At 35.3% G+C, this 57671-nt stretch carries 44 protein-coding genes, 4 tRNA genes and 3 rRNA genes; 40 read left to right on the forward strand and 11 right to left on the reverse strand.

The genetic code is table 11. From position 1 onward, the window contains the following. The first annotated feature begins 87 nt into the window (after positions 1–87). The 11 genes from OZP11_RS16910 (at position 88) to OZP11_RS16960 (ending at position 16797) form a co-directional block, all read left to right on the forward strand. On the forward strand, positions 88–3528 hold the full coding sequence (locus OZP11_RS16910; protein ID WP_281231727.1) for a DUF2135 domain-containing protein: 3441 nt from the start codon (positions 88–90) through the stop codon (positions 3526–3528). Between the two features lie 147 nt (positions 3529–3675). Continuing rightward, complete coding sequence (gene rsgA / locus OZP11_RS16915; protein ID WP_281231728.1) at positions 3676–4653, forward strand: ribosome small subunit-dependent GTPase A; 978 nt, start codon at positions 3676–3678, stop codon at positions 4651–4653. 103 nt (positions 4654–4756) lie between these two features. Next, positions 4757–5209 (forward strand): D-aminoacyl-tRNA deacylase, encoded by a 453-nt coding sequence (gene dtd, locus OZP11_RS16920; protein WP_281231729.1) that lies wholly within the window; start codon positions 4757–4759, stop codon positions 5207–5209. 64 nt (positions 5210–5273) lie between these two features. Continuing rightward, on the forward strand, positions 5274–7181 hold the full coding sequence (locus OZP11_RS16925) for a DUF3858 domain-containing protein (RefSeq protein ID WP_281231730.1): 1908 nt from the start codon (positions 5274–5276) through the stop codon (positions 7179–7181). 41 nt (positions 7182–7222) lie between these two features. Further along, positions 7223–9229 (forward strand): DUF3858 domain-containing protein, encoded by a 2007-nt coding sequence (locus OZP11_RS16930; protein ID WP_281231731.1) that lies wholly within the window; start codon positions 7223–7225, stop codon positions 9227–9229. 3 nt (positions 9230–9232) lie between these two features. Next, the gene (locus tag OZP11_RS16935) at positions 9233–11197 is read left to right on the forward strand and encodes a DUF3858 domain-containing protein (RefSeq protein WP_432419642.1); all 1965 of its coding nucleotides are present in this window, start codon (positions 9233–9235) and stop codon (positions 11195–11197) included. A 2-nt stretch (positions 11198–11199) separates the two neighbouring features. Beyond that, complete coding sequence (locus OZP11_RS16940) at positions 11200–11526, forward strand: nucleotide pyrophosphohydrolase (RefSeq protein WP_012022600.1); 327 nt, start codon at positions 11200–11202, stop codon at positions 11524–11526. Positions 11527–11624: 98 nt separating this feature from the next. Then, positions 11625–12854 (forward strand): 3-phosphoshikimate 1-carboxyvinyltransferase, encoded by a 1230-nt coding sequence (gene aroA / locus OZP11_RS16945; RefSeq protein ID WP_281231733.1) that lies wholly within the window; start codon positions 11625–11627, stop codon positions 12852–12854. Positions 12855–13280: 426 nt separating this feature from the next. Beyond that, positions 13281–14330, forward strand: a complete 1050-nt coding sequence (queA, locus tag OZP11_RS16950; RefSeq protein WP_008465005.1) for a tRNA preQ1(34) S-adenosylmethionine ribosyltransferase-isomerase QueA — start codon at positions 13281–13283, stop codon at positions 14328–14330. A gap of 439 nt (positions 14331–14769) precedes the next feature. Continuing rightward, positions 14770–16044, forward strand: coding sequence for a kynureninase (gene kynU, locus OZP11_RS16955; protein WP_281231734.1), 1275 nt, complete (start codon positions 14770–14772; stop codon positions 16042–16044). Positions 16045–16359: 315 nt separating this feature from the next. Continuing rightward, on the forward strand, positions 16360–16797 hold the full coding sequence (locus OZP11_RS16960; protein ID WP_281231735.1) for a YMGG-like glycine zipper-containing protein: 438 nt from the start codon (positions 16360–16362) through the stop codon (positions 16795–16797). 58 nt (positions 16798–16855) lie between these two features. Here the strand turns inward: OZP11_RS16960 and OZP11_RS16965 are convergent, their stop codons facing one another. Together OZP11_RS16965 and OZP11_RS16970 are read right to left on the reverse strand one after the other, a co-directional pair. Further along, positions 16856–18667 (reverse strand): hypothetical protein, encoded by a 1812-nt coding sequence (locus OZP11_RS16965; RefSeq protein WP_281231736.1) that lies wholly within the window; start codon positions 18665–18667, stop codon positions 16856–16858. Positions 18668–18867: 200 nt separating this feature from the next. Next, on the reverse strand, positions 18868–20424 hold the full coding sequence (locus OZP11_RS16970) for a hypothetical protein (protein WP_281231737.1): 1557 nt from the start codon (positions 20422–20424) through the stop codon (positions 18868–18870). Between the two features lie 117 nt (positions 20425–20541). On the opposite strand from OZP11_RS16970, the gene OZP11_RS16975 reads away from it, so the two are divergent. Then, positions 20542–22932 (forward strand): penicillin acylase family protein, encoded by a 2391-nt coding sequence (locus OZP11_RS16975; protein ID WP_281231738.1) that lies wholly within the window; start codon positions 20542–20544, stop codon positions 22930–22932. A gap of 126 nt (positions 22933–23058) precedes the next feature. On the opposite strand, the gene OZP11_RS16980 is transcribed toward OZP11_RS16975, so the two are convergent. The 5 genes from OZP11_RS16980 to OZP11_RS17000 all read right to left on the reverse strand — a co-directional run bounded on the left by OZP11_RS16980 (position 23059) and on the right by OZP11_RS17000 (position 28716). Then, positions 23059–23499: a hypothetical protein gene (locus tag OZP11_RS16980; RefSeq protein WP_281231739.1), complete on the reverse strand. Its 441-nt coding sequence runs from the start codon at positions 23497–23499 to the stop codon at positions 23059–23061. 149 nt (positions 23500–23648) lie between these two features. Next, complete coding sequence (locus tag OZP11_RS16985) at positions 23649–25109, reverse strand: serine hydrolase (protein WP_281231740.1); 1461 nt, start codon at positions 25107–25109, stop codon at positions 23649–23651. A gap of 352 nt (positions 25110–25461) precedes the next feature. Further along, a complete protein-coding gene (locus OZP11_RS16990) occupies positions 25462–26970 on the reverse strand; it encodes a serine hydrolase domain-containing protein (protein WP_281231741.1) in 1509 nt (502 codons plus the stop codon). Positions 26971–27241: 271 nt separating this feature from the next. Next, the gene (locus OZP11_RS16995; protein ID WP_281231742.1) at positions 27242–28048 is read right to left on the reverse strand and encodes a helix-turn-helix domain-containing protein; all 807 of its coding nucleotides are present in this window, start codon (positions 28046–28048) and stop codon (positions 27242–27244) included. A 74-nt stretch (positions 28049–28122) separates the two neighbouring features. Next, the gene (locus OZP11_RS17000) at positions 28123–28716 is read right to left on the reverse strand and encodes a GNAT family N-acetyltransferase (protein WP_281231743.1); all 594 of its coding nucleotides are present in this window, start codon (positions 28714–28716) and stop codon (positions 28123–28125) included. 229 nt (positions 28717–28945) lie between these two features. On the opposite strand from OZP11_RS17000, the gene OZP11_RS17005 reads away from it, so the two are divergent. Beyond that, complete coding sequence (locus OZP11_RS17005) at positions 28946–30286, forward strand: FAD-dependent oxidoreductase (protein WP_281231744.1); 1341 nt, start codon at positions 28946–28948, stop codon at positions 30284–30286. 72 nt (positions 30287–30358) lie between these two features. Here the strand turns inward: OZP11_RS17005 and OZP11_RS17010 are convergent, their stop codons facing one another. Further along, positions 30359–31876: a helicase HerA-like domain-containing protein gene (locus OZP11_RS17010; protein WP_281231745.1), complete on the reverse strand. Its 1518-nt coding sequence runs from the start codon at positions 31874–31876 to the stop codon at positions 30359–30361. Between the two features lie 379 nt (positions 31877–32255). Here OZP11_RS17010 and OZP11_RS17015 point away from each other — a divergent pair, with 379 nt between their 5' ends. The 8 genes from OZP11_RS17015 (at position 32256) to OZP11_RS17050 (ending at position 38743) form a co-directional block, all read left to right on the forward strand. Further along, complete coding sequence (locus tag OZP11_RS17015; RefSeq protein ID WP_281231746.1) at positions 32256–33080, forward strand: MotA/TolQ/ExbB proton channel family protein; 825 nt, start codon at positions 32256–32258, stop codon at positions 33078–33080. 42 nt (positions 33081–33122) lie between these two features. Beyond that, complete coding sequence (locus OZP11_RS17020) at positions 33123–33749, forward strand: ExbD/TolR family protein (RefSeq protein ID WP_281231747.1); 627 nt, start codon at positions 33123–33125, stop codon at positions 33747–33749. Between the two features lie 19 nt (positions 33750–33768). Then, a complete protein-coding gene (locus OZP11_RS17025; RefSeq protein ID WP_281231748.1) occupies positions 33769–34326 on the forward strand; it encodes an ExbD/TolR family protein in 558 nt (185 codons plus the stop codon). Between the two features lie 37 nt (positions 34327–34363). Then, complete coding sequence (locus OZP11_RS17030) at positions 34364–35167, forward strand: energy transducer TonB (protein WP_281231749.1); 804 nt, start codon at positions 34364–34366, stop codon at positions 35165–35167. Further along, positions 35167–35397 carry a hypothetical protein gene (locus OZP11_RS17035; protein ID WP_281231750.1) on the forward strand — a complete coding sequence of 77 codons (231 nt, stop codon included), beginning with the start codon at positions 35167–35169 and terminating at the stop codon, positions 35395–35397. Before OZP11_RS17030 ends, OZP11_RS17035 begins: the two co-directional genes overlap by 1 nt. A 1-nt stretch (position 35398) precedes the next feature. Beyond that, on the forward strand, positions 35399–36322 hold the full coding sequence (locus OZP11_RS17040) for a PstS family phosphate ABC transporter substrate-binding protein (RefSeq protein ID WP_281231751.1): 924 nt from the start codon (positions 35399–35401) through the stop codon (positions 36320–36322). A 16-nt stretch (positions 36323–36338) separates the two neighbouring features. Next, positions 36339–38009 (forward strand): tetratricopeptide repeat protein, encoded by a 1671-nt coding sequence (locus OZP11_RS17045; RefSeq protein ID WP_281231752.1) that lies wholly within the window; start codon positions 36339–36341, stop codon positions 38007–38009. A gap of 101 nt (positions 38010–38110) precedes the next feature. Next, positions 38111–38743 carry a 7-carboxy-7-deazaguanine synthase QueE gene (locus OZP11_RS17050; protein WP_281231753.1) on the forward strand — a complete coding sequence of 211 codons (633 nt, stop codon included), beginning with the start codon at positions 38111–38113 and terminating at the stop codon, positions 38741–38743. Positions 38744–38815: 72 nt separating this feature from the next. Here OZP11_RS17050 and OZP11_RS17055 read toward each other — a convergent pair whose 3' ends face one another. Together OZP11_RS17055 and OZP11_RS17060 are read right to left on the reverse strand one after the other, a co-directional pair. Beyond that, entirely contained in the window at positions 38816–39361 is a 546-nt protein-coding gene (locus OZP11_RS17055; RefSeq protein WP_281231754.1) for a YfiT family bacillithiol transferase, read from the reverse strand. A 19-nt stretch (positions 39362–39380) separates the two neighbouring features. Then, a complete protein-coding gene (locus tag OZP11_RS17060; RefSeq protein ID WP_281231755.1) occupies positions 39381–40088 on the reverse strand; it encodes a class I SAM-dependent methyltransferase in 708 nt (235 codons plus the stop codon). A gap of 69 nt (positions 40089–40157) precedes the next feature. Between OZP11_RS17060 and OZP11_RS17065 the strand changes: the two genes are divergently transcribed. The 19 genes from OZP11_RS17065 (at position 40158) to OZP11_RS17155 (ending at position 57153) form a co-directional block, all read left to right on the forward strand. After that, on the forward strand, positions 40158–40652 hold the full coding sequence (locus tag OZP11_RS17065; protein ID WP_281231756.1) for a YkgJ family cysteine cluster protein: 495 nt from the start codon (positions 40158–40160) through the stop codon (positions 40650–40652). A gap of 81 nt (positions 40653–40733) precedes the next feature. Next, positions 40734–41969: an ABC transporter permease gene (locus OZP11_RS17070; RefSeq protein ID WP_281231757.1), complete on the forward strand. Its 1236-nt coding sequence runs from the start codon at positions 40734–40736 to the stop codon at positions 41967–41969. Positions 41970–43020: 1051 nt separating this feature from the next. Then, positions 43021–44534, forward strand: a 16S ribosomal RNA gene (locus OZP11_RS17075). 127 nt (positions 44535–44661) lie between these two features. Then, a tRNA-Ile gene (locus OZP11_RS17080) sits at positions 44662–44735 on the forward strand. 149 nt (positions 44736–44884) lie between these two features. Further along, positions 44885–44961: transfer RNA gene (locus OZP11_RS17085), tRNA-Ala, on the forward strand. A gap of 139 nt (positions 44962–45100) precedes the next feature. Next, positions 45101–47982 (forward strand): 23S ribosomal RNA (locus tag OZP11_RS17090). A 184-nt stretch (positions 47983–48166) separates the two neighbouring features. Then, positions 48167–48276: ribosomal RNA gene (gene rrf, locus OZP11_RS17095) — 5S ribosomal RNA — on the forward strand. Together the 16S, 23S and 5S rRNA genes with 4 tRNA genes alongside form the textbook arrangement of a ribosomal RNA operon. Positions 48277–48339: 63 nt before the next feature. After that, positions 48340–48412: transfer RNA gene (locus tag OZP11_RS17100), tRNA-Phe, on the forward strand. Between the two features lie 6 nt (positions 48413–48418). After that, positions 48419–48504, forward strand: a tRNA-Leu gene (locus tag OZP11_RS17105). A gap of 102 nt (positions 48505–48606) precedes the next feature. Further along, a complete protein-coding gene (locus OZP11_RS17110) occupies positions 48607–49170 on the forward strand; it encodes a Crp/Fnr family transcriptional regulator (protein WP_281231758.1) in 564 nt (187 codons plus the stop codon). Between the two features lie 64 nt (positions 49171–49234). Further along, positions 49235–50008: an acyl-ACP--UDP-N-acetylglucosamine O-acyltransferase gene (gene lpxA / locus OZP11_RS17115; RefSeq protein ID WP_281231760.1), complete on the forward strand. Its 774-nt coding sequence runs from the start codon at positions 49235–49237 to the stop codon at positions 50006–50008. 115 nt (positions 50009–50123) lie between these two features. Then, positions 50124–50717: a YdeI/OmpD-associated family protein gene (locus OZP11_RS17120; RefSeq protein WP_281231761.1), complete on the forward strand. Its 594-nt coding sequence runs from the start codon at positions 50124–50126 to the stop codon at positions 50715–50717. A 142-nt stretch (positions 50718–50859) separates the two neighbouring features. Then, positions 50860–51426 (forward strand): DUF4256 domain-containing protein, encoded by a 567-nt coding sequence (locus tag OZP11_RS17125; RefSeq protein WP_281231763.1) that lies wholly within the window; start codon positions 50860–50862, stop codon positions 51424–51426. 23 nt (positions 51427–51449) lie between these two features. Further along, positions 51450–52673, forward strand: coding sequence for a hypothetical protein (locus OZP11_RS17130; protein ID WP_281231765.1), 1224 nt, complete (start codon positions 51450–51452; stop codon positions 52671–52673). Positions 52674–52688: 15 nt separating this feature from the next. Further along, positions 52689–53486 (forward strand): hypothetical protein, encoded by a 798-nt coding sequence (locus OZP11_RS17135; RefSeq protein ID WP_281231766.1) that lies wholly within the window; start codon positions 52689–52691, stop codon positions 53484–53486. An 11-nt stretch (positions 53487–53497) separates the two neighbouring features. Beyond that, positions 53498–54001, forward strand: coding sequence for an endonuclease V (locus tag OZP11_RS17140; RefSeq protein ID WP_281231767.1), 504 nt, complete (start codon positions 53498–53500; stop codon positions 53999–54001). Between the two features lie 7 nt (positions 54002–54008). Continuing rightward, a complete protein-coding gene (locus OZP11_RS17145) occupies positions 54009–55394 on the forward strand; it encodes a glycine-rich domain-containing protein (protein ID WP_281231768.1) in 1386 nt (461 codons plus the stop codon). 64 nt (positions 55395–55458) lie between these two features. After that, positions 55459–56829, forward strand: a complete 1371-nt coding sequence (locus OZP11_RS17150; RefSeq protein WP_281231769.1) for a hypothetical protein — start codon at positions 55459–55461, stop codon at positions 56827–56829. A 3-nt stretch (positions 56830–56832) separates the two neighbouring features. Continuing rightward, the gene (locus tag OZP11_RS17155; protein WP_281231770.1) at positions 56833–57153 is read left to right on the forward strand and encodes a hypothetical protein; all 321 of its coding nucleotides are present in this window, start codon (positions 56833–56835) and stop codon (positions 57151–57153) included. Between the two features lie 8 nt (positions 57154–57161). On the opposite strand, the gene OZP11_RS17160 is transcribed toward OZP11_RS17155, so the two are convergent. Further along, positions 57162–57566, reverse strand: a complete 405-nt coding sequence (locus tag OZP11_RS17160) for a hypothetical protein (protein WP_281231771.1) — start codon at positions 57564–57566, stop codon at positions 57162–57164. Between the last annotated feature and the right edge of the window lie 105 nt (positions 57567–57671).

The following is a 57671-nucleotide window of genomic DNA, read 5'->3' on the forward strand; positions in this document are numbered from 1 at the left end:
GGATTTTTTTTGAAATAATTAGAGGTATTTCCAACCTTTTTATATTTTTCGATCTCTATAACATATAGAACTATAAACCTTCATGCCATGAAACCAAAACAACTTTTGCCAATCTCGGTGCTTTTTAAAACAAGGCTTTTATTTTTTTGTTTGATATTGTTTTTCGGAACCAAAACTTTTGCTCAAAGTCCCGAACTAACAGTAAAAGGAGACGATGCTGAAAAAGTCAGAATGAGCCAGCTTAAAGTCAGTGTTAAAATCGTGGGTAATATTGCCTATACGACCGCCGAAATGCATTTTTTTAATTCGGGTAACCGACAAATGGAAGCCGAACTTATTTTTCCGCTGCCGGAAAATGTTTCCGTTTCAAGATATGCCATTGACATAAACGGAAAAATGAGAGAAGCCGTTCCGGTAAATAAAAATAAAGGGAAACAGGTTTTTGAAGCCATCGAACACCGTCGTGTCGATCCGGGATTATTAGAGAAAGTAGACGGGAATAATTTTAAAACCAGAATTTATCCGCTGATGCCAAATGGTGAGAGAATTGTTGTAATTGGCTACGAAGAAGAACTTTCGGCGCTGGATAAAGACAACCTGGCGTATCAGTTATTAAGCCGTTATCCTAAAAAACTCGATAAGTTTGAAATCAATGTTTCGGTTTTAGGAACTGCAAAGCCTGTTGTAACGGGTGATTCGGAAAAAGAGATAGTGTTTTCAAAATGGAATCAGTCTTTTGAGGCATCGGTAAAAAAAGAAAACTATCAGCCTTCAGAAAAAGTAGTATTTAAAATTCCAATCCAGGAGCATATTCCAAGTATTGTAACCCAGAATGTGGGCGGGCAGTATTATTTCTATGGCAATACGTTTGTTGAAGGAAACAAAATCAACAAGAAAACAGTTAATTCAGTTGGTTTGATCTGGGGTAATTCATTGAGTTGTAAAAACAGGGATTTGAAAAAAGAACTGCAATTGCTTGAAGGTTATTTTCAGATAAATAAAAATACAAAAGTGACCTTGTATTTTCTGAATTATACATTCGAAAAGCAAAGAGAGTTTGTGATTTCCAATGGAAACTGGACAGAACTAAAAACTGCTTTAAAAAACACAAAATACGATGGCGGCACCCGTTTTTCACAGATCAGTTTTGAAAATCAGGACGAATATTTGTTCTTTTCTGACGGACTTTCGTCTTTAAGTGAAAACATGCTGCCAAAAACTAAAAAACCGGTGTACACGATTACATCTTCAGTTTCTGCTGATTTTGCTTTTCTCAATTATGCTTCAATGAAGACCGGAGGTACAATTATCAATCTAAATCAGATAAGTACAGAAAACGCTTTGGACAAATTGCTGAATACAAATTTGAAATTTCTGGGAATAAAAGAAAATTTCACCGTTACAGATTTGTTTCCGATGGAAGGAACTTCGGTTTCGGGTAATTTTAGTTTTTCAGGAATTTCTCTGAATCCGAAGAATGAGATTACGTTGTTATTTGGAAATGGAAATACAGTTTTAGAACGAAAAATAGTTTTGGATGCTTCTTCCCAAAATACGACCGATATTAATGTTGAAAAACTTTGGGCGCAGAAAAAAATAGCGAATCTCGAATTGCGATATGCTGAAAATGCTGACGAAATCGAATTTTTAGGAAAAAAATATGGTATTGTAACCAAAAATACTTCTTTAATTGTTCTGGAAGATATTCGGGATTATATCGCGTATGATATTATTCCGCCAGCTGAATTACGCGCAGAATTTGACCGAATTAAAAAGCAAGAGCATGATAATAGTTTGGCTCAGCAAAAAAATAACTGGGAAAATATTGAGAATTATTTCAATGAATTAAATGATTGGTGGAAAAAAGATATCAAATATAAAGTTGCTAAAGCTTCGGTAAAACGAAAAGTAAAGAACGCTCAAACAGTAAACAGAAGTGCTGCTGAGACTGTTTTGCAAAGAAACGAAAATATTGCGGCTGGATTTATTTCGGGAGTTGTTAAAGATCAAATGGGAGATTTATTACCTGGAGTAAATGTTTATTTAAAAGGACAAAGATCGAGCGTGAGTACTGATTTTGATGGTAAATTTACAATTCAAGCTCCAGAAAATAGTGATCTTATCATTAGTTTTATTGGTTACGAAAATACTGAGGTCAATGTAGGCAGAAACAATCAGATTACTGTAGTTCTTAGAGAATATTCACAAACTTTAAATGACATTGTTGTAGTTGGATATGGAACTGTAAAAGGAGATCCTAATGCTGTTTTGGCAGTTGACGAACCGGTTCGTGCCAGAAGTTCAGCGGCTGCTCCAGCTATGGTAAGAGCTTCTGAAGAAAGAGAAAATGATATAAAAAGAATGGAAGAATCTTCTAAGTTAGAAGACGTTGTGGTAGCTGGATATTCTAGTCCTAAAAAATCAGTTGTTACGGGCAGTGTTCAGTCAATTTCAGCAGAAAGTATTTCTAAAAATGCAGATGTTTTACAAACTCTGACAGGGAAAGTGGCAGGAGTTGCTATAACTCCATCTAATGCTACTATGAGTGAGGTAATTGTGAGAGGAGAAAGAAATGGAGATATTTCCAATTCTGTTTCGGATATTACAGATGAACTTGTTTTTGATAATCAGACCAAAATCTGGAATCCTGACCGATTGTATTTAAAAGCTTTGGCATCGGCACCAAAAGAAAAACAATATGATTTGTATTTTGAATTGAGAAAATCAAATGAAAGAAATCCAGGTTTTTATTTTGATGTGGCACATTTCTTCTACAATCAGGGAGATGTTAAAAAAGCGTTGCAAATCATAAGCAATGTTGCTGATTTAGGTTTAGAGAATCATCAGCTATATAAAACCTTGACCTATACTTTGCGTCAATGGAAAGCGTATAACGATGCTTTGTTTACAGCAAAACAGGTGGCAAAATGGAGAGCTCATGAACCGCAGAGTTTAAGAGACTATGCTTTAACACTTGAAGATACAGGAAAATATCAGGAAGCGTTTGACCAGTTGGTAAAAGCGCTTGAAGTAAATTATTATGGAGAAATGGACGGGCAGTATGAAGGTGTAGAAGATATTATTCTGATGGATATTAACCGTTTAATGACTGAACATCCGCGTTTAAAATCAGGTAAACTGGATAAAAAATATCTGGAAAAAATGCCGGTTAACATTAGAATCATCATGAACTGGAACCTAATGGATGTCGATTTGGATCTGCATGTTATTGAGCCAAACGGAGAAGAATGTTATTACGGACATGAAATAACAGAAGCGGGAGCCAGATTCTCAAAAGATTTTACAGAAGGTTACGGTCCTGAGCAATATATCATCAGAAATGCAATAAAAGGGAAATACCAAATTAAAAGCAATTTCTTTGGTGAAACTGAATTAACCGAAAACGGTCCGGCAACCGTAATGGTAGAAATTTACACAACCAAAGCGGGAAAAACATCCAGAACTTTAAAAACAATTCAGTTAGGAAAAGTAAAAGAGAATGAAATTTTAGCCGAAATTGACTGGTAAGAGTAATAAAACCAAAGTATAGATTTCAAATTTAAAAGGCGAAGTTGCGTTGTTCAATTCTAAAAACGTAATTTTGCCTTTTAAAATTTTTAGTTTTAAGAGGAATCTAAAATCAATCCCGATAGCTATCGGGACTAAAGTATAAGAATGACAGGAACCGTTTATAAATCTACAGGAAGCTGGTATACCGTAAAATCTGAAAATGGAGATTTTGTGGAATGCCGTATGAAAGGGAAATTTAGAATAAAAGGTATAAAAAGCACCAATCCTATTGCTGTAGGAGATATTGTTGATTATGAGTTGGATGAAACTTCGGATGATGTAACGGGAACAATTCATACTATTCATGAAAGAAAAAATTATATCGTTCGTAAATCGGTTAACTTATCTAAGCAGATTCACATTATTGCATCAAATATTGATCAGGTTTTTTTGCTAATTACAATTGATAATCCGCCAACTACAACAAGTTTTATTGACCGTTTTCTGGTTACAGCCGAAGCATACGGAATCGAAGCCATTCTTGTTTTTAATAAAATAGATACTTTAACAGAGCAGACTTTAGACGATCAGCTCTACTTACAGCATATTTATTCGGAAATAGGATATAAATGCCTCCGAATTTCATCTACAGAAAACAAAGGTGTCGACAAACTGAAAGAAATGATGATTGGCAAAGTGAGTATGTTCTCAGGACATTCCGGTGTTGGAAAATCAACTTTGGTAAATGCTTTAGAACCAAGTCTTCATTTAAAAACGTCTGTAATTTCAGAACAAAGCAAACAAGGACAGCATACCACTACTTTTGCTGAAATGTACGATTTGTCTTTTGATGCCCGAATTATCGACACTCCCGGAATCAAAGGTTTTGGAATCGTAGATATGGAGCCGACAGAAATCAGCGGCTATTTTCCGGAATTCTTCAAATTAAAAGATCAGTGTAAGTTCAATAACTGTCTGCACAAAGAAGAACCGCATTGTGCCATTAAAGCAGCTCTCGAAAAAGACGAAATTGCCTGGTCACGTTACAACAGCTACCTCAAAATACTGGAAGGCGACGAAGAACATTATCGCACCGATATTTACGGAGAAGACCGTGCTGCGAGTGATGAAACCCGTAAGTAATTGTGAATGATGAATTGTTAATTGTGAATTCCAATTGCATCACGTTTTCTACTGTAGAGATGCACTGCAGTGCATCTAACATCTATATTAAAATCCAAAAAACATGAAAGTAGTTATCCAAAGAGTTTCAGAAGCATCCGTAACCGTTGAAGGTAAAAAAGTCGCCGATATTCAAAAAGGCTTACTGATTTTAGTTGGGATTGAAGATGCCGATACGCAGGAAGATATCGACTGGCTTTCTGGAAAAATTATTAAAATGAGAATTTTTGGAGACGAAAATGATGTTATGAATTGTTCAGTTCAGGATATCGACGGCGATATCATTGTGGTGAGTCAGTTTACGCTTCATGCTTCTACAAAAAAAGGGAATCGTCCTTCGTATATAAAAGCTTCAAAACCGGACTTTGCAGTGCCAATGTATGAGAAATTTGTGGTCTCTCTTGAGAAAGAATTTAACAAGAAAGTCCAAACCGGGATTTTTGGTGCAGATATGAAGGTAAATTTGTTAAATGACGGACCCGTAACCATCGTCATGGACAGTAAAAACAGGGAATAAAAATAAAAACCGAATTTGTTAAGCATTTCTAAAAATAGTATATATTTGACGAAAATACTTACTAATGAAACCGATTGTTTTTGGGCTTTTTTTTACCCTCTTTTCTATCACTTCTTCTGCCCAAAAGAGTGATTATTCGATTCTGAAAATTTCTGATAGTCTTAAAGAAAATGCGAATGCCGTCCTGCGTTTGGATCAGATGGATATCGTTATTTCTTCCCAAAGAAATATGAATATCAAAACACAGCGGATTGTTTCTGTTTTAAACGAAAAAGGCATGAATGATATTGATGCCTATCAGCATTATGATAAAACCACTTCAATACGAAATATCGAAGCAATCGTATACGATGAAGCAGGAAAGGAAATAAAAAAAATCAAACGAAAAGATTTTAGAGATCAAAGTGCAGTAGACGGCAGTACTCTTTTTTCTGATAGTCGTGTGGTTTATCTGGATTATACTCCAATTGCATATCCCTTTACGATTGTTTATACGAGCGAAGTCGAAACTTCAAATACCGCCTTTATACCACAATGGTACTTTTTAAGCAGTTATAATCTGAGTATAGAAAAATGCAGTCTGAATGTTACTTTTCCATCGGATTTAGGATTCAAAAAGAAAGAATTTCAGTTTTCAGATTATAATATTAAAAAAACAATTGATTCAGATACAAAACTAAGTTATACCGCAAGCAATATTTTAGCCCAAAAAGCAGAAGATTTAAGCCCATATTCACGAGATCTTTTTCCACGTGTAATGATGGGTGTAGAAAAATTCCACTTAGAAGGTGTTGACGGAAATGCCGCAACCTGGGAAGCATTTGGAAAATGGTACGGAGATAAAATTTTGAGCGGAACAACAGTTTTACCGGACGAAACCAAAACAAAAATAAAAGCGCTGGTTGGTAACGAAACAGATCCAGTAAAAAAAGCAAAAATCATATACGATTATGTTCAGAAAAAATCAAGATATGTAAATATTGCAGTAGGTATTGGCGGATGGAAACCCATGTATGCTTCAGATGTTGATCGTTTAGGATATGGAGATTGTAAAGCATTATCAAATTATACCAAAGCACTTTTGCAGGTCGTTGATGTGCCTTCATATAACACGATTTTATATGGTAACCGTTATAAATCCAATATTCAGTCTGATTTTGTTTCGATGCAGGGAAATCACATGATATTGGCAGTCCCAAATGGCAGCGATTATATTTGGCTCGAATGTACAAGTCAGGATGACCCGTTTGGCTATCAGGGAACTTTTACTGATGACAGGGATGTTTTGGTAGTTAAACCCGAAGGCGGAGAAATCGTAAGAACCAAAATCTATGATGATAAAGGAAATACGCAAATAGCAAAAGGAAGTTATGCCATTGATGAAAACGGAAATTTCTCCGGTTCAATTTCTATTGCTTCCCAAGGATCACAATACAGTTCAAAAGCCAGTCTGGAAAATGTACTTCCAACAGAAAAAGAAGCGCATTATAAAAGTTACTGGAATAATATAAACAACATCAAACTGGGTAAAATAAATTTTACAAACGATAAAGAAAATATTCGGTTTTCAGAAGATATTCAGTTAACAGCCATTAATTACGGCGTTATTTCTGGAAACAAAATGATTTTTACTGTCGATGCCTTCAATCAAAATTCGAATAATGTAAAAAGAATCAGAAACCGTAAAAATCCATTCCAGATTCAGCGTGGTTATTTAGATACCGATGAAATCGAAATTAATCTGCCAGCCGGTTTTTCTATTGAATTTCTGCCTTCAAACTATGAACTGAAAGGAAAATTTGGGGAATACAAAACAGAAATCATCAAAAAGGAAAACAATAAGCTGACGTATAAACGATCCATGTTTTTAAGCAAAGGAAAATATTCGAACAAAGAATATGATGAATACCGACTGTTTATCGAGCAGATTTCAAAAAACGACAATGCAAAAATTATATTAGTCAAAAACTAATTAAAACAAAAAAAGACCAAAACCAAAACAAAAAAATAGACATGAAAATTACCAGATTATTCGTTTTATTTCTGCTGCTGTCTGCTTCAAAAATGACAGCGCAGGAATTTAAATTAGGAAAAGTTTCGATTGCGGAACTTCAGGAAAAAGTACATCCAAAAGACTCGTCTGCACCTGCAGCAGTTTTGTACAAAAGAGGAAAAGCGCGAATTGAGTACGATCAGACCGATGGTTTTGTAACCATTACAGAGGTTGAAACCCGTATTAAAATATACAAAAAAGAAGGCTACGACTGGGCTAATAATGCAGTTTGGTATTATTACAGCACAAACTTCAAAGAAAAAGTTTCATTCAGCGATGCTGTTACATATAATCTGGCTGGAGGTAAAATTGAAACTACAAAATTAAAAAGCGATGGTATTTTTGATGAGGTGGTGAATAAATACAGAAGCCAGAAAAAAATCACGATGCCTAATGTAAAAGAAGGTTCGATAATCGAATTTAGATATTCAGTTAGAACTCCTGATGCTTCCATTCGCGAATGGGATTTTCAGACCAGTATTCCGGTAAACTATTCTGAATTTGTGACTTTTATACCTGAATATTACACTTTCAGCCCAAGACAAAAAGGATATGTTTTTCCTAAAGTTGTTTCAGAAAAAAACAATAAATCGATCACATTTAACTCAAAAGAAAGATATGGCGGTACAAACACCAGAACAGAATTCTACCAGGATAAATTAGATTATATAGAAACAAAAACAGTTTACTCGGCCGAAAATTTTCCGGCAATGAAAGACGAAGCATTTGTTAATAATATTGACAATTATACTTCTTCTATAGCTCACGAATTATCGATGACCAAATTTCCAAATGCGGCATTGAAATATTATTCTACTGACTGGAATTCGGTTGTAAAAACAATTTACGATTATGATGATTTTGGTCCGGAATTAAATAAAACAGGATATTTTGAAGACGATGCAAAAAAACTTCTTGCCAATGCTGCAACTCCTGAAGAAAAGATACTGCTGGTTTTTAATCACGTAAAATCAAACGTTAAATGGAATAAATATTACGGTTACAGCTGTGACAACGGCGTTAGAAAAGCATACAAAGAAAAAACAGGAAATATTGCCGACATTAATTTAATGCTTACTGCTATGCTGCGTTATGCAGGACTGACAGCAAATCCGGTTTTGGTCAGCACGCGTTCAAACGGAATTGCCTTATTTCCTAACAGAACCGCATTTAACTATGTAATTGCAGCTGTAGAAACGCCAAACGGAAATATCCTGTTAGACGCTTCTGAGAAACTTTCAAGCCCAAATATTCTGCCTTTAAGAGCTTTAAACTGGTCGGGTAGATTAATACGAAAAGATGGCAGTTCAGAAGAAATTAACCTTATGCCTCAAAAAACATCCAATGACAATGTTTTCTTAACCTATAGCATTGATGCCGAAGGGAAAGTGAGCGGAAAAGCAAGAAGACAATGCATGGATTATAATGCCATGATAACCAGAAATAATATCGAAAGCCTTAAAGAAGAAGAATATCTGGAAAAACTGGAAAATAAGAACAATAAAATAGAAATAAGCGATTACACGAAGACTAATGAAAAAGATATTCTGCTTCCAATTGTCGAAACATATTCTTTTAACGGAAATAATTTATGCGAATTAATAGGCGGAAAAATCTATGTAAGTCCAATGCTGTTTTTTACCAATACAGAGAACCCGTTTAAACAAGAAGTTAGAGAATATCCGGTCGATTTTAGTTTTCCTTTTACAGACAGATACAACATCACAATTCAGATTCCGGAAGGATTTGAAGTCGAAACACTGCCGGCTCCTGCAGCAGTTGCAATGGAAAATGATTTGGGGAACTTTAAATTTAATATCGCTGCAAGCGGTAATACCCTGCAATTGGCGATTACCCACCAGATTAATCAGGCAATTGTTTCTGCTGAAAAATATGAAATGCTGAAAGAGTATTATAAAACGATGGTGGCAAAAGAAACAGAGAAAATAGTCCTTAAAAAAATATAACAAGTGAAGTTTTTGAATTTAAAATTATTGGTTTTAATCCTTCTTTTTACCGTAAAAGCCCAATCGCAGCAATATGAATTAGGGAAAGTAACAATCGCAGAACTAGAAGAAAAAGTACACCCTAAAGACAGCAGTGCACCTGCGGCGATATTATTTAAAACAGGAAAAACGATTTTTACCTATTCTGCAGAAAGAGGTTTTGAAGCCAATAATGTATATGAATTCAAGATTAAAATTTACAAAACTGAGGGGCTGAAATGGGCAGACCAAAAGGTTTCCTATTATGTAGGATATGATTTTCTGAGTGATGATGTTGTCAAGTTTTCAAATGCGATAACGTATAATCTCGAGAATGGACAAATTGTAAAAACAAAACTAAACAGCGAAGGGAATTTTAAAAATAAGATAAACAAATATTGGAATCAGGCGGCTATTACACTTCCTAATGTAAAAGCAGGGTCTGTTATAGAGTTCAAATACGTTTTGAAATCGGAGAACTTAACCAGACTTCCTGATTTTGAATTTCAGTATGATGTGCCTGTGAATTACTTCAGGTATGAAACAGAAATCCCCGAGTTTTTTATTTATAAAACCTTGTTAGTCGGGAATTTAAAAATCGAATCTAAAGCAGATGTAGTTAGTGGCAAACAACTGTATTCATCCGGTTATAAACAAATAAACAGTGTTTTTTCCGCAGCAGATATTCCCGCATTACAAAAAGAAAGATTTGTAGATAATATTGAAAATTACCGTGGAGCAGTACAAAATGAACTAGAACGAAAAAGATTTCCCGGAAAACCTGTTGTAAACTATACAACCAGCTGGGAAGAAGTTGCTAAAACCATTTATAAAAATGATAGTTTTGGAAGAGAACTAAAAGAAAGGAACTATTTCGATGAAGATCTTAAAGCAGTATTGCAAAACACAAATTCGCAGTCTGAGAAACTGAATGCAGTTTTTAATTTTGTTCAAAACAGAATGAACTGGAATAAAGAACGCGGGTATTATGTTGATAAAGGAGTTAAAAAAGCATATCAGGCTCAGACAGGAAATACAGCCGAAATTAATTTTATTCTGATCGCAATGCTTAAAGCTGCCGGGATTACTGTGCATCCGGTCTTGGTAAGTACAGTCGAAAACGGAATTCCGGTGTTTCCAAACCGGACCGTTTTTAATTACGTTATTGCAGGTGCCCAAATAGAAGGCAAAAAAATCCTGCTTGATGCCGCCAGTAAGTTTACAACCCCTGGCATTCTGCCGTTAAATCTATTGAACTGGAAAGGCAGACTTATTAAAGAAGACGGCTCTTCTGAAGAAATTGAAATGACCACTGCCGCACCTTCCAAAGAAATTCACACCTTGATGGTAACGGTTAATCCGCAGCAAAAGATAGAAGGAAGCGTCAAAGTAAGAAGAACAGATTATGCAGCGCTTTCTTTTAGAGAAAAAAATGTTGGTAATGAGGATTCTTATCTTGAAAAACTGGAAAACGATTTAAATAAAATTGAAATAAGCGATTACAAAGTCGAAAATAAGAACGAAGATTTGTCGAAGTCCGTTCTGGAGAGTTTTGAGTTTAAATCTGATAATTCATATGATATAATTGGAAACAAAATATATTTAAAACCGATACTTTTTTATACAGACCGTCATAATCCTTTTAAACAGGAAGAGAGACAAATGGCTATTTATTTTGGATATCCGCTCCATAGGTCTTACAATGTGTTTTTTGATCTGCCAAAGGATTATGAGGTAGAATCGCTGCCAAAAGCAATAAAGATCAGTACCGAAAACAAAGGGACTTCATACACAATGAATATGGCGGCTTTAGAAAAAAGAATACAAATCATGGTAACGGTTGAGATTAACAATCCTATTTTTGCAGCAAGCGAATATGATATGCTGAAAGAATTCTTTCAGAAAATTATAGAAAGCCAAAATGAAAAAATAGTACTTAAAAGAATATAATCATGGATTTGAAAAATGCACAGCTTGACGTTGACACCTGGATAAAAGAACACGGAGTTCGTTATTTTAACGAATTAACCAATATGGCACAGCTTACAGAAGAAGTAGGCGAAGTGGCCCGAATCATTGCGCGTCGTTATGGAGAACAATCTGAAAAAGAAAGCGATAAAAACAAAGATTTAGGAGAAGAATTAGCCGATGTGGTTTTTGTGGTTTTATGTCTGGCCAACCAAACCGGAATTGATTTACAAGCCGCTTTTGATAAAAAAATGGACTTAAAATCGGTTAGAGATAAAGATCGTCACAAAAACAACGATAAATTGAAATAATTGTGAAATTTTAGTGTGAATTTTGATTTACGAGCGAGGAGTGGTAAATTGCGTGCCTCGATTATGTCAGTCATAATCTGCAACTCATAACTACTATCATGAATTTAAAATTAAGCACGAATTCAATATTCACAATTGATGATTCGCAACTAAATATCACCGGTTCAAAAAGCGAAACGAACCGTTTATTGTTACTGAAAGCTTTGTTTCCAAATATTACTTTAGCCAATACTTCAAACTCAGACGACAGCGAAGTAATGCAGAAAGCCTTAATTGGAAATGATGAAATCGTCGATATCCATCACGCCGGAACTGCCATGCGATTCTTAACGGCTTATTTTGCTGTAAACGAAGGCAGAGAAGTGGTAATGACCGGATCAAGCAGAATGCAGGAACGCCCTATAAAAATTCTGGTTGAAGCTTTGTCTCAGTTAGGCGTCGAGATCTCTTATGAAAAAGAAGCAGGTTATCCGCCAATCAGAATCAAAGGAAAAAAAGTTACGGCTTCAAAAGTAAAATTAGCGGCAGATGTCAGCAGTCAGTATATTTCGGCACTTTTATTAGTAGCATCAAAACTTGAAAATGGTTTAGAACTGACATTGGAAGGAGAGGTTACTTCGATTCCGTATATCAAAATGACATTGGCTTTACTGAACGATTTAGATATTCAGACCAGTTTTGAAGGAAACGTAATTAAAGTCTATCCAAAAGAAGCAGTGCAATCAAAAGAAATGGTGGTTGAATCTGACTGGAGCTCGGCTTCGTATTTCTTCAGCCTTGCGGCTTTGTCTGATGCTGCAAAAATTACACTGAGCAGTTACAAAGAAAACAGCCTGCAGGGAGATTCAGAATTAGTTTCTCTTTATGAAAAAATGGGAGTAAAAACGACTTTCCAAAACAACAAAATGACTTTGGAGAAAGTGGCAGGATTTAAATATGAAGACGTAAATTTCGATTTGAACAACACGCCGGATATTGCTCAGACAATCGTGGTAACTTGCTTAGGTTTGGGAATCGGATGTCATTTAACAGGTCTTCATACTTTAAAAATTAAGGAAACGGACCGTTTAGAAGCATTAAAAACGGAACTTACAAAACTAGGAGCCAATATTTCGGTAACAAACGAAAGCTTAACTTTAGTACGTTCTGAAAATATTAATCCTGATGTAAAAATCGGAACTTATAATGACCACCGTATGGCAATGGCTTTTGCACCATTAGCTATCAAAGTGCCAATTATTATAGAAGATGCCGGAGTAGTTTCAAAATCATACCCGGATTTCTGGAACGATCTAAAAGCTTTAAATTTTCAAATTTCAGAATTGTAAAAAATTAGAACAGCCACGAATTCACGAATTATTTTTTAAAGATTAATTAGTGATTTACAGCGAAAAGCATAGCCTCTGGTTTCAACCAGAGGTTTTTTTATGGGTAAAGTTTAACTATAATCGCAAAAGTTTGTCAATTCGACGAAGAGAAATCTTATACTGGATTCCGCCAAAAGAATCATCTCTCTAATGTAAAGTCTCTATTGTGATTTCTCATTCGTTGAAATACAATAATTTAGATGGATCGTTTTTTATATATGAAAAAAAACATTTTTAGTGACTCTCAAAACACCAGAAAATCAAGGACTTTTGAAAATAAACGTCAAAACACTTGACAACGCCTGTCTCACAATCGTATATTTGCATCCGATTTAAAATTTTGGATACATAAATCTAAGATTGATATTTTAAAATCTAACTTCAAATATGAAATTATCACACTTCAATTTCAATTTACCGAAAGAACTTTTGGCTGAATTTCCGGCAGAAAACAGAGACGAATCTCGTTTAATGGTAATTGACCGTAAAAAAAACACTATCGAACATAAAATGTTTAAAGATGTTATCAACTATTTTGATGACGGAGACGTTTTAATTCTTAACAATACAAAAGTTTTTCCTGCACGTTTGTACGGAAACAAAGAAAAAACAGGAGCAAGAATTGAAGTTTTCTTATTAAGAGAATTAAATTCTGAGCAGCGTTTATGGGACGTTTTGGTTGATCCGGCCAGAAAAATCCGTATTGGTAATAAACTTTATTTTGGTGATGATGATTCATTAGTTGCTGAGGTAATCGACAATACCACTTCTCGCGGGAGAACGTTACGTTTCTTATACGACGGGTCATACGAGGAATTCAGAAACAAACTGACAGAACTTGGAGAAACTCCAATTCCTAAATACATCAACAGAGATGTTACTCCGGAAGATGCTGAAAGATACCAGACTATCTACGCAAAAGAAGAAGGAGCTGTAGCAGCACCAACTGCCGGTTTACACTTTTCAAAACACCTTTTGAAAAAATTAGAAATCAAAGGGGTGAACTTTGCTGAGGTAACACTTCATGTAGGTTTAGGAACTTTTAACCCGGTTGAGGTTGAAGATTTGTCTAAACACAAAATGGATTCTGAGGAATTGATCATTACGCAAAAAGCATGTGATATTGTAAACGAAGGAAAAGCAAAGAAAAAACGTATCTGTGCTGTAGGAACAACCTCTATGCGTGCAATCGAAAGTTCTGTTTCTTCTGCTAATACTTTAAATCCTTACGAAGGATGGACAAATAAATTTATTTTTCCTCCTCACGATTTCAGTATTGCAAACTGTATGATTACAAACTTCCACACGCCAAAATCAACATTATTAATGATGATTTCTGCTTTCTGTGGACATGATTTAATGAAAAAAGCATACGAAGAAGCAATCAAAGAAGGATACAAATTTTATTCTTACGGAGACGCGATGTTAATTCTATAATTGGAATTAATTTTCAAAATATGAACCCGACAGTTTTTTAGTAGCTGTCGGGTTTTTTGGTTTTAGAATGGTTTCAGGTTTGAAGTTTCAGGTTTGAAGTTTCAGGTTTCAAGTTTCAGGTTTGAAGTTTCAAGTTTGAAGTTTCAAGTTTGAAGTTTCAAGTTTGAAGTTTCAGGTTTGAAGTTTCAAGTTTGAAGTTTCAGATTTCAGGTTTAAAGTTTTATGTTCTGTGTGAAATTTTTTTGGTGCAAATTTCGCAAGTTTTTTTTGCTCAGTTTATGTTTGCTAAATGTAAAAGAACGCAAAGCTTTGTGGTAAATCACACACAGAATATCAACATGAAACTTTAAACCTGAAACCTGAAACTTTTGAACTTGAAACATCAAACCTAAAACAAAACAAACAAAATTTGTTATTTTAGCATTCAAAACAAAAACACATGACTTTTCAAAATACACGCGAATTTGCGAAACAACTTGACGCACAAGACGCATTAAACCACTATCAGGATCAATTTATTTTTCCAAAAGTTAATGATAAACGAGTAATTTACTTTACCGGAAACTCATTGGGATTACAGCCAAAACGCACCAAAGCTTATATAGATGAGGTAATGAATGATTGGGCAGAACTGGCGGTTGAAGGTCATTTTTATGCCGAAAAGCCATGGTGGGATTATCAGGAAAGATTTGCTGAACCATTAAGTAAAATTGTTGGAGCACTTCCGTCAGAAGTTACGGTTATGAATACTTTGACAGTAAATCTTCATTTATTGATGGTTTCTTTCTATCAGCCAACAAAAACCAGATATAAAATTATCTGCGAAGAAAAAGCTTTTCCTTCAGATCAATATATGTTTCAGAGCCAGGTGAATTTTCATGGTTATAAACCGGAAGATGCGATTGTAGAAATTAAACGCAGAGAAGGAGAACACAATATTCGTTTAGAAGATGTTTTAGCCAAAATTGAAGAAGTTGGCGATGAACTGGCTTTGGTTTTAATTGGCGGTGTAAACTATTATACCGGACAGGTTTTTGACATAAAAACCATAACTGCAGCCGGACAAAAAGCGGGTGCAAAAGTTGGCTGGGATTTAGCGCACGCTGCCGGAAATATTAAATTAGAACTACACGAGTGGAATGTCGATTTTGCTGCCTGGTGCAGTTATAAATATATGAACTCCGGACCGGGAAATGCTTCTGGCTGTTTTGTTCACGAAAAACACCACAATTCTGATCTTCCAAGATTTGCAGGCTGGTGGGGACATAACAAAGAACGTCGTTTTAAAATGGAACCCAACTTTGATCCGGTACATGGAGCAGACGGCTGGCAGATTAGTAATCTCCCTGTTTTATCTTTAGCACCATATTTAGCTTCTGTAGAAATGTTTGCCGAGGTTGGAATGGATGCTTTAATTGCAAAACGAGATCATATTACTTCATATTTAGAATTTATTCTTCATGAAATTGATAAAGAAGTCAAAAGCACTTTTGAAATCATTACACCTTCAAATCCTGCAGAAAGAGCATCACAGTTATCCGTTTTTCTTCATGGAGAAGGAAGAAGCTTATTCGATTATTTAATGAAAAACGGAGTAATTACAGACTGGCGTGAACCAAACGTAATTCGTCTGGCGCCGGTTCCTTTATATTGTTCTTATGAAGATATGTACGACTTTGGACAAATTCTGAAAAAAGGAATTTTAGGTAAGTAATGTTGTTTCACGCAGATTTAAAAAGATTAAGCAGATTTGCAAAACTATTAATGCTGGAATATTAATTGCTTCCAGCTTGCTGGAGGAGCTTTAGAGTGTATTAAAAAGGCTTTAGCCCAAACGCATCGTTTGGGCTAAAGCCTTTTTTGTACCTCTGCGAAAATAGAAAAATAAAAAAATCTGTTCCATCTCCAAAATCCGGGTGAAACAAAACCTGAAAAGATTTTAATTTTATAAACTTTCAAAAAAATTCTGTAATAAACAAAATAACAGATATTCCGTATTTTGTAGTGTATAATTTTAAAAACCACGATCATGAAAGGCTTATATGTTTTATTAGCAGCGATACTTTTAACTTCTTGTCAAAATCAAAGTAAAGAAGATATCAATAAAGCCAAACAAGCCAGCATTGATTCAATGAAAGTTGAGATTAACAAACAGCGAGTTATCGATTCAATGAAGACTGAAATGGCGAAAATAAAAGAAGAGCAGAAAGTTGAATCTCAAAAAGTAGTCGTAGTACAGCAGCCTGCAAATGGAAATAGTACTGCAACAACTACTACAACAACGACAAAAAAGAAAGGCTGGAGTGCAACAGCTAAAGGAGCCGTAATTGGTGCCGGAGTAGGTGCTGCAACTGGAGCAATTGTCAGTAAAAGAAAAGGTGAAGGTGCTGTAATTGGCGGTTTGGCCGGAGCGGCATTAGGAACCGGAACAGGAGCTGTTATCGACAGTAAAAAGAAAAAAGAATAGATTTGAAATTCTATAAATAAAAAGAACGCCGGTTTAAATTTTAAACCGGCGTTTTGTTTTATACTAATTCCAGTGTTGGAATCTGAATTGCATTTAACTCTGCTTTGTAAAAATTGAATTGTTTTTTAATTCTTTCAGCTTCATTCTTAAAATAAAAACTAGAAGAGAACAGATTTTGATAATATTCAATTCCTTCTAAAATATTAGCTTTAAAAGAATTCCATTTTTTAAGCTGATTCGCAGTAACTTCACCAGAGATGGTTTCGATTTCATTTCTGAAATAATCGACATACATTTTCAATTCCTTTACAAATAGATTTGGACGATCATTAGTTCTTAAAACCGATTTTCCATGATAAATATGCTGAATCATATCTTTTAATGAAACTTCCTGATCAAAATAAGCCAAATTTGGTCCCGGGCAAATTACAACGCCTTGTGCCTGGCCTTTTATTTTGATATCGTTTTCCAGATAAGAAGCATTTGCAAGACCAACGCATAAACAAGATTTCTCAGTGATTTTGATTTTGGTCTTTTCAAATTCTTCCGCAGATATAGAATCTTTTTTACTTTCCAGTTCTTCCAGTTTTATATCCTGATATTTTTTTGAAGCTGTACAGATTCCATGAGGATCATACTCTTTGCTTAAGGCTAAGAATTTTTTCGGGCATGAACTTCCTGCTTTATTTTCCTCGATACGTTTTTGTTTTAAAAACTCGTTGGTTGTACCTTTTAAAGTATTAAACGGAACACCCAAAGGAGAAATATTACTTAAATAGAAATCATCTTCTTTGGCCTTCATCAATAAATTTCGGGTTTCCTTATCTACAGAAGTTGCCTCAGGAACCAATAAAAAAGGCGAACCCCAGCCAACAGCATCAACTTTATATTCGTCCAGTAAAAACTCATGTTCCTCAGCGGTTCCAACACCACCCTGAACCGTAATTTTTAAATCTAAAGGGTTTTCGGGGAAATAGTGATTTTTCGCTTGTAAGGCCTTAATCATTAAGTCATGTGCCGATTGTACCAGTTGTTCTTTTTTCTGCTTGAATTCTTCTAAAATAGTGCCTAATAAAAGCCCGTCAGTAGCAAATGCGTGACCGCCGCAGTTTAATCCCGATTCGATTCGGTATTCTGAAACCCATAGCCCTTTTTTAGCAAGGAAATTTCCCTGAATCATGGCTGATCTGAAATCACTCACTTTTAAGATGATTTTCTTTTTCAGTTCGTTATTTTCATTTGGAAAAAAGTCTTTGAAGTTTTCGAAGTAGCCGAACAATCTCGGATTCATTCCGGCAGAAAGCACGACAGACGATTCCAGGTTACTGTTAGCAAAACCTCTTAAAGCGGCATGCGCATCGTTAAATTCAATTGGAAGCTGTTCGTTTTTGATAAAATTATCCTTATCCAGTTTCGTCATGATATTCACATCAATTTCTCCAGGATTAAGATGCGATTCAATATAATGCCGGATGTTTTCTTTAAAAGCAATTCCGTCATCTAATAAATTCTGGAACCCTTTTTTAATGTCAGAAGTATTAGGCAGCATCGTCATGAAATTTTCTAATGCTGTTTTACTTTCTGCTAATTCAGTTTTAAAATTTTCGAATTTTTCTTTTACGATTTTATCGACTAAATTTAAGTAAGAAGTAATTCTTTCGGCACGATAATCATGAAATTTCTGAGTGATTTCTTCGTACGGAATGTTGAACTTAGTGCTGTAAAAATTACGCATCTTCTCAATCAAGTCATCATCTGCAAGGGCAACAACAGACGAAATACCGTACTGTGCCACTCTTATCGGACTGTCTATCGTATAGGCAAGCCCCATTACCGGAATATGAAAAGTGTGTAAGGGTGTTTTTGTCATTTGTTTTTCAGATTAAAATAAAGACAAATGAAAAAAAATATTTTTGTGCAAAACCTGATAATTGTCAGGTTTAAAAGGGATTGAGAATAGTGTAAAAATACAGCCGCGAATTACGCCAATTTTCTCGAATTTGCCTTTTTTAGAGAATTTGAATAAAAATTTGTGTCAATTTGTGTAATTCGTGGCAGGAAAAAAGTTGTTTAGATCAAAATCTTTTTCAAAGACTCGGCAATGCTGCGCCATAAAAAGTTGTAAAATGACTTTTCCTGAATTCTTTCCAGTTCAACATCGGCTGTTTTGGTTTGGTCTTTTGAGTCGTCTTTAACAAGTAAATTTACGACTGCACTTTTAAGTTTGGCTTCTTTTTCAGGTTTTTTCTTTTTGTATAATTTGACTTTTAGATCATCATAATCCAGAGAGGCATTTCCTTTGGAAACATTATCATTTCCGTAAAAATTGAATCGGTATTTATGAAAAGTCCCTGTAAAAGTTGCATTCATATACGGTTTACTGAACCTTGTCATGGCGCCTACATCAAAATTTGAAATTACACCCTGAATATGAAAACTGTCTTTTTTATCCAGAACATTAAAACTCCAGTCTACATCTAGCGGCGAAGCTTTCATGAAGATACATTTAACTTTTATTTTTACGTCGGCTGTTTTCTTCAGTCCAAAACCGCTTCGAAGATTGGTTGCCTGCAAATTGAATTTGTCGAAATTTAAAACTCCCGGACCTTTCGAAAAATCAATTTCTTCTTCATACACCAGTTTCGATTTCAAGACCTGCAGGGTGTCAATCTGCAGCGGAAATTTCAGATTTCGCAGTAAATGATTATACAGATATTTTTTGCTTAAATCATCTTTTGGCATTTTGCCGCGATAAATATTAGCATCAAAATGATTGATGACCAATGAATTTGCCTTAAAATAAAAGCGGTCATTTTTAAAACCCCAGTCCATTTTTGCAACCTGAGCCGAATCAAATTTCAAGGTATAAATATCCTTTTCTTTTTCAAGTCGTTTTGTAAACTCACGTCGGTTAAACTGAGGCAGATTGGCGAAATTATTAATCTTTAAAAAGTTTTTTTCGGTGCTGATTTTGCCAATTGTAATATTGTAAAAAGCACTTGGTCTGTAAAATAAACTATCGCAGACCAGAGCATACGTTTTATATTGAAGGGGAATTTTTTCTTTTAAAGTGGCATCGGTAATTAAAATTCCTTCCAGTTTTAAAAGAATTTTTTTAACACTTAAAATGGGTTTTTGAGAATCTAAAGAAACTACATCTACCGTTCCGTCGTTTAGGTAAATATTTGACACGGCAATGATTTTACGAAACGGATCGACAATTTCGTTTTTGATGCTTTTGCTGTTATTAATAAGTTTCTCGCCTTTTTTGTATAAAATAACACGGGGTTTATTAATGATGATACTTTCGGCCTGAATAATATCTCGGAAAGCCAGATCCCAGATATTGAAATGCTTTATAGTAATGGATTCAATTTTGGTGAAAAGCCCGTTTTTACTGTCTTTAGGTTCGTTTTTCGGACTTACTAATAAAGTCTGGGCATAAATATTTCGGGAAAAAAGCGAGACTTCGATTTTTTCATAATTAATATTATAAGAGGTTTTGTTTTTTTCGTGTATAATAATCGGAAGCTGTTTTTTGATCCAGTAATTCAGCCCGACATTTGCCAAAATCACTAAAACTAAGAGAGAAATTACTCCGATCGCTATTTTTTTATAGATTGACATTTATAGTATTAATTTTAAATACATAAATTTAGACTTTTAAAAAAAGAATACTATTACATTATTCTGCAATTTCCTTATATCATTATAAAACATCATACTTTATACGCGTTTCGAAATATGAAAAAATTAAAAAAGATTCTACTCGTTTTAATACTCCTGATTGTTGTACTTGGAATAGCTTTATGTGGATATATTTTTCATTTGAAACCCAAATATGACGGCGAAGTACAATTGAAAAACCTTCAGAAAGAAACCACCGTTTATTTTGATGATTTTGGAGTACCGCACATTTATGCCGATTCTGAAAAAGATGCTATGACAGCTTTGGGTTATGTTCACGCGCAGGAAAGATTATGGCAGATGGAATTGCTCCGCAGGATTGCGCCGGGACGTTTATCTGAAATCTTTGGATCGGTCGCGCTTAAAAATGATATGTTTTTTGCAGGAATTGGTATTGAAGATGCATCGGCGAAAGCCATTGCCAAACTGGATAAAAATAGTCCGGGTTATCAATTAACTCAGGCTTATCTGGATGGAATTAATCAATATTTAGAAGAAGGCGTAACTCCTGTTGAATTTACCTTAGTTGGCGTTAAAAAAGAAAAATTCACAATAAAAGACGTTTACAATATCTTTGGATATATGTCTTTTAGTTTTGCGATGGCTCAAAAAACAGACCCTTTACTAACTGATATTAAAAACAGGTTTGGCGCAGCTTATTTGAAAGATTTAGGAATTGAAGGCGAATTCAATACCACACAAATAAAAATTTCAAAAAAGAATACCGAGGAATATGCTGCTATTTCAAAATCAGTAGCGGCTTTACTGGATAAATCACCTGTTCCTCCATTTGTTGGAAGTAACAGCTGGGTGGCAGGACCAAATAAAACCAAAACCGGAAAAGTAATTTTTGCCAATGATCCGCATATTGGATTTTCCCAGCCGGCAACCTGGTACGAAGCACATTTGGTAACACCGGAGCATGAATTATATGGCTGTTATCTGGCTGGAACCCCGTTTCCGTTACTGGCGTACAACCGCGATTATGCCTATGGTTTAACGATGTTTGAAAATGATGATATCGATTTTTATCAGGAAAAAAATAAAGAGGGAGATGCGAATCAATACAAGACTCCGGATGGTTTTGCAAAATACGAAATCAGCAAAAAAACAATCAAAGTTAAAGATACTTCAGATGTTGTCCTGACTATAAAATCAAGCCGCCATGGTCCGGTTATGAACGATCTTTTGGAGCGCCTGGATAAGAAAAATCCAATTGCGATGTCGTGGACGTATACAAGAGAACCTATCCTGATTCTGGATGCGGCTTACGGACTTTCGCACGCAAAAAATAAAGAAGATTTTAAAAAAGCAGTTGCTTTAATTGCAGCGCCGGGACTAAATGTAATGTACGGTGATGCGAAAGGAAATGTGGGCTGGTGGGCGAGTGGTAAATTGTACAAACACAAGAAAGGAGTAAATCCGCATTTAATTTTGGACGGTTCAACCGGAAAAGAAGACATTGCAGAATATCTGGATTTTGAGAAAAATCCATCGGCTGAGAATCCGGAATGGGGATATGTGTATTCGGCAAATAATCAGCCGGAAGCAATTGACAATGGTTATTTATATCCGGGATATTATCTGCCTGAAGATCGTGCTAAGAGAATTTCGGGTTTAATGGATGCTAAATCAGATTGGGATAAAGAAGCTATCAGTAAAATGATTTACGACAATACTTCGAATGTTGCGGTTGGCGTAGTAAAGGATTTAATCGTAAACATTGATTTAAATTCAATCTCTGCTGATGAAAAAGAAGCTATTTCGGTTTTAAAATCGTGGAAAGGATCAACCAATCTTGATGATATTGCCCCAACGATTTACAACAAATGGATTTATTTATATCTAAAAAATACATTTGAAGATGAAATGGGCGAGGATAATTTTAATTTGTTTTTGGGAATTTCCCTGGGAAAACAGGTTATTGCCAATCAGATTAAAAATGAAAATTCGGTTTGGTGGGACAATATCAAAACCAAAAACGTAAAAGAAACCAGAGAAGATATTGTTTCAAAATCCTTTCATGATGCCGTTTTGGCCCTTAAAGAACAATTAGGAGCCAAAATTGCCGATTGGAAATGGGGGAAAGTACATACCGTTGAACACGAACATCCGCTTGGAAAAATAGCGGCACTTCGAGGTTTATTCAATGTTGGCCCGTTTGAATCGCCGGGATCAAATGAAGTGATAAATAATTTATTCTTTGGTTTAACCAATGAAGGAAAGTACTATGTAAAAGGCGGCCCTTCTACCAGAAGAATTGTCGATTTCTCTGACATAGAAAACAGCTGGAGCATTTTACCAACCGGACAATCCGGAAATCCATTCAGTAAACACTATCACGATCAGGCGGAAATGTACAACGCAGGAAAATTTAGAAAAATGAAACTGAATAAAGAGGAAATTGTAAAAACTTCTACTAAGCTTATTTTTAAACCGAAAAAGTAGTTTTTGTTTTTATTTTGTTTCAAGGTTTTAGGTTTCATGTTTTAAGTTTCATGTTTCATGTTTCAGGTTTATCAAGATTTGAAAACTTAGAATCTCAGCATCTTAGAACCTTAGCGCCTCAGAACCTTACTTAGAAAGATACTTTCCTTTTACAATATCATTCGCGAAAATGTTCAGATTATTAATAAGCACCTTATTATTCGTCATAACATTATTGGTTTGATACGCAGGATCTTTTTCGTAGGCTTTTAATAGAATATCCAGCTCGACTTCGTCAAAAACGACAAAGCTGTTATAGATCGCATCCCTGAAATTTTTATAGTTAATACTTTCTGTAATTTCCGCAGCTTTTTGAGTATTCCATTTTTCTTTGGCAGAAGCTTCTTTTATTTTTTCCTGACAAAAATCAACAACATACGCTTTATAATGCGCTGCTTCTACAATTCGGTCAATAGTAATTTTATTTTGCTGTGAAGGCATTGCCGGAGCATTTTGCGAAAATGATTTTGAAGAAATAAAAACGCATAATAATGCAGTCAGAAAACCGTAGTTTTTTAGATTTTTCATAGGTTAATTTGTTATTTGGGAAAGGCTAAAATACTATTTTTTTATGCTAAATCTTTCAATTTTAATGTTACAAGTTGTAACAAAAAAAAACTCCGATAGTCCAGTTTTAAAGCTGTTCTGTCGGAGTCTGTATTGTAATGTCTTAGAAATTATTTAGCGCCCTTTTTTAAGATTTCTTCTAAAATCTTTTTACCATTTTCGTTTGAAGGATCAAGTTCAACAGATTTTGAATAATTGGCTATAGCGAGTTTTTTATTTCCATCGGCTAAATAAGCTTCGCCCAGACTGTCATACACATTACCGGATTTTGGAAAAGTTTCGACATTGATTTTAAAAATTTCTATAGCCTCTTTCTTTTTTCCATCCTGAAGCAGCTGATAACCAACGCGGTTCATGTCACCTTCTTTAACAGCATAATTTGGATCGTTCTTTAGTTTTTTGTAAGCTTCGCTGCCGGCGGTAACACCTTTTGCGGCATAAATATCTAATAAGTCAAAAGCCAGAGATTTTTTAGGCTGTTCAAATGGTTTATTGTATAAAATAGCCTGTATGGCATCTGTCATTTCACCTAAAACCGTTCCTCCGGTATTATTCAGTAAAACAACCAGATTTTTATCGGTCAAGATGCGCGAAATTATAGTATTAAAACCATTAATACCGCCTCCGTGTCCAACCATTATTAATTTCTCCTTATCTCCTTTATCAAATTCATCCACAAACCATCCGTAACCATACGAAGCACCACCGGCTTTAATGTAAGGTTTAAATAAAGACTCCATTGATTTTTCTGAAAGCAGTTTGTTGGTGTACAATGCCTGATCCCACAAGTATAAATCTTCAACCGTAGAATATAAAGATCCGGCTGCATACGGAATACTCATATCCAGATACGCCGCATTAACGATCTTTTTACCTTGTTTTTCGTAACCGGCCGCTCTGTTTTTTAGAATAACATCGCTGTGATCATAACCGGAATTGACCATTTTTAAAGGTGTAAAAATAATTTCCTGTAAATATTGTTCGTAGGTTTTGCCCGTAGTTTTTTCGATAATATAACCCAGTAAAAAATAACCGGAATTACAATAAGAAAATTTTTCACCAGGTGTAAATTCAAGAGGCAGGTTCCAGAATGTTTTTACAAAATCGGCAGGAGAATACGGATCACGTGCTTTTTCTTTCATAAAATTAGGCGCGCTGGTATAGTTTGGAATTCCGGATGTATGCGTCAGTAAATGATGTATCGTAATTTTGTTTCCCGTTTCTTTTGGATAATCCGGCAGATAAGCAGTTATAGGGACATCGAGTTTTATTTTTCCTTCTTCGGTCAGTTTTACAATTAACAGCGCCGTAAATTGTTTACTGATAGAACCCAGTCTGAATTTAGTATCCGGCTGGTTCGGAATATTCCACTCCATATTGGCAGAACCAAATCCCTTTTTAAAAATAACTTTTCCGTTTTCGGCAACCAGAGCAGCGCCGTTAAATTGTCCGTATTCGTTGTATTTGCTCAAGAGCTGTTCGATTTGCTGCGCTTTGTCTTGTGCAGAAGCAGTTAATGTAAAAAACTGCATAATTGCAAAAAGGGTAATGAGTTTGATTGACTTCTTCATAATAATTAACAATTATGGGGGTTAAGATTAATAAAATGAACGTTTTTTGATTGATGATTGAAACTATGCAACAAGAAGATATTCAGTAATATAAGTCGAAAATACGATTTTTTTTACTTCAAATAAATTGATGTTCATAAAATGTTAGACGATTGATTTATCATTTGGTTTCAAGATTACTCAATTTTTTTCATTTTATTTTTAACCACAACGAATTCGAGTATAAACCCAAAAGAAGCTGCAAGAGTTTATGCTCTCTAACTAATGAATTCGTTTTTAATTTATATGATTTTGCTTAAAAGCAGCAGAATAAGAATAAACAGTTTTATCATCCTAATCTAGAATTAAGGTTCTACTTCGTTTCTATATCGACTATTTTTTGTCCATTTTCTCCCAGATAACGCACCACTATATTTTCATAAACCTTATAACCGTCGTCAACATTAGTAAAAATTAAAAGACCTTGTTTGGTTTTGGGCAGTAATATAAAAATCGTCTGAACCCCTTTGTCTGCACCGCCGTGAGATACAGCATAATGGTCATTGCCTAAATCGTAGATTTCGAAACCTAAACCAAAATATTTGTTTTTTTTGGTGGGGGTCTGATGCGAAACCATTTCGTCGAAAACTTTTTTGCTTAAGCCGTCGCTGTTCATAACACTGCATAAAAATCTACCGTAATCTTCAATAGTAGTCAATAAATCATCGGCAGCATTTACCGTTTTGTTTTTTGTTGGCTCATACGGATTTCCTTTGTTATCATAGCCGACTGCATAACGCGAAAGATCGATTTTGTCATTCCAGATTAATTGCGAATCGTTCATTTTTAAAGGTTCAAAAACAAATTCAGAAACCAATTGATCCAGCGTTTTGTGGAATTTTTTCTCCAATGCTTTTCTCAAATATTCAAATCCTTCTCCTGAATATTGGTATTGAGTTCCGGGCTTGAATTTAAAATCCAGTTTTTTAGACTCGTTAAAAGATCTCCAGTTCGGGAAACCGGTTTGATGACTTAAAACAATTCTTGTTGTTAGTAATTTTAAATACGGATCTTTTGCAATATCAGGATCCGTCCAATACTTATATAACGGTTCGTCCAAATCCCATTTTCCTGCGCTTACTAATTTTAAAGCCGTAATTGCAGTTATGGGTTTGGTAAGCGAAGCCACATTCCAAATCGTATTGTAAGGAGCGGCAATTCCTTTTTTAATTTCGCCAAAAACTTTTACCTGTTTCAGTTTTCCATCAGTAATAATTCCAATTCCCAAAGCCGGAACATTGTTTTCCGTGAGCCATTTTTCGGTTTCATCATCATTGTCAAAAAGATTTGATTTTCCGGCTGCAGAACTCGTCATTTGATGATTATAGCTAAGCGATCGGGCCAGTTTCCAGTCTTTATTTTTTAAAAGCCAAAGATGTGTGAACTTGGCAAAACTTCCAGCCTGTTCAACATTTCCGGCTGAACTCTCATAAAACCGATGCACTCCCATTTGTATCGCGCCATATAAAACACCGTTTTTGTATAAAGGATAAATTTCGGTGCCGCCGTCAACTAATTCCCTGCGGTAATTGTATTTTCTGTTAGGAGAACAAATGCCGCTTGTAAGCGTTTTTAGAAACCGTGCTTTATCCGAAACGCTGTCTTTGTCATGATAAAACTCAAAATCTTCGGTATAAAGATTTTTGAATTGTTTTATATCGCAGGTATTAAAACCAATATTGAAAAGAAGACTGTCTCTGGACATAATGGTTTTGTACAATGCTGAAGTTTTAGCCTCCTGTGAAAATCCAAATTGGATTTGAAAAAGTAACACTCCAATTAAAATAGTTTTTAATTGAAAATAAAAATGATTGATTTTCATTTGTGATTGATGATGATTGATTCTGCAATAATACATCAATCAAAACTTCCAAAATTGTACAAATGCGAAATAGTGGAGCAAAAGTTAAGAGATAAGATATAAGAAACAAGATATAAGAAACAAGATATAAGAAACAAGATATAAGAAACAAGATATAAGAAACAAGATATAAGAAACAAGATATAAGAAACAAGATATAAGAAGATAAGAGGTGACCTGAGATAATTAATCGTATGGTATTTAGTCAGTCAAACAACTCACAATTTACAACTCACAATTTACCATCCCTCTTATGAGAAAGAAAATACGACTCCGGATCAAACATTTTTGGAGTTGTTTTGGTAACATCCTTAAACTTTCGTATAAAATGCGACTGATCAAAATATTTGTTATAAAGCGCAATGTCGGTCAGTTTTAATTTTTCTAAATCAGAATGTACCATTTGATCAACCGATTTTCGGAATTTCATAATCTGGATATACTTTTTAATTGTTAATCCAACTGAGGTTTTAAATCTAATTTGAAGTAATCGCTGTGATACTTTTAAATCGCGGCTGATTTCTGAAACCGAAATTTCTTCTTCGTTATTTTTAACTATTTCGCAGATTTTTTCAATTACGTTTTTATCAGGATCTAAAGCAGACAATTCTTCAAAAAAGATATTTATAGTATCTAATAAGGTTTGAATTTCAGAACCAATTTGAATTTTAAAAGGTAATTCTGCCGGATTAATTTTAATAATCGAATCTGTAAAATTGCTTAAATCGTATTTAGGGAACATCGAAAGTGTCCAGGTATGAAACTGAATAATCGTAATTTTCGTTTTGGGTTGTATGTTAACCAGAACTTTGTTTGTCATTTGCGAACAGAAATAAATACCTTCGCTCATCTCGAATTTCTTTTTACTGGTATGAACTTCAATAGAGTTACCACATACAATGGCAAGATTAAAGCAGCCATTAGGCAGAACTAATTTATTCTCAATCAGACTTTCGCTCATGCTGTTATCCAGACACCAGATTTTATTGACGAACCTTTCGGATTTTTCGCTTACATAATGTTCTGAATACAACTGCATTTTTAAACGGGCTGAATAGTTTTTATAATCTTAAATCAAGGGCTAAATTAAGATTTTTTCTATTATCAGAATATTTAAAGAAACTCTCTAAAATAATCTTGTTTTGTATCCTGCCATTCTTCTAAAATAATACTGAAATAAACATCATCTTTGCTTTTTCCATCAGAGTCTGCGTAGTTATTTCTAAAAATACCTTCTTTTAGAGCACCCAGTTTTTCTATAGCCTTTTGAGATCTTAAATTTTCAAGATCGGCACTGAATTGTATTCTTCTAAACTCAATATTTTCAAAACCAAAATTCAGTAATTCAAATTTGCAGGCTTTATTTAGGCCTGTTCCCTGAAAATCCTTTCCGTACCAGGTCCAGCCAATTTCGCATTTTTGGCTTGCATGATTTAAATAACCGTAACGTGTGCTTCCTGCAATTCTGTTGGTCGTTTTATCTATAATAAGGAACGGATAACAAATTCCGTCTGCTTTTTGTTTTAAGGTGCTTTGAATGTAATTTTGAAAATCCTGATCACTGCGAACATACATTCCCATATATTTCCAGATTTCGTCATCAAAAATAATATCTTTAAGCTCAGCGTTTCTCTCATTTTCAAATGGAACTAAAAGCACTTTTTCGTTTTCTAAAATAATGTCTGATCGTAAAATTTCGCTGTTCATGAATTTTCTAATATAATTTTCTGTAAAAGTTTAAGCGAAAGTAATTGTTTAAAATTTCTAAATAAATCAATAAAAATAACAATTTGTTATATTTTTAAAAAACTGAATTGAATGAAATTAACACGAATTAAAGGCGTACTGTGAATTTAGAGGCGTAAATAATTTATTTATTTTAAGGCTTATCTATATTTATTATTTATTTTTACGATCCAATATTAGATTTTCCTTGATGCAAACTTCACTAAAAATTGCTGTTGTTGGTTCTGGACTTGTAGGATCGCTGCTGGCAATTTATCTTAAAAAAGCTGGACACATCGTTCATGTTTACGATCGCAGTCCAGATATTCGAAAAATAAATTTCTCTGGTCGCTCTATTAACCTGGCGATGTCTAATCGCGGCTGGAAAGCACTGGATGCTGTAGGTGTCGGCGATTCGGTTCGTGAGATCGCAATCCCTATGGACAAACGCGCTATTCATTTGGTTGATAAACTGAATTTTCAAAATTACGGTCAGGAAGGCGAATCCATCTATTCGATTTCCAGAGGAAAACTCAACAGAAAAATGATCGACCTTGCCGAAAATGCCGGCGCCGAGTTTTACTTTGAACAAAAAATCTGGGACGTTACCTTAAGCGATGCAACCTTACATATAGGGGAAAGCGAAAGAGGTGAGTGGGAAGAAAGAAAATACGATATGGTTTTTGGTGCCGATGGCGCTTTTTCAAGAATCCGTCACCGAATGCAGCGTCAGAGTATGTTTAATTATTCGCAGGAATTTTTAAACATGGGGTATAAAGAATTAAATATTCCGGCTAATACAGACGGAACACATAAATTAGATAAAAATTCATTTCATATCTGGCCGCGGGGAGAGTACATGTTAATTGCTCTTCCAAATCTGGACGGCAGTTTTACCTGTACCTTATTTATGCCGTTTGAAGGAGAAAATTCGTTTGAATCTCTGACAGACCGAAAAATGGTTGAAGATTTCTTCGAAAAAAACTTCCCGGATTCAATCGAAGTTATTCCCGAACTGGCAAATGATTTCTTCAAAAATCCAACAAGTACACTGGTAACGATGAAATGTTTTCCTTGGACATTTGAAGACAAAATTGCTTTAATAGGAGACGCTTGTCATGCTATTGTTCCATTTTACGGACAAGGTATGAATGCCGGTTTTGAAGATATCACAGTTTTGAATGAAATGATTGAAAAGTACCAAGACGACTGGAAAAAAGTCTTTTCTGAATATCAAATTTCAAGAAAGCCAAATGCAGATGCTATTGCGGAGCTTTCGTATCGAAATTTCCTTGAAATGAGCACCAAAACGGCAGACGAAAAATTCTTGCTGCAAAAGAAAATAGAAAAGGTCTTCTCAGATAAACATCCGGACAAATGGATTCCGCTTTACAGTCGTGTAACCTTCAGCGACCGCCCGTATGCAGAGGCTTTGGCAATTGGAGATTATCAAAACGCCATTATGGAAGAAGTTTTGAAACTTGACAATATCGAAAATATCTGGAATACAGTCGAAGTAGAAAATAAAATTCTGGAATTACTGCAAAAATAAATCAATGTCAATTACAATATCAAAAATCAATTTTAAAATTGACATTGATATTGTAATTGATTTTTGATCGTATTATTTCTTTAGTATTTTGGATAAAACGCCAAAAACACCTCTTATAAAAGTAGCACTTGTAACGACTTTCAAAACAGATTTCGTAACTACTTCTGTAGTACTTGACTCAGATTTTGAAGATCTTGCCGGAGCTTGTTGTTCCTGTTGAGAAGCGGCTTCAGCAGCATCAGCTATTTTTTTGTTTAGAATTTCGAAGGCACTTTCGCGATCAATTTCTTCAGCGTATTTCTTAACCAGTTTTGATTTGCTGTTTATTTCATCTATCTCAGAAACAGATAAAATATCCATACGGCTTTGCGGTGCACGCATCATTGCAGCAACTAACGGAGTAGGAATACCTTTTTCGTTAAGAGCAGTAACCAAAGCCTCTCCAATTCCTAAACTTGTTAGTAATTCATCTGTTTTATAATATTGCGAAGTTGGGTAATTATCAGCTGTTTTCTTGATAGCCTGACGGTCATTTGCAGTAAAAGCTCTAAGCGCATGTTGAATCTTTAGTCCTAACTGAGCCAGAACACCGCTTGGAACATCCATTGGGTTCTGCGTTACAAAATACACCCCGACACCTTTCGAACGGATTAATTTTACAATAGTTTCAATTTGTTCCAGTAAAGCTTTGCTTGCTTCATTAAAAATTAAATGCGCTTCATCAATAAATATTACTAATTCCGGCTGTTCAGCATCTCCTTTTTCAGGCATTTTCTGGTAAATTTCTGCCAGAAGACTTAACATGAAAGTCGAGAATAATTTAGGCTTATCCTGAATATCAGTCAAGCGGATGATGTTTATATAGCCTTTCCCGTTTTCATCAATTCGCATCAAATCATCGGTTTCAAAAGACAATTCGCCAAAAAACAAATCACCGCCCTGTTGTTCAAGCTCAATTATCTTTCTTAAGATCGTTCCGGTAGTTGCCGTTGATATTTTTCCGTAATTCGCTGTGATTTCTTCTTTACCTTCTTCAGTAATATAGTTGATTACCTTTTTTATATCTTTTAAATCCAGCAGCGGCATTTGGTTGTCATCGCAATATTTAAAGATAACTGCTGCCACACCGGCCTGAGTATCGTTTAAATCTAAAATCCTTGAGAATAAAACAGGACCAAACTCAGAAACAGTAGCGCGCAGGCGGACTCCGTTTTGTTTAGACAGAGACATTAATTCAACCGGAAAAGCACTTACATTATAGGGAATATTAATTTTAGCATGACGCTCTGTAATAAAGCCTTCTTCTTTACCTTCTTTTGCAATACCGCTGAAATCACCTTTGATGTCCATCATCAAAACAGGAATACCGGCATTGGATAACTGTTCTGAAAAAACCTGAATAGTTTTTGTTTTCCCGGTTCCGGTGGCTCCGGCAATAAGACCATGTCGATTCAGTGTTTTCAACGGAATTTTTACATGCGCTTCTGCAATTGCTTCGCCGTCTAAAATAGCACCTCCCAGTATTATAGAGTCTCCTTTTGCAGAATAACCGTTATTTATTTCTTGAATGAAATTCTCTTTTTTATTCATGTTTTATTTGTAATTTAGATGATTATAAGAGTTTTGCTTGAGTTTTTAACAATTTAAGTATATTTTTTTTAGTAGGAAAATGCCCTTTTTGATTGAAAATAACATAAAAAAAAAATTCGCAGCTTTTTAAGAAGATTTCAAAAGATTAATTGAATTATGTCTAAAACGTTGTAATTTTTTTATTATTAGCCTTGATTTTTGTTTTATTAAAAATATGAGGTCAGCAAATTAATGAGATATTTTTTAAATTGACGTTAAATTTCCTTCAATAAAATTAAAAAAAGTTTTTTTATTTAAACTAAACGTATAAATTTGCTACCCTACAAGTTAAATATAACTAAAAAATAAAAATTATTTAAAACTATTAAAATTAAAAAAAATGGCAAACGTTAAAGTTAAAAAAGAAAGCACTTCAAATGGAGGAGGGATGATTACAGGAATCATAATCGTAGCGTGTATCGTAGTTGGGGTGATAATCTGGAAATTTGTTATGGGTTCTCCTGCTAACTTTGAGGGTGGAAATCCTGAGACAGGTCACCCGATCAATACATTAGGTATGGTATACAAAGGAGGTTTCATTGTACCGGCATTATTAGGTATGTTTTTAATGGTTGTTGTTTTTTCTATTGAAAGATTTATCGTTATTGGTAAAGCTGCTGGTAAAGCTAACTTAGATAAATTCATGGCTAGCGTTCAGGCAAGTATTAAAGAAGGAAACATCGAGGCTGCTATCGCTTCATGTGACAAACAACAAGGTTCAGTTGCAAACGCAATTAAATCTGCTTTAATTAAATACCAAGACGTTAAAAAAGAAGGATTCAACAGCGAAGAAGCTTCTGAAGTAATCCACAAAGAAATTGAAGAGGCAACTTCATTAGAAATGCCAATGTTAGAGAAAAACATGACTATCATCTCTACTTTAGTATCTTTAGGTACATTAGGAGGATTATTAGGAACTGTATCTGGTATGATTAAAGCGTTTGGTGCGTTAGCTTCTGCTGGTACTCCTGACCAGGCTGCTCTTGCAACAGGTATCTCTGAGGCACTTATCAACACAGCAACAGGTATCTCTACATCTGTATTAGCTATCATCTCTTACAACTTCTTTACTGCTAAAATTGACGATTTAACTTACTCTATCGATGAGGCTGGTACTACAATCGTGAATACTTACAGAAAATTCAGAGGAAGTTTAAGACAATAATTAATTTTTGATATTTTAAATATCAGAACAAAATAAAAGATAATGGCTAAAATAAAAATGAAAAAGAAGTCAACATCGACAGACATGACTGCGATGTGTGATGTTGCGTTCCTTTTGCTTACGTTCTTTATCTTGACCGCTACTGCTAAAGTACCTGAAGCGCTTCCTGTGGATATGCCTTCATCTACTGTACAAAGTAAATTACCAGATTCAGATTTGGCAATTATTACAATAGGTAAAGGAAAAGACGGGAAAACCAAGGTGTTTTTTGATATCAAAGGAAGAGAAATCCGTAAAAAGACTCTTGAAGGAATGGGAGCAAAATTCGGTGTAACTTTTTCAGATCAGGACAAAGAAAAATTTGCTTTAATGGATGACTTCGGTGTGCCAATTACAAGTTTAAAGCAAATCATCGATATGAAATCGGCTGACAGAACTAAAGCAGAACAACCTGGAATTCCATTTGATTCTGTAGACAATCAGTTGAAAGAATGGCTTTTAATTTCAAGAAGAGCTACAATCGACCTTGATGATAAAGAATTGCAGATTGCAATTAAAGGAGACGCGAAAGAAGAATATCCACAAATCAAAAGAATTATGGATATCTTGCAAGATCAGAAAATCAATTCCTTTAACCTGGTTACTGGAATGAGAGGAAAAGACTTTTAATTAAAAAAGATACAGTAAAATGGCTGAATTAAATACCGGCGACGGTGGCGGCGGGAAAGGCGGCAAAGTAAGAAGCAAAAAGCAAAGTTCAAAAGTCGATTTAACGGCTATGGTGGATTTGGCATTCTTATTGATTACCTTCTTCATGTTGACCACATCGTTGTCAAAACCTCAATCGATGGATTTGTCATTGCCAGATAAGAGTCCAGATGAAACAAAAGATAAACCAGTAAAAGTTGATGAAAATCGTACTATGACAGTAATGTTAGGGGAAAATAATAAATTGACTTATTACATGGGATTGTTAGAGTCTCCTATTGCAGGACCTAAAGATATCGCTTATGGTAAAGATGGGATTCGCAGAGAGTTGCTAAAAAGAAAGAAAACAGTTTTAGAATACTCTGCAGGTTTAGGGAAACCTAAAAACGGGATCATTGTTATTATCAAACCAACTAAAAAATCAACTTACCGCAATTTAGTTGATATGTTGGATGAAATGGCAATTACTGGAGTAGATACTTATGCGATTGTTCCTGAGTTTACACCAGAGGAGACTAAATTGATAGATAAAAAATAAGATCTGTCTTGTTTTAACATCCTAATAATCAAGAATTATGAAATTAGATATTATAAAAAATCAGTGGCTTGATATCGTATTCGAAGGACGTAATAAGATATATGGCGCATACGAGCTGAGAAAATCAAACGGTAAAACTACAGTAAAAGCACTTGTACTGGGTTCTATCTTCTTTAGTTTCGCTATTGCAGCTCCTCTTATTGCGAGCTATTTGCCAGAATCTAGTACAGAAGAAGAGAATAAAGATATTAAGATCGCAACGGTAAAATTACCTCCTAAACCAAAAGAGGATATAAAACCTAATCAACCGCCGCCACCACCGCCGCCACCAAAAGTGGATCAGGTGAAATTCGTAAAGCCGGTTGTTGCTAAGGCGAATGAAGTTACCGAAGATCCTCCAAAAATTGAGGAACTTAAAGATAAAAAAGTAGGTTCTGAAACAATTAAAGGAGATCCGAATGCAGTTTTAACTGTAGACGAACCAGTAGGTAAAGGACCGGTTTCTCAGGTTGTAGAAGAAGATAACAGTGTATATAACACAGCTGGTATCGAGGTAAAACCTGATTTCCCTGGAGGTATGGATAAATTCTACAAATTCGTAGGAAATAACTATAAAACTCCTGAAGAAGAAGGTTTAAAAGGTAAAGTTTACGTTACGTTTGTAGTTGAAAAAGACGGTTCATTAACCGACATTAAAGTTTTAAGGGATATCGGTTACGGTACAGGAGCAGAAGCAATTCGTGTTCTTAAAAAATGTCCAAAATGGACTCCTGGCGAGCAAAATGGTAAAAAAGTGAGAGTACTTTACTCTTTACCTATTACTATTCAATCTGCAGAATAATGTTAAAAGATAGACTTAATAATATTCAGAAGAAATCGCTCAAAGAGCGATTTCTTCTTGTTTTAGGAATACTGTTTTTTTTAATATATCTTGTACTGGGTTTAATGATCATGTTTTGGGAAAAACTTCCTTTGGATATGGAGCCAAAATACAGATATGCTTTTGGCGGACTACTGATTGTTTACTCTGCAATCCGTTTTTTAAGATTAATGAATTCAAATACAGAATAATATGCTGAAATATAGTAAGTTTTTAGGTTTAGTTGTTTTTGTCTTTTTGTTTGTGAAGTGCAACCAAAAAAGCAAAAATGAATCTGATAAAGAAACAATTTTAAAGGGAGCTTTAGATATTACAGTTGACGAGACTGTAAAGCCCATTGTGGATGATCAGGTTGCTGTGTTTGAAGGAACTTATTATGGAGCTAAAATTACAGTACATCCAAAATCTGAAGCTGAGTTAATAAATGATTTATTAAATCAGAAAACAAAAGTAGTTGTAACAGCCAGAAATCTGACTGAAGAAGAAATCAGCAGATTTGAAAAAAGTAAAATAAAACCTCGCGTTACTCCTTTTGCTACAGATGCCATTGCTTTTATTTCAAGCAAAAGCAATAACGATACATTAATTGCGTTGAAAACTGTGTTGGATTTTATGCAGGGTAAGCCGGATGCCAGAATTAAAGGGCTTGTATTCGATAATCCTAATTCCAGTACAGTTCGATACATGAAAGAACTGGCAAAAGTTAAAGATATTCCGGCAACGGGAGTCTTTTCTTTTAAAACAAATGATGAAGTGATTAAATTCGTTTCTGAAAATGAAGGTATGATTGGTATAGTGGGCGTGAACTGGTTATCACAGCCTTCACCAAATATGATTGATATCGTAAAAAAGATAAATGTTTTGAGTGTAAAAGGATTAAAAGATGATAAATATTATAGCCCTACTCAAAACGACCTGGCAGAGGTAAAATATCCTTTGGCACGTGATTTGTTTATCATTAACTGTCAGGGGTATTCCGGTTTAGGAATGGGGTTCTCTTCATTCATTGCCGGCGACATTGGACAAAGAATAATTCTAAAATCTGGTCTGCTTCCGGTGCGAACTCCGGGCAGGAAACTGCAGATTAGAAGTGAAATTTTAAAAGATAACGAATAAATTAATTACTATAAAGATGAATAAATTTAAAATTTTTAGTCTTGCTTTGATTGCTGCAGGTTCTGCTGCAAACGCGCAGGATATTAAAGAAGCAAAAAAGGCAATTGACGCTGAACAATTTCAAAAGGCGAAAACATTACTTAAATCTATCATTAAAGCTAAACCTTCTGATGGTGAAGCAAATTTTGTTTTAGGAAATGTATATTTAAATCAAAGCGTTGTTGATTCTGCTAAAATTTATTATTTAAACGGAATTGAGGCGTCTGATAAGAAAAACCTAAACTATATCGGATTAGGTCAAATCGATCTTGATAATAAAAATGCATCTGCAGCACAGGCAAATTTTGCTTTGGCTACAAAAGACATGAAACGTAAAGATGTAGAAGAATTTATCTACATCGGTAAAGCATATACAAATTCTAATAATCCTGATTATAATAATGCTATCGCAAGTTTAAAAAGAGCATTGGCAATTGAACCACAAAATGCAAATGCACTTTTAGCTATCGGTGATGCGTATTATGGAGCTAATAATCAAAATGATGCTTACAAATCGTATCGTGATGCATTTACTGCAGATCCAACTCTTTTAAGAGCTAAAATGCAATTGGGTGTTTTATTGAAAGGAGCTAAATCTTACGATGAAGCTATTAAATCTTTCAATGAAGTAATTGCATTGAATCCTAATTATGGTCCTGTTTACAGAGAATTGGCTGAAACATATTACAAATGGGGAAGAAACAAAACATCTACCGCTAAAGTAAACATGCAGAACGCGATTACAAACTACGAGAAATACCTAAGTTTGACAGATTACTCTTTAGATTCTAAAATGCGTCATGCCGATTTCTTAATCTTGGTTAAAGATTACAAAAGCTTAGAAACTGTAGCAAACAAAATGATTGCGGAGGATAAAGTAAATCCTAGAATTTTCAGATATTTAGGTTACGCCGCTTACGAAAACGGAAACGTAGATGTGGCTATTAAATCTCTTGAAGATTACATCAAAAATCCTTCTAACAAAGTAATCGGAAGCGATTACATGTATTTAGGTTTAGCTAAAATTAAAAAAGGAACAAATGCTGAGGGTGCTGTAGATCAGGCAGCTTTTGATGCAGGTATAGCTAATATTAAAAAAGCTGTAGAATTAGAACCATTAGTAGTTGAAGAACTTGGAGATTATGGTAAAGAATTATTCGGTAAAAAGCAGTGGGCACAGGCTGCAGCTATTTATGAATTAAGTTCAGCTAATTCTGAATCAAGAAATTATTTGACTGATAATGTTTACTACGGTATCGCTCTTTATTATGCAAACTTAGATAAAAAGGCTACATCACCAGAAGTTGCAGCTGATTTAGCTAAAGCTGATGCTGCTTTTGACAGAGTGTTAGTAGCTTCTCCTTCTTATGATGAAGCTTATCTTTATAAAGGAAGAATAGGTAACTTATTAGAGAAAGAAGATCAAATCGTTAAAAACTACGAAACATACATCGCTAATATGACTGCTAAAGGTGCAGAAGAATTAGCGAAACCTGCTACAGTTAAGAAAATAGTTGAAGCATACAATAGTATTGGTGCAAGTTATGCTAATACTGATAAGGCTAAAGCGATTGAATATTTCAATAAAACTTTAGTTTTAGATCCTGCAAATGCTTATGCTACACAATCTGTAAAGTCTTTAAAATAATAAAAACATACGATTAAAAATTAGAACCGGTAATTCTTAGTGAATTATCGGTTTTTTTGTTCCGTATTTAATTAACTATCTTTGCGCATTAAATTAGAATAATGTTATCAAAAGAAATACAATTAGAAGTAAATAAAGGAGCTATGCTGCCTTTAATGGAAGAGTTTTATACCATACAAGGTGAAGGCTTTCATACCGGAACTGCGGCTTACTTCATTAGAATTGGAGGATGTGATGTAGGATGTCATTGGTGTGATGTAAAAGAAAGCTGGAATGCTGACTTGCATCCGCCTACTAATATTGATGTAATTGTAAATAACGCATCAAGTTATGCAAATACTGTTGTTGTTACAGGAGGTGAGCCTTTAACCTGGGATATGACATTGTTAACTCAGGAATTAAAAAATAAAAATTTAAAAGTGCATATTGAGACTTCCGGAGCTTATAAATTAAGTGGTACGTGGGATTGGATTTGTCTTTCTCCAAAGAAAAACAAACTGCCTACGAAAGACGTTTATGATAATGCGCACGAATTGAAAGTGATTATTTATAATAAACACGATTTTATTTTTGCAGAAGAGCAGGCAGAACTTGTAAATGATAATGCTATTTTGTTCCTACAGCCTGAATGGAGTAAAAAAGAAGAAATGACACCTTTGATTGTAGATTATGTTATGAATAATCCAAAATGGAGAGTTTCATTGCAAACGCACAAGTATTTAAATATCCCATAAACAAAAAAAACTCTCCTGGACTGGAGAGTTTTTTGTTTTATGAAATATACATTGTGTAAAAAAGAAACATTTCTAGTCCCAGTTTTTGTGCTTTTTTAAATTGGTTATGTGTGCCAAATGATGATTACTATGCCAGGCATACATTCCGATAATTTGTTTGATGCGAATTTCTGAATTGTTTTCAGGATGAATAAAAGATTTTTCTAAATCAGCTTCTGATAAACTTTTCATTAAATAAGCCAGTCTAAAATGAAGTCCTTCTAATAAACTTAAAGTAGGTTCTATCGGCATTTTTAAATTGTCCGGTAATTCACACCATAATTTTTCGTCATACGGTTTTATAATCGGATTGTTTTCTGTCAGTGCCCATTTTAATCTTATAAAACAATTCATATGGCTTTCGGCGCAATGGTGAATGACTTGTCTGACACTCCATCCGCCCGGACGATATTCTGTGTCTAATTTTTCATCATTAAAATGAATAACTTCTTTTTTTAGTCTTTCAGGAAAACTGGCAATTTCTTCAATTTTGTTCAAAAAATATTCAGAAGTAAAAACCTCTGGCGCCTTAAATTTTCCAATAGGATATTTTAGCGTTTCTAAATCTAATTCTGTCATTGGGTTTGGTTGGGTTTATTTAAATAGAAAGTTTGGCTAAATAATCATAATGCTCACCTTCCAGAATCAATTCACATTTTAATCCGTTTGCAATTGCGGCATTTTGAAGTGTGTTATAATCAAGATACAACCAGTCAAAAGGTTCTTCTTTTTCTCCTTTGTACGTTATGTTGAAAATCAATTCCCCATAATATTCAGTATCAGAAGGAATCCATTTTCCGCCGTCTTCATCTTCATCAAACATGTAAACAATGTCAGAGCTGTCAATTAAAATCTGCCCTCCCGGATTCATCAGAGATTTTAATTTTGACAAATAAGTGTTGCAGTTTTTTAATTTTCCAAAAATACCCGTTCCATTCATTAATAAAAGGATAGTATCAAATGTTTCGCCTTCAAAATCCAGAATATTTTCTATTTTGGTATTTTTTACACCTCGAAGTCTGCAGGTTTCAATTGCTTTTTCGGAGATATCTATAGCTGTTACTTCTAATTGACGTTCATTTTGGAGTGATAAACTATGGCTTCCGGCTCCGCAGCCAACATCTAAAATTTTTCCAAAAGCCAGCTGTAAAGCTTTTTGCTCAATTTTTGGCATATCATTATAAGAGCGAAATAAATATCCAACACTCATCTCGTCTTCTTCAGAAATTGAAGTTTCGGTAATAATATCTTCAGGCGAGTTGTTTGTCTGGAAATCGTACATCGCTTTTCCAAAAAGATCTTTCATTTTAATTCAAAGTATAAGGTTTCAAGTTTAAAGTTGTTTAATTTTGCAGATCAACTTTAAATTTTAAACTTGAAACAAATTTTAAATAACTTAAATAAGTCAGCCAAAGATAAGCATATCGAAAATAAAAAGTATTTTGATAAGCTTAAAAAGAAGCAGCCAAAGAATTTGGATTATGTAATGCAGGATCTGCATGATGCCGAATTCAAAAAAACGGATTGCTTAGAATGTGCTAATTGTTGTAAAACAACAGGGCCTTTGTTCACTTTGGCGGATATAGAAAGAATTTCAAAATCTTTCAGGCAAAAACCACAGCAATTTATAGATCAGTACCTGCGTATAGACGAGGATAAAGATTATGTTTTAAAAAGCGTGCCCTGTACTTTTTTGGATAATGAAAATTATTGTATGATATATGATGTTAGGCCAAAAGCCTGTCGTGAATTTCCGCATACAGATCGCAAGAAATTTTATCAAATTTCTGATTTGACATTAAAAAATGTTGCCATTTGTCCGGCAGCCTATAATATTGTCGAAGAAATGAAAAAGAAGCTTCCGTTGTAGAAACGTTATATTTCGTTTTTTTAAATGTATTTTTGAAATACCCGAATTTGAATAAAGAATAATTATACTAAGAGATATAAATTGAATATAGAATATTTTATAGCAAAAAGACTTATAACTGCAAAAGATCATAAAAGCAGTATTTCAGCGCCAATTATAAAAATTGCTATTTCTGCAATTGCTATCGGTATGATTATGATGATTGTTTCAGTTGCAACAGGAATTGGTCTGCAGCAAAAAATACGTGAAAAAGTTTCTGCTTTTAACGGTCAGGTTATTATTTCAAACTATGACAATAATAACTCAGAGATTACGTTGGTTCCAATTTCAAAGAAACAAGATTTTTATCCCGGTTTTAAATCTGTTCCTGAAGTGACCCATATCCAGGCAATCGCAACCAAGGCGGGAATTATAAGAACTGAAAATGCTTTTGAAGGAATTGTTTTTAAAGGAGTAGGTGCCGATTACAACTGGACTAATATAAAAGAATATTTAATAGAAGGGGGGCTGCCGGATTTTTCAAAAAATCTTAATGAAGATGTTGTGATTTCAAAATTTCTTGCCAACAGACTTAATTTGAAATTAGGAGACAGTTTTAATACCTTTTTTATTAAAGAAGAACAAGGAAAAATGCCTAATAGCCGCCGATTTAAAATTGTCGGGATCTTTAGTTCCGGATTTCAGGATTTCGACGCGACTTATATTATTGGTGATATAAGACACGTTCAAAGGATTAATAAATGGAATCCAGATCAAATAGGGGCTTTTGAAGTGTTTGTAAAAGATTTTACAGCAATTAAGGAAACGGGAAATCAAATCTATGAACAAATTTCTTCGAATCTTGATACGAAAACAATCACAGAAAAGTATAGTTATATTTTTGACTGGCTGCAATTGTTCGATTTTAATATAATAGTGATTCTGGGAATTATGATTTTGGTTGCTACAATTAATATGGTAGTTGCATTACTTGTTTTGATTTTAGAACGAACCCAGATGATTGGGATTCTGAAAGCGTTAGGAGCAAATAACTGGACAGTTCGTAAAGTTTTTCTCTATAACGCATTCTATTTAATAGTTCGGGGATTGTTTTGGGGGAATTTAATAGGGGTTTTATTGTTGTTAATGCAACAGCAATTCGGAATCATACAGCTTAATCCGGAAAACTACTATGTAAATACCGCACCCGTATATTTAAACTGGGGTTATGTAGCTTTGCTGAATCTGCTGACTATTTCAGTATGTTTTGTGGTGTTGTTAATTCCATCATATATAATAACAAAAATTTCTCCAGTCAAAGCAATTCGTTTTGACTGATGGTATAGGCTTTGAATTTGATTTTTGCATTTGTCAGATTAGCAAATAATTTTAATACTATATATAGATTTCACGGTACGTAACCCGACAGTTTTAAAAACATGTCGGGTTTGTTTTTTGTGTATATTAATGTATATGGCGTAGATGACCGTTCTGTATTTCTGTAGAGATGCGCCGAAGTGCTTCTACATCCAGTGGTTTTTAGGCTGTATAATAAGATAAGGTTGTATAAGAGTTTAGTTTAGTCTGCCAACAGTACCCGGTGAGTATTAGTAATTAGGAGCTTTATCCCGCTATACGCTTCAATCTTTTGGCGCCGAACGCCGGCTGGAAAGGATTTCCGCTTCTATCGGGGCTAAGGGATCGGTCTTTGGAGTGAGTTTTAGGGAGAAAGACTTATTTGTAAAGATTGAAAAATCGCCTAAAAAGAAGTGAAAACACTAAAAACTCCTCATAAGTCGCAATCCAAAACCCCGGCAAAATGAGAAAAATGCGGCCGAACTAAGAAAAACCGCACAGGGAATAAAAAACTTTGGAATGTAAAAATGCTGTTATCAGTTAGTTAAGAAAAAGAGTAAAAAAAGATTAAAAAAACTCTTGAAAAAAGCTTGTGGAAGTGGAAAAAGGTTCTACTTTTGCACCCGCAACAGCGAAAAACGCTCTTCGAAATACTGACAAGGATTTGAATTAAGAGAGAAAGAAAATTTCTTGAAAAAAAAGATTCAAAAAAGCTTGTGAGATTTGAAAATGCTTTTTACATTTGCACCCCGCAAAACACGGAAAGTTCCTTGAGAGATTGATAAGAGAGATTAGAAAACGAGACGAAAAAAAAGTTTCAAAATTTTTTAAATTTTTCTTGCCAGAAACAAAAAGAATTTTTAGTTTTGCACCCGCTTTGAGAAACAAGCGATAAAGATTAAAAGAATACGTTCGTAGACATATTGAATTGACAGCCGTCCCGATTACTCGGGACATAAAAAATAAGAGTAATAGAATTGAGAGATTCGAGAAGAACCGATAGAATCTGCATCGCATAATAATATAAAAATATACGATGAAGAGTTTGATCCTGGCTCAGGATGAACGCTAGCGGCAGGCTTAACACATGCAAGTCGAGGGGTATGCTTCTTCGGAAGCAGAGACCGGCGCACGGGTGCGTAACGCGTATGCAATCTGCCTTTCACAGAGGGATAGCCCAGAGAAATTTGGATTAATACCTCATAGTATTACGACCCGGCATCGGGATGTAATTAAAGTCACAACGGTGAAAGATGAGCATGCGTCCCATTAGCTAGTTGGTAAGGTAACGGCTTACCAAGGCTACGATGGGTAGGGGTCCTGAGAGGGAGATCCCCCACACTGGTACTGAGACACGGACCAGACTCCTACGGGAGGCAGCAGTGAGGAATATTGGTCAATGGACGCAAGTCTGAACCAGCCATGCCGCGTGCAGGATGACGGTCCTATGGATTGTAAACTGCTTTTGTACGAGAAGAAACACTGATTCGTGAATCAGCTTGACGGTATCGTAAGAATAAGGATCGGCTAACTCCGTGCCAGCAGCCGCGGTAATACGGAGGATCCAAGCGTTATCCGGAATCATTGGGTTTAAAGGGTCCGTAGGCGGTCTTGTAAGTCAGTGGTGAAAGCCCATCGCTCAACGGTGGAACGGCCATTGATACTGCTGGACTTGAATTATTAGGAAGTAACTAGAATATGTAGTGTAGCGGTGAAATGCTTAGATATTACATGGAATACCAATTGCGAAGGCAGGTTACTACTAATTTATTGACGCTGATGGACGAAAGCGTGGGGAGCGAACAGGATTAGATACCCTGGTAGTCCACGCTGTAAACGATGGATACTAGCTGTTGGGCGCAAGTTCAGTGGCTAAGCGAAAGTGATAAGTATCCCACCTGGGGAGTACGAACGCAAGTTTGAAACTCAAAGGAATTGACGGGGGCCCGCACAAGCGGTGGAGCATGTGGTTTAATTCGATGATACGCGAGGAACCTTACCAAGGCTTAAATGCAGACTGACCGATTTGGAAACAGATCTTTCGCAAGACAGTTTACAAGGTGCTGCATGGTTGTCGTCAGCTCGTGCCGTGAGGTGTCAGGTTAAGTCCTATAACGAGCGCAACCCCTGTTGTTAGTTGCCAGCGAGTAGTGTCGGGAACTCTAACAAGACTGCCAGTGCAAACTGTGAGGAAGGTGGGGATGACGTCAAATCATCACGGCCCTTACGCCTTGGGCTACACACGTGCTACAATGGCCGGTACAGAGAGCAGCCACCTCGCGAGAGGGAGCGAATCTATAAAGCCGGTCACAGTTCGGATCGGAGTCTGCAACTCGACTCCGTGAAGCTGGAATCGCTAGTAATCGGATATCAGCCATGATCCGGTGAATACGTTCCCGGGCCTTGTACACACCGCCCGTCAAGCCATGGAAGCTGGGGGTGCCTGAAGTCGGTGACCGCAAGGAGCTGCCTAGGGTAAAACTGGTAACTAGGGCTAAGTCGTAACAAGGTAGCCGTACCGGAAGGTGCGGCTGGAACACCTCCTTTCTAGAGCCTTAGTGTTAGCTTTAATGAGCACGCTTAGGAAATAAGATGCAGGAAATTGAGGTTCTGAATCTGAGATTGTATTACTCTTGCTGTTAATTTAAAAAAATGAAAGAATTAAGTAAAACAGAGTCTCGTAGCTCAGCTGGTTAGAGTACTACACTGATAATGTAGGGGTCGGCAGTTCGAGTCTGCCCGGGACTACTTTTTTAAGCTTCTTGATTAAAAATTAAGAATTAAAAATTAAAAAAGACTGTTAGCTTAATAAAAAAAAGGAAATTTTAGAAGTTGAAAGATTAAAGGATCAAAAGTTCATAATTTTTAATTCACGATTTTTAATTTTTAATTAAAATGGGGGATTAGCTCAGCTGGCTAGAGCGCCTGCCTTGCACGCAGGAGGTCAACGGTTCGACTCCGTTATTCTCCACCATCCCGGTAAATAGGGAAAAAGTTCATTGACATATTGAGATAAGAAAATAATAAGAAAGTAGAAAGCGTTTTTTGTTGTAGTAGAAATACAAAGACAGAAAACAAAAAAAAACGGTCTCATTTTAATAATGAGATTGGTACAATAAGCAAAATAAGGGCGTATGGGGAATGCCTAGGCTCTCAGAGGCGATGAAGGACGTGATAAGCTGCGAAAAGCTGCGGGGACTGGCACACACAGATTGATCCGCAGATATCCGAATGGGGCAACCCGTTATATTGAAGATATAACACACCGATAGGTGGGCAAACCCGCTGAACTGAAACATCTAAGTAGGCGGAGGAGAAGAAAACAAAAGTGATTCCGTAAGTAGTGGCGAGCGAACGCGGATTAGCCCAAACCAATGTTGTTACGGCATCATTGGGGTTGTAGGACCGCGACATTTTATGCACAAGGAACCGGAAGTTTCTGGAAAGGAACGCCATAGAGGGTGACAGCCCCGTATGGGTAACAAGTGTAATAGATAGCGGTATCCTGAGTAGGGCGGGGCACGTGAAACCCTGTCTGAATTTGGCGGGACCATCCGCTAAGGCTAAATACTCCTGAGAGACCGATAGTGAACCAGTACCGTGAGGGAAAGGTGAAAAGAACCGTGAATAACGGAGTGAAATAGATCCTGAAACCATACGCTTACAAGCGGTCGGAGCCCTTTCGTGGGGTGACGGCGTGCCTTTTGCATAATGAGCCTACGAGTTAACGCTGCTGGCAAGGATAAGTACTTCAGGTATGGATCCGCAGCGAAAGCGAGTCTGAATAGGGCGCTTTAGTCAGTAGTGTTAGACGCGAAACCGTGTGATCTACCCATGGGCAGGTTGAAGCTGTGGTAACACACAGTGGAGGACCGAACCGGTTGACGTTGAAAAGTCTTCGGATGACCTGTGGGTAGGGGTGAAAGGCCAATCAAACTCGGAAATAGCTCGTACTCCCCGAAATGCATTTAGGTGCAGCGTTAGTTATAAAGTTATATAGAGGTAGAGCTACTGATTGGATGCGGGGGCTTCACCGCCTACCAATTCCTGACAAACTCCGAATGCTGTATAATGTTCACTAACAGTGAGGGCTTGGGTGCTAAGGTCCAAGTCCGAGAGGGAAAGAACCCAGACCATCAGCTAAGGTCCCCAAATATATGCTAAGTTGAAAGAACGAGGTTTGTCTGCCCAGACAGCTAGGATGTTGGCTTGGAAGCAGCCATTCATTTAAAGAGTGCGTAACAGCTCACTAGTCGAGCGGACGAGCATGGATAATAATCGGGCATAAGCATATTACCGAAGCTATGGATTTGACGTAAGTCAAGTGGTAGGGGAGCATTCCAACAGGGTTGAAGGTGTATCGTAAGGTATGCTGGACCGGTTGGAAAAGAAAATGTAGGCATAAGTAACGATAATGCGGGCGAGAAACCCGCACACCGAAAAACTAAGGTTTCCACAGCTATGCTAATCAGCTGTGGGTTAGTCTGGTCCTAAGGCGAACCCGAAAGGGACAGTCGATGGCTAACGGGTTAATATTCCCGTACTACTAATTACTGTGATGGGGTGACGGAGTGATGAAAGCGCCGCGAACTGACGGAATAGTTCGTTGAAGTACCTAGCTATAGGTCCTGTAGTAAAATGCGCAGGAACTGGTGAAATACGATAGTACTCGGAGTCTTCGGACAAAGAGATAGTGCGCCTAAGGGCTTCCAAGAAAAACCTCTAAACTTCAGGTAGTTAGTACCAGTACCGTAAACCGACACAGGTAGTTGAGGAGAGAATCCTAAGGTGCTCGAGAGATTCATGGCTAAGGAATTAGGCAAAATAGACCTGTAACTTCGGGAGAAAGGTCGCCCCGAGCAATCGGGGCCGCAGTGAAAAGGTCCAGGCGACTGTTTATCAAAAACACAGGGCTCTGCAAAATCGTAAGATGACGTATAGGGCCTGACACCTGCCCGGTGCTGGAAGGTTAAGAGGAGATGTTATCTTCGGAGAAGCATTGAATTGAAGCCCCAGTAAACGGCGGCCGTAACTATAACGGTCCTAAGGTAGCGAAATTCCTTGTCGGGTAAGTTCCGACCTGCACGAATGGTGTAACGATCTGGACACTGTCTCAGCCATGAGCTCGGTGAAATTGTAGTAACGGTGAAGATGCCGTTTACCCGCAGTGGGACGAAAAGACCCTGTGCACCTTTACTATAGCTTAGTATTGACCTTGGATAAATGATGTGTAGGATAGGTTGGAGACTATGAAGCGGCGTCGCCAGGCGTTGTGGAGTCATTGTTGAAATACAACCCTTTGTTTATCTGAGGCCTAACCCCGCGATGTGGGGGACAGTGCTTGGTGGGTAGTTTGACTGGGGTGGTCGCCTCCAAAAGAGTAACGGAGGCTTCTAAAGGTTCCCTCAGTACGCTTGGTAACCGTGCGTAGAGTGCAATGGCATAAGGGAGCTTGACTGAGAGACATACAGGTCGATCAGGTACGAAAGTAGAGCATAGTGATCCGGTGGTTCCGCATGGAAGGGCCATCGCTCAAAGGATAAAAGGTACGCCGGGGATAACAGGCTGATCTCCCCCAAGAGCTCATATCGACGGGGGGGTTTGGCACCTCGATGTCGGCTCGTCACATCCTGGGGCTGGAGAAGGTCCCAAGGGTTGGGCTGTTCGCCCATTAAAGTGGCACGCGAGCTGGGTTCAGAACGTCGTGAGACAGTTCGGTCTCTATCTACTGCGGGCGTTAGAAATTTGAGTGGATCTGATTCTAGTACGAGAGGACCGAATTGGACAAACCTCTAGTGTATCTGTTGTCCCGCCAGGGGCACCGCAGAGTAGCTACGTTTGGAAGGGATAAGCGCTGAAAGCATATAAGCGCGAAACCCACCACAAGATGAGATTTCTTTTAAGGATCGTGGAAGATGACCACGTTGATAGGCTATAGATGTAAAGGCAGTAATGTCATAGTCGAGTAGTACTAATAATCCGTAAGCTTATGTACACCCTTTTCCTCTCTCGTCCCAGACGAGAGAGGAGGAAACTTTCTAAAGTATGCTTATTGTGTTTCTTTATCTCAGTATGTTAAAATATTTGCTCGACGCAGAGCAGTCTTTAAGTCGAAAGATTAAAGTTAAAAGTCAAAAGACTTTACCACTTTAAGACCTTTGACTTTAGACTAACAACCTTAAGGTGGTTATTGCGGCGGGGCTCACCTCTTCCCATCCCGAACAGAGAAGTTAAGCCCGCCTGCGCAGATGGTACTGCAGTTTTGTGGGAGAGTATGTCGTCGCCTTTCTTTTCAAAAACCCTGTTTTTATAAACGGGGTTTTTTATTCTTTTTTGCTTGTATAAAGCATATGGTACCTTAGCTCAGATGGTAGAGCAATGGACTGAAAATCCATGTGTCCCTGGTTCGATCCCTGGAGGTACCACAAAATGCTCGGATGGTGAAATTGGTAGACACGCTGGACTTAAAATCCAGTGAACAGCAATGTTCGTGCGGGTTCAAGTCCCGCTCTGAGTACTAAAGCTTCAATTGGCTATGCTAATTGAAGCTTTTTTTTGCTTTAAACTTTTATAGAGTTAATTTAAAATATTGATATTTTTGTTTTTTAAGAACTATGAAATGAAGGAATTGATCAGTATAATTAATGGTTTTCAAAACCTAGATTCAGAAACGGAAGAAGCAGTTAAAAAATATTTTGTCAAAGAAATATTCAAAAAGAATGAGCTTATCCTGAAAAGAGGCAAAACCTGTAAAAAGATATATTTTATAAAATCAGGATTGGTTCGCAGATTTTCTCTTGAAAATGACATTGAAACAACAAACTGGATTTATACCGATAATCAGTTCTTTACTTCTTTAAGCAGTTTTTTTGAGCAAAAACCTTCTTTTGAAATTTTTGAAGCTTGTGAAGAAACGGTTGTTTATTCTGTTTCTTATGATGATGAATTAATCTTATTAACCTATCCGTTGTTTTCTAAATTCTATATCAAAATGATACGGTTGTTTCTTTCCAGGTTAAATGAATTTCATCATATATTTAGATTCATGACTGCTCAGGAAAAATATTCTTTTTTAATCACCAATTTTCCTGAAATTATAAAAAAAGCTAAATTGATGCATGTAGCTTCTCTTATTGGTGTAAGCCCTGAAACTTTAAGCAGGATACGTGCTTCGATAAATTGACATTAGGTCAATAAATAAAACATCTTTTTAATTAAAATTTGTATTTAATTTTAATAGAAAGAAATTGAAAAGTACTGTAATTAGCGATAAAGCGCTTATAGATTTAAATGTAAATATCGGAAACTATACAATTATAGAATCAGATGTTACAATAGGCGAAGGAACGTCGATTGGAAATAATGTCACAATTTTGAGTGGTACCAGAATTGGATGTAATTGTCAAATACATTCCGGAGCTGTTCTGGGTGGCGACCCTCAGGATTTGAAGTACAATAACGAATACACTCTGCTTGAAATAGGTGATCACAATATCATCCGTGAAAATGTAACTATAAATCGTGGTACCATCACTCAGGGTAAAACCAGTATTGGCAATTCTAACTTAATTATGGCAAATGCTCATATTGGCCACGATTGCAGGATTGGTCATAATTCTATTATAGGGTTTAGTGTGGGAATGGCTGGTGAAGTAACAGCGGGCGACTGGGTAAATATTAGTGGACTTACTGCAATTCATCAATTTTCTCGTATTGGGAGTCATAGTATGATAAGCGGATTGAGCCGTATCGTTAAAGATGTTCCGCCTTTTATCACCGCAGCACATGAGCCGTTGCGTTATGCAGGATTGAATACAGTTGGTTTAAAGCGGAGGGGGTTTTCTTTGGAGAAAATAGAAGTGATTAAATCAATTTACAGAATACTGTTTCAGGAAAAAAGAAATATTAGATCTGCTTTAGTGTTTATAGAACAAAATTTCAAGCCTACTATAGAAAGAGATACCATTTTAAACTTTATAAAGATGTCACAGCGTGGTATTATTAAAGGATTTAGTGAGTAAGTTTTTTTATACTTTGAAATAAAATTATTTTTTAAGAAAATTCAGCTTGTATTTTCTAATTTAGCTATTATGCAAACAGAATTATTTTTTTAATAATTTTCAAAGAAGATATATAATGAGCAGTAACAGTGCAAATCCTAAAGTTGATTTTTATTTTGATAAAGCAGATAAATGGCAGAAAGAACTGGAGCAGTTACGAATAATTGCACTCGACTGCCAGCTGACAGAAGAATTGAAATGGGGAAGTCCTTGTTATACTTTAGGAAACCGTAATATCGTTTTAATACATGCTTTTAAGGAGTATTGTGCCTTTTTGTTTTTTAAAGGAGCCTTATTAAAAGATACCGATAATATTTTAATTCAACAGTCAGAAAATGTACAGGCTGCCCGGCAGATACGTTTTCTTGGTCTTCAGGAAATTGTTGATTTGAAAGCGGTTTTAAAAACTTATATTTATCAGGCCATTGAGATTGAAAAAGCAGGATTAAAAGTTGAATTGAAAAAGACGAACGAATTTCCCGTTTCTGATGAATTTCAAAATAAGCTAGATGAAATGCCTGATCTCAAAAAAGCATTTTATGATCTGACTCCCGGAAGGCAGCGAGCTTATCTTTTGCATTTTTCTCAACCCAAACAATCCAAAACGAGAGAGGCCAGAGTAGAAAAAAGTATTTCTGATATTTTAAAAGGAAAAGGCTTAAATGACTAAATGTTTTAGAATAGTCACTTTATATTATATTTTATACTGAAGAAATTTTCAATATAATTGTAAAAGCGTATCAGGTAAAGAAAAGAATTGAAAACCAGAAAATATTTATCCGGAATTAATTTTTAAATAAAATTATGTGATTATGAGTAGTCAAAAGAATAAATTGTCAGCAGAACAGGAGGAATCGTTATTAAATGTTTTAGAAGCCCGTTTCGAAAACAATATGAATCGTCATGAAAATATTAAGTGGGATCAGGTATTGTCTAAACTGAAAAATACTCCGGAAAAACTTTGGACTCTCGATGAAATGGAACGAACAGAAGGAGAGCCTGATGTTACAGGATATGATGAAAAAACAAATGAGTATATTTTTGTAGACTGTTCACCGGAAAGTCCAAAAGGAAGAAGAAGTCTTTGTTATGATCATGAAGCCTTAGAAAAAAGAAAAGAAAACAAACCAAAAGACAGTGCTTTAAATTTAGCTTCAGAAATGGGGGTAGAAATTTTGAATGAGGCAGAGTATCGGGAATTGCAAAAACTTGGCAGATTCGACACAAAAACATCAAGCTGGATTATGACGCCGGACACGATTCGAAAACTTGGGGGTGCTGTTTTTGCAGATTTCCGTTATGATACCGTTTTTGTATATCACAATGGTGCTGATTCCTATTATGCCGCAAGAGGTTTTCGTGGTTCACTGCGAGTTTAATATTTATTGAAATTAACTATAAAATGATAGAATCCAATTTTGAGAATGCTATTTCTAAAGAGAAAAATATTCTTTTAGTTTTACAAAAAGAAGTAAACTTAGAAACTAAATATTTAATTGAGAATTTTTGCGGGATTGTTATACAAAGCTTTTCTGAGATTCAAATTCCTTTAAAAAATAAAAAGATTTACGTTTGCGGCGATATAAATCAGATGGAAGATATTGATGCGGTTTTGTTTGTAGTAAAAGAACTTTCTGATAATTACGAAAATTCACCAAATAAAAATATTCATTTGGTAACACTTGGTCAGGTGCCAATTGTAGTTTCAAACGCAGGTGTTTATTTTAGGGAAATGTTTACAGAGAATTATTTTCAAAAAATAAAGTCAGAACATGCATTTCAGAATTTAACAGAATCAAATAAAGGATCTCAGGCTTTGAGAACCGGCATTTATCTTACCGATATTTCGAAAGAAGAATCCCCGGACTCAAAAGAAAAGCTTCATTATCGTCTGTTGAGATGCTCAAGTAATTTTACAGGACCAACAGATAACTTTCGGGAAACCGATCATTTTATAATCGATACACTAAACGATTCAGTTAAATATTGTTTTGAAAAGGAAACAAAGCTTAATCATGTTCTGGCTCAAGTTTATGAGAACAAACGAAAGAATGAAGAAAACTCAAAAGATGTAAAATCGAAAATCAAAGCCCATTCGGATAAAACGAAAGACATGCCCAAGAATGGTCTTATTGCTTTTACTACTTTTTATGATGAATCTAATTTTGATCAGTTAAAACGATCTGAAAACGATAGATACGATTGGTGTTATAAACAAACCAGCGGATTAACGAGACTGCATTTCAAACTAAAAGATACTGTCGAAGAGAAAAATTGGGATAAAGAATTCAGCGTAACTTTATATCCAAATTCTGCTTTTTTAATACCACTTTCAACAAACAGACTTTATACGCACGAAATTCGGCCTTCGATGCTGAATATCGATCAGATTCCTATAAGAATGGGATATGTTGCAAGATGTTCTAATCTTGAAGCTGTGTTTGTGGATGACCAGACTTTTATTAAAGAAAATAATGAATTGATTAAACTGGTACAAATGACTTCTGCTGATATGGAAAATCTGCGTAATTCTTATTACGAAGAGAATAAAACAGAGAAGAATGTTGAGTACGGGAAAATTTATTTCAGTATGAATTCCGGCGATTACGAAAAACCTATTTATTAAAAGAATTTGAAGGAAATGAATAATCAGGATTTTTTTGTCAGTACAATTCTGCTGGAAGAAAATATATTTGATGAGTTGTCAAAATCTGTTGAATTTGAAAATGTTGCTAAGGGACGAATCGGGAACCATCTGGTAAAAATAACCGATAAGGGAGTGCCAATGGTCAGAACAACTACATTGTACACTATACCGGCTCAGGATTTTTGCAGTATACATCATAAAATTGTACAAAAGATTAATGATGCAATCCAGGGAAAAATTGAAAATAAGCTGCAGATTCAGGATTTTAATAATGCACTGATAGAGATTTACGATTGTAATTACAGTAAAATGAAATACCATTCGGATCAGTGTATGGATTTAGAGGTTGATTCATATATCTGTCTTTTTACCTGTTATGAAAATCCGGAACAATTGACAGAAAAACTTCTCAGAAGAATGAAAATTAAAAACAAAGAAACAGAGGAAGAGTTTGAAATTCCGCTCCAACATAATTCGATTGTTTTGTTTTCATTGGTGGCTAATACAAAATATCTTCATAAAATTGTACTGGAGTCTTTTTCAGGATTAAAATCATCAGAGTCAGATAACAGATGGCTCGGAATTACTTTTCGGAAATCAAAAACATTCATTCAGTTTACGGATGGAAAACCACATTTCCCAGATGGCGAAGCATTAGTGCTGGCAGATGAAGAACAAAAGAAAGAATTTTTTAAATTTAGAGGAGGAGAAAATAACAATATAAAATTTACTTATCCTAAAATGTCGTACACATTAAGTTTGGGAGATACACTTCTTCCAACAAAATGTTAAATGAAAATTATATGATTTTAGCCTTCGATACTTACTATTTCGAAAACAAAGCCAAAACAGTCTGTCTGGAATTTGAAGAATACAGTCAAAAAGAAAACTTCAAAGTTCATACAGAAATAATCGAAAATGCAGCAGAATATATTCCGGGAGAGTTTTATAAAAGAGAACTGCCTTGCATTATGAGTATGTTAAATCAAATGGATCTGCAAAAGATAGATGCCATAATTGTAGACGGATTTGTATATTTAGATGATGATAAAAAATACGGTCTGGGCGGTCATTTATATGAAAAGCTGAACAAGCAAATTCCGATTATTGGTGTTGCCAAAACAAATTTTGCCAGTATTGAAAAAGATAAAAAGGCATTACTTCGTGGTGATAGCAGTAAACCGTTATATATAACTTCTATTGGAATTGATCTGGATGAAGCGTTTAAAAATATCGAAAGCATGGCCGGCGAATTCAGAATCCCAACTCTATTAAAAGAAATGGATCGATTAACGAAAGAACTTTAAAGTATTTATGAATACAGCACTTTGGTTAGAAATTGAAAAATTTGATCTGGAGAATCGTACCGAAGAATACGGATTTTCGACCAGATTGGCATACGAAAACAACTGGACCATCTATTTTACAAAAACAGCAATTCTTGAATATAAAAAATTCATGTATCTGGCAGCCACTTCAGCCGAAATGGTCTCACCATCAGAAATTGTCGATATTGTCTGGCATCAGCATTTAATATTTACTAAGTCCTACTCTGATTTTTGTACTGTTTTATCAAAGCGGATCGAACATATTCCGTCAACACATAATAAAGCAGACTTTGAAAAATTTAAACGAGCAAAAGAACTGACTAAAAAATTATACGAAGCAGACTTTGATAAACAACCCGAAGATTTTTGGGATTTAGATAATCCTTTAAAATCATTGCAGTTAGAAAAATCGAATCTGGATCTGATAATGATAAAAAGAAGATTTTTATTGTTTTTTGCACTTTTGATTTTTCCTGCAGCGTTTCTTTTTAAACCTGCTTTAGTTCAAATTGACAATCCTGATTTTGCTTACTACTACATTTTTTTATTTGTTTTGACACTTATTTTGTTGATGAAATTTATAAAAAGTGCGTATAATGATTTAGCTCAAAAACTGAAAGAAAAAACGCTCATTAATCATCTTACACCTCTTGAGCTGGTGATCTTTCAAAAAGAGCGATTAGATTTTGTTATTGACGGAGTTGTAAATAATCTCATCGTAAGTGCAAAAATACAAATTGCAGGAAATAAAGTAGGTTTGGTCGACGGCACACCAACTGATAATCAATACGAAAATTGTGTTATCGAAGTCATGAAAGAATATGATTTTATGCCGTATTCGCAGCTTGTTCGGATAATTTTAGCGAAACCACTTTTTGTGCAGCTGCCTAATACAGTTGGAAAAATTAGAGAAACTGTCATTAATTCTAAAGAATATTTGATGGTGATAAAAATAGCATTGTTTGTTTTTGGGCTTTTGTTAAGCATTGGTTTCAGCAGAATTATTATTGGAATTTCCCGCGGAAAAGCCGTTACCAATATTGTTTTTATTATGATGATCTTATGTGCGATATCCTATCGTTATTTTAAGAAGATTAGTAATTATTTATTCCTTAATACACTTCACGAAATTTTCAAAAAAGAAAAAATGAATACCGAAGAAGCTCAGGACTGGCAGTGGAGTTATTTTTTATATGGAGGGCTTGCCGTTTCATTTATTCCGCTCAGTACATCACCGGGCAGTGCTTTTGATTCCAATCGCAGCAACTATTCAAGTGACGGAAGCTCGGGCGGTTCTTGCGGCAGTTCAGACAGCAGCAGTTCCTGCGGAAGCTCTTGCGGCAGTTCGTGCGGAGGTTGCGGCGGTGATTAAGAACGGTTTTATTTTTTTCTTCTAAAAATAATTATTTGCACTTTCTTTTGTTAATCATAAGTATATGAAAAATATATTTCTGCTCGTTTTTTTATTTTTAAGTCCGCTGGGTTTTGCGCAAAATCCAGTTTTCGAGATTAAATATTCTCAACAATTGGCTGTTTTTGTTTTTTTAGGAAACTTATCTGAAACTTATCCGGATAATGTTTTTAAAACCGAATTTCAAAAATCAAAATACAATGTAGAGAAATATAAAAATCTGATTTCAAAATTCGATCAGCTTTCTGTTCATTATAGTTTTCAATTTGAAGATTATCCGTATGGTTCAAAGAAAACAATGCAGACAGAGGATGTTTTGAAAAAGCACCTCATTGAAACAGAAAATTTAAATGATTTCAAACTCCGTTCTGCCGGAATAATTCCCAATAAAACCCTAAGTGATTTAGGAGAATGTATTTCAGAATTTATACCAATTTATAACGAACTGATTTATAATCCGAATAAAGAAAAATTTGAAAAACAGCTTGATGAAATTAAGAAATACTCAAATGAACATCAGATTGAAAATTATTTTAAAACAGGATTAATTTTTTATAATTCGAGTTGGGATAATTCGATTCCTTTTGAAGCCGCTTTTTATCCGCTTCCCAATTCGAAGGGATTTACAGCACAGGCATTTTGTAATAATTTTATCAGTGCCATCCAAACTGATTTAAAATCGCATAAAGATTTGTTTAGTGTTATGCTGCACGAAACGTATCATATTATTTATGACGAACAATCGCTTGAAGTCAAGAAAGAAATTGATACTTATTTTAAAGATAACGAATCAAAATGCAGTAATTATGCCTATCAGCTTATGAATGAAGTTTTGGCAACCGTACTGGGAAATGGATATGTTTATGAAAAATTAGACGGAAAAATCGATGATGGTGATTGGTATAATAAGAAATATATTAATTTAATGGCGAAGAAGATTTATCCTTTAACTAAAGAATATATCGACCAGAAAAAGCCAATTGATAAAAATTTTATAGATCAGTATATTAAGCTTTACGAAACTAATTTTTCGGAATGGATAAATGAGCTGGACAATATCATGACGTATCGTTATGTGATTTCAGATGATGTAAAAGATTTTACGACAATAAACAAAATGTTCCGTTACCGTTCCCGTGCACAATATGAAGACCACATTACAGAAAGCAGTATTGAAAAAATGCAGAATACACCGCTCACCAAAATCGTAATCATTTCAAAAGACAGCAAAGAAAAAATAAAGCTGCTGAAAAATAAATTTAAAGAATTGAAAAACTTGAAAGCAAATCCTGAAAAAGAATTTGCCGAAAAGATTTTCTTAGCCGATAAAAGTCAGTTAATTATAGTGAATAGGAAGAAAGCAGATCTTGAAACACTTATTAAATCAATAAAATAAGTAATGGAAAAAGATCTCCTGAAAATTTTAAATGATATTGAGCTGAGACCAAAAATGTTTTTTGCTGATCCGGATTATTTTAAATTATCTTCATACCTGTTTGGCTATTTAACCTGTTTAGATAATGTTTACGAAACTTCAATAAACAATGTCTTTTCTGAATGGTTAAATAATAAAGGTCAAAGAACTTCTGTTTTTTGGACAGAATATATTTTGAAGATGAGTGCAGATAATAATGAAGAACTGGCTTATGAATTATTGATTAAAGAAATAAAATTATTTCTAAAAGATCCTGCTTTTTCTAAGCAGATCCTAAAGCAATGATTTTTCTACTACGATTTTTTCCACCTAAAATATCTTTCTATACCATTACTTTCATCATAGGTATATTCATATTGTATCGACTTTTTCTTCTTCTCAAATTCGGTATAAGAAATAGAAATTATATCTTCTTGATATTTTGCTCTCTGTGCTTTGATTAAATGATAAGATAATTGGTTTTTATCATCTTTAGTTTTTATTAGAATATCAGTATCATTTCCTATTACCTCAATTATATCATCTAATAAAATCAATTCGGAGTTTTCATCTCGTATGCATATATATTTAGAAGGCAGAACATCACTTTGCATTAAGTAAAAATTGTTAGTCAGGCTTTCTTTGTAGTAGTAATCTTTAGAGATACATTTTGTAAAAAGAATTGAGCTCAGAATAGCAATAAATAAAGTTTTCTTCATCAGGATTATATTTTGCTCAGGTGTGGTTTTATCTTAAATTTGCGAAGCTTACCTAAACTGATAATTCAGTATGGTTAAAGGGAAGCAGGATCAAAGTTAATAAAG

This window comes from Flavobacterium gelatinilyticum, assembly GCF_027111295.1.
Lineage (GTDB): Bacteria > Bacteroidota > Bacteroidia > Flavobacteriales > Flavobacteriaceae > Flavobacterium > Flavobacterium gelatinilyticum.

Bases quoted from the DNA above. Each gene is read 5' to 3' on its own strand.
- OZP11_RS16910 (WP_281231727.1), top strand. From the start codon at position 88: ATGAAACCAAAACAACTTTTGCCAATCTCGGTGCTTTTTAAAACAAGG.
- rsgA (WP_281231728.1), top strand. From the start codon at position 3,676: ATGACAGGAACCGTTTATAAATCTACAGGAAGCTGGTATACCGTAAAA.
- dtd (WP_281231729.1), top strand. From the start codon at position 4,757: ATGAAAGTAGTTATCCAAAGAGTTTCAGAAGCATCCGTAACCGTTGAA.
- OZP11_RS16925 (WP_281231730.1), top strand. From the start codon at position 5,274: ATGAAACCGATTGTTTTTGGGCTTTTTTTTACCCTCTTTTCTATCACT.
- OZP11_RS16930 (WP_281231731.1), top strand. From the start codon at position 7,223: ATGAAAATTACCAGATTATTCGTTTTATTTCTGCTGCTGTCTGCTTCA.
- OZP11_RS16940 (WP_012022600.1), top strand. From the start codon at position 11,200: ATGGATTTGAAAAATGCACAGCTTGACGTTGACACCTGGATAAAAGAA.
- aroA (WP_281231733.1), top strand. From the start codon at position 11,625: ATGAATTTAAAATTAAGCACGAATTCAATATTCACAATTGATGATTCG.
- queA (WP_008465005.1), top strand. From the start codon at position 13,281: ATGAAATTATCACACTTCAATTTCAATTTACCGAAAGAACTTTTGGCT.
- kynU (WP_281231734.1), top strand. From the start codon at position 14,770: ATGACTTTTCAAAATACACGCGAATTTGCGAAACAACTTGACGCACAA.
- OZP11_RS16960 (WP_281231735.1), top strand. From the start codon at position 16,360: ATGAAAGGCTTATATGTTTTATTAGCAGCGATACTTTTAACTTCTTGT.
- OZP11_RS16965 (WP_281231736.1), bottom strand. From the start codon at position 18,667: ATGACAAAAACACCCTTACACACTTTTCATATTCCGGTAATGGGGCTT.
- OZP11_RS16970 (WP_281231737.1), bottom strand. From the start codon at position 20,424: ATGTCAATCTATAAAAAAATAGCGATCGGAGTAATTTCTCTCTTAGTT.
- OZP11_RS16975 (WP_281231738.1), top strand. From the start codon at position 20,542: ATGAAAAAATTAAAAAAGATTCTACTCGTTTTAATACTCCTGATTGTT.
- OZP11_RS16980 (WP_281231739.1), bottom strand. From the start codon at position 23,499: ATGAAAAATCTAAAAAACTACGGTTTTCTGACTGCATTATTATGCGTT.
- OZP11_RS16985 (WP_281231740.1), bottom strand. From the start codon at position 25,109: ATGAAGAAGTCAATCAAACTCATTACCCTTTTTGCAATTATGCAGTTT.
- OZP11_RS16990 (WP_281231741.1), bottom strand. From the start codon at position 26,970: ATGAAAATCAATCATTTTTATTTTCAATTAAAAACTATTTTAATTGGA.
- OZP11_RS16995 (WP_281231742.1), bottom strand. From the start codon at position 28,048: ATGCAGTTGTATTCAGAACATTATGTAAGCGAAAAATCCGAAAGGTTC.
- OZP11_RS17000 (WP_281231743.1), bottom strand. From the start codon at position 28,716: ATGAACAGCGAAATTTTACGATCAGACATTATTTTAGAAAACGAAAAA.
- OZP11_RS17005 (WP_281231744.1), top strand. From the start codon at position 28,946: ATGCAAACTTCACTAAAAATTGCTGTTGTTGGTTCTGGACTTGTAGGA.
- OZP11_RS17010 (WP_281231745.1), bottom strand. From the start codon at position 31,876: ATGAATAAAAAAGAGAATTTCATTCAAGAAATAAATAACGGTTATTCT.
- OZP11_RS17015 (WP_281231746.1), top strand. From the start codon at position 32,256: ATGGCAAACGTTAAAGTTAAAAAAGAAAGCACTTCAAATGGAGGAGGG.
- OZP11_RS17020 (WP_281231747.1), top strand. From the start codon at position 33,123: ATGGCTAAAATAAAAATGAAAAAGAAGTCAACATCGACAGACATGACT.
- OZP11_RS17025 (WP_281231748.1), top strand. From the start codon at position 33,769: ATGGCTGAATTAAATACCGGCGACGGTGGCGGCGGGAAAGGCGGCAAA.
- OZP11_RS17030 (WP_281231749.1), top strand. From the start codon at position 34,364: ATGAAATTAGATATTATAAAAAATCAGTGGCTTGATATCGTATTCGAA.
- OZP11_RS17035 (WP_281231750.1), top strand. From the start codon at position 35,167: ATGTTAAAAGATAGACTTAATAATATTCAGAAGAAATCGCTCAAAGAG.
- OZP11_RS17040 (WP_281231751.1), top strand. From the start codon at position 35,399: ATGCTGAAATATAGTAAGTTTTTAGGTTTAGTTGTTTTTGTCTTTTTG.
- OZP11_RS17045 (WP_281231752.1), top strand. From the start codon at position 36,339: ATGAATAAATTTAAAATTTTTAGTCTTGCTTTGATTGCTGCAGGTTCT.
- OZP11_RS17050 (WP_281231753.1), top strand. From the start codon at position 38,111: ATGTTATCAAAAGAAATACAATTAGAAGTAAATAAAGGAGCTATGCTG.
- OZP11_RS17055 (WP_281231754.1), bottom strand. From the start codon at position 39,361: ATGACAGAATTAGATTTAGAAACGCTAAAATATCCTATTGGAAAATTT.
- OZP11_RS17060 (WP_281231755.1), bottom strand. From the start codon at position 40,088: ATGAAAGATCTTTTTGGAAAAGCGATGTACGATTTCCAGACAAACAAC.
- OZP11_RS17110 (WP_281231758.1), top strand. From the start codon at position 48,607: ATGAAGGAATTGATCAGTATAATTAATGGTTTTCAAAACCTAGATTCA.
- OZP11_RS17120 (WP_281231761.1), top strand. From the start codon at position 50,124: ATGAGCAGTAACAGTGCAAATCCTAAAGTTGATTTTTATTTTGATAAA.
- OZP11_RS17125 (WP_281231763.1), top strand. From the start codon at position 50,860: ATGAGTAGTCAAAAGAATAAATTGTCAGCAGAACAGGAGGAATCGTTA.
- OZP11_RS17130 (WP_281231765.1), top strand. From the start codon at position 51,450: ATGATAGAATCCAATTTTGAGAATGCTATTTCTAAAGAGAAAAATATT.
- OZP11_RS17135 (WP_281231766.1), top strand. From the start codon at position 52,689: ATGAATAATCAGGATTTTTTTGTCAGTACAATTCTGCTGGAAGAAAAT.
- OZP11_RS17140 (WP_281231767.1), top strand. From the start codon at position 53,498: ATGATTTTAGCCTTCGATACTTACTATTTCGAAAACAAAGCCAAAACA.
- OZP11_RS17145 (WP_281231768.1), top strand. From the start codon at position 54,009: ATGAATACAGCACTTTGGTTAGAAATTGAAAAATTTGATCTGGAGAAT.
- OZP11_RS17150 (WP_281231769.1), top strand. From the start codon at position 55,459: ATGAAAAATATATTTCTGCTCGTTTTTTTATTTTTAAGTCCGCTGGGT.
- OZP11_RS17155 (WP_281231770.1), top strand. From the start codon at position 56,833: ATGGAAAAAGATCTCCTGAAAATTTTAAATGATATTGAGCTGAGACCA.
- OZP11_RS17160 (WP_281231771.1), bottom strand. From the start codon at position 57,566: ATGAAGAAAACTTTATTTATTGCTATTCTGAGCTCAATTCTTTTTACA.